Annotated in this window: 30 protein-coding genes and 4 tRNA genes; 21 read left to right on the plus strand and 13 right to left on the minus strand. The window is 46.7% G+C overall.

Going from position 1 to position 42,346, the window contains the following annotated elements; all coding sequences use genetic code 11:
* The 8 genes from L1D44_RS18405 to L1D44_RS18440 all read left to right on the plus strand — a co-directional run.
* The coding region (locus L1D44_RS18405; RefSeq protein ID WP_239892754.1) for a phosphate-starvation-inducible PsiE family protein at positions 1 to 259 on the plus strand (259 nt) is incomplete at its 5' end.
* A gap of 177 nt (positions 260 to 436) precedes the next feature.
* On the plus strand, positions 437 to 853 hold the full coding sequence (locus tag L1D44_RS18410) for a CBS domain-containing protein (protein WP_220767500.1): 417 nt from the start codon (positions 437 to 439) through the stop codon (positions 851 to 853).
* 217 nt (positions 854 to 1,070) lie between these two features.
* The gene (gene hrpA, locus L1D44_RS18415) at positions 1,071 to 4,958 is read left to right on the plus strand and encodes an ATP-dependent RNA helicase HrpA (RefSeq protein ID WP_239892755.1); all 3,888 of its coding nucleotides are present in this window, start codon (positions 1,071 to 1,073) and stop codon (positions 4,956 to 4,958) included.
* Positions 4,959 to 5,505: 547 nt separating this feature from the next.
* Entirely contained in the window at positions 5,506 to 5,664 is a 159-nt protein-coding gene (locus tag L1D44_RS18420; RefSeq protein WP_239892756.1) for a periplasmic nitrate reductase, NapE protein, read from the plus strand.
* A gap of 43 nt (positions 5,665 to 5,707) precedes the next feature.
* Positions 5,708 to 5,965, plus strand: coding sequence for a chaperone NapD (locus L1D44_RS18425; RefSeq protein ID WP_239892757.1), 258 nt, complete (start codon positions 5,708 to 5,710; stop codon positions 5,963 to 5,965).
* A gap of 2 nt (positions 5,966 to 5,967) precedes the next feature.
* Complete coding sequence (gene napA / locus L1D44_RS18430; protein ID WP_239892779.1) at positions 5,968 to 8,457, plus strand: nitrate reductase catalytic subunit NapA; 2,490 nt, start codon at positions 5,968 to 5,970, stop codon at positions 8,455 to 8,457.
* 12 nt (positions 8,458 to 8,469) lie between these two features.
* Complete coding sequence (locus L1D44_RS18435; RefSeq protein ID WP_239892758.1) at positions 8,470 to 8,955, plus strand: nitrate reductase cytochrome c-type subunit; 486 nt, start codon at positions 8,470 to 8,472, stop codon at positions 8,953 to 8,955.
* A gap of 8 nt (positions 8,956 to 8,963) precedes the next feature.
* Positions 8,964 to 9,563: a cytochrome c3 family protein gene (locus L1D44_RS18440; protein WP_239892759.1), complete on the plus strand. Its 600-nt coding sequence runs from the start codon at positions 8,964 to 8,966 to the stop codon at positions 9,561 to 9,563.
* 101 nt (positions 9,564 to 9,664) lie between these two features.
* On the opposite strand, the gene L1D44_RS18445 is transcribed toward L1D44_RS18440, so the two are convergent.
* From L1D44_RS18445 to rmuC, 9 genes are all read right to left on the minus strand, one after another.
* On the minus strand, positions 9,665 to 10,669 hold the full coding sequence (locus L1D44_RS18445) for a D-alanine--D-alanine ligase (RefSeq protein WP_239892760.1): 1,005 nt from the start codon (positions 10,667 to 10,669) through the stop codon (positions 9,665 to 9,667).
* A 217-nt stretch (positions 10,670 to 10,886) separates the two neighbouring features.
* Positions 10,887 to 12,866, minus strand: coding sequence for an exodeoxyribonuclease V subunit alpha (gene recD / locus L1D44_RS18450; protein WP_239892761.1), 1,980 nt, complete (start codon positions 12,864 to 12,866; stop codon positions 10,887 to 10,889).
* Positions 12,863 to 16,540 carry an exodeoxyribonuclease V subunit beta gene (gene recB, locus L1D44_RS18455; RefSeq protein WP_239892780.1) on the minus strand — a complete coding sequence of 1,226 codons (3,678 nt, stop codon included), beginning with the start codon at positions 16,538 to 16,540 and terminating at the stop codon, positions 12,863 to 12,865. The genes recD and recB overlap by 4 nt, the downstream gene beginning before the upstream one ends.
* Before the next feature lie 73 nt (positions 16,541 to 16,613).
* Positions 16,614 to 20,417, minus strand: a complete 3,804-nt coding sequence (gene recC, locus L1D44_RS18460) for an exodeoxyribonuclease V subunit gamma (RefSeq protein WP_239892762.1) — start codon at positions 20,415 to 20,417, stop codon at positions 16,614 to 16,616.
* 59 nt (positions 20,418 to 20,476) lie between these two features.
* Entirely contained in the window at positions 20,477 to 22,528 is a 2,052-nt protein-coding gene (locus L1D44_RS18465) for a DUF3488 and DUF4129 domain-containing transglutaminase family protein (protein ID WP_239892763.1), read from the minus strand.
* Entirely contained in the window at positions 22,525 to 23,517 is a 993-nt protein-coding gene (locus tag L1D44_RS18470; protein ID WP_239892764.1) for a DUF58 domain-containing protein, read from the minus strand. The genes L1D44_RS18465 and L1D44_RS18470 overlap by 4 nt, the downstream gene beginning before the upstream one ends.
* Before the next feature lie 76 nt (positions 23,518 to 23,593).
* Positions 23,594 to 24,505: an AAA family ATPase gene (locus L1D44_RS18475; protein WP_239892765.1), complete on the minus strand. Its 912-nt coding sequence runs from the start codon at positions 24,503 to 24,505 to the stop codon at positions 23,594 to 23,596.
* Between the two features lie 276 nt (positions 24,506 to 24,781).
* The gene (locus L1D44_RS18480; RefSeq protein WP_239892766.1) at positions 24,782 to 26,713 is read right to left on the minus strand and encodes a transglycosylase SLT domain-containing protein; all 1,932 of its coding nucleotides are present in this window, start codon (positions 26,711 to 26,713) and stop codon (positions 24,782 to 24,784) included.
* Positions 26,714 to 26,740: 27 nt separating this feature from the next.
* Positions 26,741 to 28,264: a DNA recombination protein RmuC gene (gene rmuC / locus L1D44_RS18485; RefSeq protein ID WP_239892767.1), complete on the minus strand. Its 1,524-nt coding sequence runs from the start codon at positions 28,262 to 28,264 to the stop codon at positions 26,741 to 26,743.
* Positions 28,265 to 28,636: 372 nt separating this feature from the next.
* Here rmuC and msrP point away from each other — a divergent pair, with 372 nt between their 5' ends.
* Positions 28,637 to 29,659, plus strand: coding sequence for a protein-methionine-sulfoxide reductase catalytic subunit MsrP (gene msrP, locus L1D44_RS18490; RefSeq protein ID WP_239892768.1), 1,023 nt, complete (start codon positions 28,637 to 28,639; stop codon positions 29,657 to 29,659).
* Between the two features lie 41 nt (positions 29,660 to 29,700).
* A complete protein-coding gene (gene msrQ / locus L1D44_RS18495; protein WP_239892781.1) occupies positions 29,701 to 30,360 on the plus strand; it encodes a protein-methionine-sulfoxide reductase heme-binding subunit MsrQ in 660 nt (219 codons plus the stop codon).
* A gap of 402 nt (positions 30,361 to 30,762) precedes the next feature.
* Here msrQ and L1D44_RS18500 read toward each other — a convergent pair whose 3' ends face one another.
* Positions 30,763 to 31,080, minus strand: a complete 318-nt coding sequence (locus tag L1D44_RS18500) for a hypothetical protein (RefSeq protein WP_239892769.1) — start codon at positions 31,078 to 31,080, stop codon at positions 30,763 to 30,765.
* A 188-nt stretch (positions 31,081 to 31,268) separates the two neighbouring features.
* Between L1D44_RS18500 and L1D44_RS18505 the strand changes: the two genes are divergently transcribed.
* The 3 genes from L1D44_RS18505 to L1D44_RS18515 all read left to right on the plus strand — a co-directional run bounded on the left by L1D44_RS18505 (position 31,269) and on the right by L1D44_RS18515 (position 34,254).
* The gene (locus L1D44_RS18505) at positions 31,269 to 31,769 is read left to right on the plus strand and encodes a putative 4-hydroxy-4-methyl-2-oxoglutarate aldolase (protein WP_220767485.1); all 501 of its coding nucleotides are present in this window, start codon (positions 31,269 to 31,271) and stop codon (positions 31,767 to 31,769) included.
* A 71-nt stretch (positions 31,770 to 31,840) separates the two neighbouring features.
* Complete coding sequence (locus L1D44_RS18510; RefSeq protein ID WP_239892770.1) at positions 31,841 to 33,667, plus strand: AsmA family protein; 1,827 nt, start codon at positions 31,841 to 31,843, stop codon at positions 33,665 to 33,667.
* On the plus strand, positions 33,667 to 34,254 hold the full coding sequence (locus L1D44_RS18515) for a BsuPI-related putative proteinase inhibitor (protein ID WP_239892771.1): 588 nt from the start codon (positions 33,667 to 33,669) through the stop codon (positions 34,252 to 34,254). Before L1D44_RS18510 ends, L1D44_RS18515 begins: the two co-directional genes overlap by 1 nt.
* A gap of 84 nt (positions 34,255 to 34,338) precedes the next feature.
* Here L1D44_RS18515 and L1D44_RS18520 read toward each other — a convergent pair whose 3' ends face one another.
* Together L1D44_RS18520 and gloB are read right to left on the minus strand one after the other, a co-directional pair.
* Entirely contained in the window at positions 34,339 to 35,898 is a 1,560-nt protein-coding gene (locus L1D44_RS18520) for a LysM peptidoglycan-binding domain-containing protein (RefSeq protein ID WP_239892772.1), read from the minus strand.
* Positions 35,899 to 35,988: 90 nt separating this feature from the next.
* Positions 35,989 to 36,765, minus strand: coding sequence for a hydroxyacylglutathione hydrolase (gene gloB, locus L1D44_RS18525; protein ID WP_239892773.1), 777 nt, complete (start codon positions 36,763 to 36,765; stop codon positions 35,989 to 35,991).
* A gap of 137 nt (positions 36,766 to 36,902) precedes the next feature.
* Here gloB and L1D44_RS18530 point away from each other — a divergent pair, with 137 nt between their 5' ends.
* Positions 36,903 to 37,643 carry a class I SAM-dependent methyltransferase gene (locus L1D44_RS18530; protein WP_239892774.1) on the plus strand — a complete coding sequence of 247 codons (741 nt, stop codon included), beginning with the start codon at positions 36,903 to 36,905 and terminating at the stop codon, positions 37,641 to 37,643.
* An 8-nt stretch (positions 37,644 to 37,651) separates the two neighbouring features.
* Positions 37,652 to 38,548 carry a LysR substrate-binding domain-containing protein gene (locus tag L1D44_RS18535; RefSeq protein WP_239892775.1) on the plus strand — a complete coding sequence of 299 codons (897 nt, stop codon included), beginning with the start codon at positions 37,652 to 37,654 and terminating at the stop codon, positions 38,546 to 38,548.
* Positions 38,549 to 38,655: 107 nt separating this feature from the next.
* Here L1D44_RS18535 and rnhA read toward each other — a convergent pair whose 3' ends face one another.
* Positions 38,656 to 39,141 carry a ribonuclease HI gene (gene rnhA / locus L1D44_RS18540; RefSeq protein WP_239892776.1) on the minus strand — a complete coding sequence of 162 codons (486 nt, stop codon included), beginning with the start codon at positions 39,139 to 39,141 and terminating at the stop codon, positions 38,656 to 38,658.
* Between the two features lie 72 nt (positions 39,142 to 39,213).
* Here rnhA and dnaQ point away from each other — a divergent pair, with 72 nt between their 5' ends.
* The 6 genes from dnaQ (at position 39,214) to L1D44_RS18570 (ending at position 41,957) form a co-directional block, all read left to right on the plus strand.
* Positions 39,214 to 39,942, plus strand: a complete 729-nt coding sequence (gene dnaQ / locus L1D44_RS18545; RefSeq protein WP_239892777.1) for a DNA polymerase III subunit epsilon — start codon at positions 39,214 to 39,216, stop codon at positions 39,940 to 39,942.
* Between the two features lie 22 nt (positions 39,943 to 39,964).
* Positions 39,965 to 41,287 (plus strand): TIGR03503 family protein, encoded by a 1,323-nt coding sequence (locus L1D44_RS18550; protein ID WP_239892778.1) that lies wholly within the window; start codon positions 39,965 to 39,967, stop codon positions 41,285 to 41,287.
* 122 nt (positions 41,288 to 41,409) lie between these two features.
* Positions 41,410 to 41,486 (plus strand) — tRNA-Asp (locus L1D44_RS18555).
* A gap of 83 nt (positions 41,487 to 41,569) precedes the next feature.
* A tRNA-Asp gene (locus L1D44_RS18560) sits at positions 41,570 to 41,646 on the plus strand.
* Between the two features lie 80 nt (positions 41,647 to 41,726).
* Positions 41,727 to 41,803 (plus strand) — tRNA-Asp (locus L1D44_RS18565).
* Positions 41,804 to 41,880: 77 nt separating this feature from the next.
* Positions 41,881 to 41,957: transfer RNA gene (locus L1D44_RS18570), tRNA-Asp, on the plus strand.
* The last annotated feature ends 389 nt before the right edge of the window (positions 41,958 to 42,346 follow it).

Genomic DNA, 42,346 nt, shown 5'->3' on the forward strand with positions numbered 1-42,346 from the left:
ACTTAAAATATTTGGTTTCTTTTTTATTATTTTAATTGGTTTCGTGCTAATAGAAACAATAGAAATGTACTTCAAGGAAAACGTTATTCATGCAGAAGTTATTTTGCTGGTGGCGGTAATTGCTGTTTCTAGGAAGGTGATCTTATTAGATTTAGATAAATATGACCCGTTAGCAATAATAGGTCTGGGCCTTATTATTGTTGCGCTAGGTGCTTGTTATGCGCTTATTAAATTTTGCTATCGTGGTAAAAACGCCTAACAAATGAAGGGGCGTACACAGCGGTGTCCTCAGGCCAATTGCTGAGTAAGCTCTAGGTCGCAGACAACGCGGTAGTGCAGCTAACCCCTTTTTCCGATTAACTTTATCGCTTTAATCCCCGCCGTAGTTGCTAAATCTTAGCTAAACTAAAAAAGAGCAACTTAATAGGGGAATGAAATGGATTCAATCAACGTAAAAGAACACATGGATCGCCAACCTGTATTGTTAACGCCTTCTATGTCGCTTGCAACGGCTGTTGAACAATTGCTAGAGCATAAAAAGATTGGTGCACCTGTAGTTGAAGCGGACGGTCGCTTAGTGGGGTTCTTATCTCAGCAAGACTGTTTAGCTGTAATGCTTAAGAGTAGCTATCACTGTGATTTAATTGCGATAGTTAAAGATTGCATGCGTACCGATGTGTTGTCGGTCACACCAGACTCGAGCGTGTTACAACTGGCTGAGCAGATGTTAGGCCCCAAGCCTAAGATCTACCCTGTGGTGGAGGAGGGCAAAGTGGTCGGTACTATTAGCCGCGCAAATGTACTCGAAGCGATTAATACCTATATGCAACAGTGTTATCTGTCGCCAGCATGATCGTAGTCAGAATCACTTAAATAACGCACTACTATCGATTGTAATTTGATAAGAGTGAGTCATGGTGCTGACTCTTATTAATTCACCTTAATTTGAGTATGCTCTAGCAATGTTAAATAGCGTGCTTAGCTTGAGAAGATAAAGTATTTTTAAGCCAGCTATACCAACCTGCAACGTTCCTTGCTAGGATCACTCTCTTTCGTCTTGGCTATGGAATTTGCACTTGAGTTCGCAACAGCATCCTTTATCTAACGCATTCTTAAAATCCTGTTATGAAGCGGACGCCGCAAAAATTAGGCGTCGTCTGTTTAGGCTCAGAAAAGAGCCTGACTCTGAGAAAAAAACGGCCACCCTCGAAAATCTTGAGCAGTTGGCGCTTGAATCACGTAAAAAGGTTGAGCAGCGTTTAGCTAATCGCCCAAGCATTAATTATCCCGATAGTTTACCCGTTTCGCAAAAGCGCGATGAAATTGCAACAGCGATTGCCAATAATCAGGTGGTGATTGTTGCGGGTGAAACCGGATCAGGTAAAACCACTCAGTTACCGAAGATCTGTCTCGAGCTTGGCTTAGGCTCTCGCGGTTTGATTGGTCATACCCAGCCACGCCGATTAGCGGCCCGTAGCGTTGCCACCCGTATTGCTGAAGAGATTAATAGCCCTCTCGGTGAAGTGGTCGGCTTTAAAGTGCGCTTTGCCGATGCCATTAATAATGACTCCTATATCAAGTTAATGACTGACGGTATTTTATTGGCCGAGTTAACTAACGATAAATACCTAAATCAATACGACACCATCATTATTGATGAGGCCCACGAGCGTAGCCTCAACATCGATTTTATCTTGGGTTATTTGAAAAACGTGTTACAAAAGCGTCCAGATCTTAAGGTGATTATTACCTCTGCGACCATTGATGTTGAACGTTTCTCGAAACACTTTAACAATGCTCCTGTGATTGAAGTGTCTGGGCGTACCTATCCGGTTGAAACCCGCTATCGTCCACTGGTGCAAGATCAAGATGAAGACCTCGATCTTATCGAGGGTATCTTTGCGGCTACCGATGAGCTTATGCAGGAAGGTCTTGGTGATATCTTGATCTTTATGAATGGTGAGCGAGAAATTCGAGATGTTGCCGAGCAGCTAAATCGCCGTAATTACCGCGATACAGAGATCTTACCGTTATACGCTCGTCTTTCTTATGGTGAGCAGTCAAAAGTCTTTAAGAGTCACGTTGGCCGCCGTATTGTATTGGCAACCAACGTTGCAGAGACCTCACTAACTGTACCCGGCATTCGTTATGTGATTGACCCCGGTACTGCACGGATTAGTCGTTATAGTTACCGAACTAAAGTGCAGCGCCTGCCCATTGAGCCTATCTCTCAAGCCAGTGCCAATCAAAGGCAGGGGCGCTGTGGTCGTGTTGCACCAGGTATCTGTATCAGGCTTTATAGTGAAGATGATTTTATCTCACGTCCTGAATTTACCGACCCTGAGATCCTGCGTACTAACTTAGCCTCAGTAATTTTGAAGATGCTGTCGATTGGTTTAGGCGATATCGAAGGCTTCCCATTTATTCAGCCACCTGATGCGCGTTACATTCGAGACGGTTTCTTGCTGCTTGAAGAGCTGCAAGCTGTCACAAAGGGTAAAGGTAAGCTGAATCTGACTCAGCTTGGGCGTCAGCTGGCGCATATTCCTGTGGATCCCCGGCTGGCACGTATGGTGATTGAGGCGCAGCAAAATGGTTGTTTACATGAAGCCTTAGTGATCACCGCAGGTCTTTCTATTCAAGATCCTCGCGAGCGCCCGATGGACAAGAAGCAAGCGGCAGATCAGGCACATAATCGCTTTAGCGATAAAGACTCTGATTTCGTTTCATGGCTTAATCTTTGGGATCACATTAAACAAAGCCAGAAAGAGTTATCGAGTAGCCAGTTTAGAAAGCAATGTAAAGCTGAGTTTTTAGCGTATCTGCGGGTTCGTGAATGGCAAGATTTGTACACTCAGTTAAGGCAAGCCACTCATGAGCTTAAGTGGAAGCTTAACTCTCCGACTGAAGAGCTTGATTATGAAGGCTTGCATCGCTCTTTATTGACGGGTCTATTAAGCCATATTGGCTTTAAAGATAAAGACAATGAATACTTAGGCGCACGCAATCGAAAGTTCTTTGTGTTCCCAGGTTCACCTTTAGCTAAAAAAGGCCCCAAATGGATCATGGCGGCAGAGCTCACCGAAACCTCGCGCTTGTTCGCACGTTGCTGCGCTAAAATTCAACCTGAGTGGGTTGAGCCTCTAGCGGCACATTTGGTGAAGAAAAACTATGTCGAACCACATTTTGAGTCCAAGCAGGGCTCGGTGGTCGCGCTTGAGAATCAAGTGCTCTACGGTTTGCAAATCGTTAATCGCCGTAAGGTGCAATATGGCCCAGTCGAGCCAGTTGAAGCCCGTGAAATCTTTATTCGCTCGGCATTGGCAGACGGTGAACTGCGAACTAACGAAGCATTTTTCATCAAAAACCAGAAGCTACTGCTGGATATTGAATCGCTTGAGCATAAGTCGCGTCGCCGAGATATTTTGGTGGATGAGCAGGCGCTATATGCATTCTACGAGCCCAAGATCCCTGATGGGATCTATAACGCACCTAAATTCTTAAAGTGGTGGAAAAAAGCTAAGCAAACTACACCAGAGCTTTTAGACTTTGAGCGCGAGTCGTTGATGCAGCGTAGTAGTGAGCATATATCGGCCTTGGATTTCCCAGAAAAATGGCATAAGGGTAACTTAGTGCTTAATGTCAGTTATCACTTTGAACCATCGGCTGCTGACGATGGTGTATCGGTGCACATACCTGTGGCATTGATTAATCAAGTTGATGAAGCTGATTTTGACTGGATAGTGCCGGGTCTTCGTGAAGAGAAATCTATTGCACTTATCAAGTCATTGCCTAAGGCACTGCGCCGAAATTTTGTACCCGCGCCAGATTACGCTAAAGCCTGTTTACAGGCGATGACGCCTTTTGAGCTGCCTTTAATCGATGCAATGTGCAAACAACTATTGCGCATGAGTGGTACCCGTATTTCGCCGGATGACTTTGATACTACTCAGTTAGTTAAACATCTTCTCGTTAACTTTAAGATAGAAGGCGACAAGGGTAAGTTGCTCGCTGAAGGACGAGAGCTGGAGCCATTAAAGGCAAGTATGCAAGGTCAGGTTGTGCAGGCTATCCGCAAGGTCGCGGATTCTGGTATTGAGCAAAAAGGGCTTGAGCAGTGGAGCTTTGGTGATCTGCCCAAGCAATTTGAGCAGAAGAAGGGCAACTTTGAGGTTAAAGCCTTCCCCGCGTTGGTAGATGATAAGAGCAGTGTATCGATCAAATTGTTTGATGATGAGTTCGAGGCACAGAAACAGCATAAGCTTGGTTTACAGCGATTACTGCTGCTCAATATTCCTTCGCCGGTAAAACATCTGCAAAAGTCACTGCCTAACAAAGCAAAGCTGGCGATGTACTTTAATCCATTTGGGCAGGTTAATATCTTGATTGATGATATTTTATCGGCAGCAGTACAGCAGTTGTTGGACGAAAAGGGCTTAGATGTGCGCTCTGAAGCCTCGTTTGCCGAGGCGAAAGACTGGGTGAGACAAGAGCTTAATCCAGCGGCTGAAAAAATTGCGCTGAAGGTAGAGGAAATTCTGACCATCTACAATCGAATTAAGAAACGCTTGAAGGGCAAGATCAGTCTAGATATCGCCTTTGCGATGAGCGATATTCAAAACCAACTGGATCAACTGGTGTTTAAAGGCTTTGTGGAGCAATCCGGTTGGCAGCGATTAGGCGATCTTAACCGTTATCTCAAGGGAATTGAAAACCGCTTAGAGAAGCTTCCAGTGGACCCAAATCGAGACCGCTTGCATATGCACAGCATCAATAAGGTGCAAGAGGTGTTAAAGGCGCAGATGGCTAAGTTGCCTAAGTCGATGCCAACACCTGAGGTGTTAATTGAAGCGCGTTGGATGATTGAGGAATACCGCGTCTCCTGCTTTGCCCAAGTATTAGGTACTGCTTACCCCATTTCAGAGAAGCGAATTTTAAATCAGATAGCCCAAGCATGATGTAAAAAAGAGCTGTTTTTCGTAAAAAAAGCGCACGTTTATGACGTGCGTTTTTTATTACCTTCCATCCCATCACGGGAATCCTGTCAGCTAAATTCCCAATTATTATTGGTCCTATGGGCTTTACTCTCTAGCTTCAATCTCTGCCGTATCGCGCAATATTTAACCTGTCTTAAAATAAGCTTAATACCTCTTAGTGAATATTTTGTTATAAAACTGCCAAGTTTGATTGAAATTTAGCCGCTCCCAACCCATTGTTTAGTATGTTATGGATAGCTTAATAAGTGTTTTTGATGGTTATTTAATCGTGGAAATGGGTTAGGAAGGGTGATCTTCGTACCTTGTTGTTGAAAATGATGATCTGGATCAACCAACCTATGGTTTTACCGAATTGTGGGTATACAGAACCTTGTTAACTTATTGATATCATTTTCAGCAAGATAAAAGTACATAATCAATACCTTAAAAAGGCAATGAGTTATCTTGTTTTACAGTAGTTCAGGCCGCCATAAAATCATGTTAGATAGCCCCACTTGTTGGAGGATTTATGAGTTCCACACCGAATGATGAGAAAAAGCTAGAATTTAGAATATTTATTTTTCTAACCGTTTTTCTCGCCCCACTTTTATCTATTTTGCTTGTGTCAGGATTAGGTTTTGCAATTTGGTTCGGCCAAATTCTAACAGGTCCGCCAGGTGCTGGCTAAATCGATAAAAACAAAATAAATACAAATAAATAGAGTGATAAAGATGAGCAATGAACTTCACGTAACTAGCTTAGTACTTCAAGTACAGCCTGAGCAGATGTCCACAGTAAGGCAAACCATTATTGATATGGAAAATGCTGAATTGTCGGTAAATAACGAAGTGAAATTGGTCGTAGTGCTAGAAGGCGATAGCCAGAAATCATTAATGACAAGTATCGAAACTATTAACGCCATACCTGGAGTGTTATCGGCTGCAATGGTTTATCACCAAAGTGAAGTGCTTGAAGAGGGTGAACAATGAAAATGAACAGACGCGAATTTATGAAGGCCAATGCAGCATTAACTGCTGCAAGCGTGGCTGGCTTAGCCTTACCCGCAACCGCGAGTAACCTGATCACAAGTTCAGAAGAAACAAAACTAGAATGGAACAAGGCACCGTGTCGCTTTTGCGGTACAGGTTGCTCGGTGATTGTCGCGACCCGCGATGGCAAAGTGGTTGCAACCCATGGTGACGCAGAAAGTGAAGTCAACAAGGGCCTTAACTGTGTTAAGGGCTACTTCCTATCTAAGATCATGTACGGTAAAGATAGACTGCAAACGCCAATGCTACGTATGACTGATGGTAAGTATGATAAGAACGGTGAGTTTACCTCCGTTTCTTGGGATACCGCGTTTGACACCATGGCGCAAAAGTGGAAGAAAACCATCAAAGAGAAAGGGCCAACCGCTATTGGTATGTTTGGTTCTGGCCAATGGACAGTTTGGGAAGGCTACGCGGCTTCAAAACTGATGAAAGCGGGTTTTGGCTCTAACAATATCGATCCTAACGCGCGTCACTGTATGGCTTCTGCGGTAGGTGGCTTTATGCGAACCTTCGGTATCGATGAGCCAATGGGTTGTTATGATGATATGGAAGCGGCCGATGCATTCGTGCTTTGGGGCTCAAACATGGCCGAGATGCACCCAATTCTCTGGAGCCGTGTAACAGACCGCCGCTTAAGCGCACCTCAAGTGAATGTGGCTGTTCTTTCAACCTTTGAGCATCGCTCATTTGACCTTGCTGACTTAGGCATAGTCTTTACCCCTCAAACCGACCTAGCAATTCTTAACTACATAGCTAACTACATCATTCAAAATGATAAAGTTAACTGGGACTTTGTTAATAAGCACGTTAACTTCCGCCAAGGCGAAACAGATATAGGTTATGGTCTGCGACCATCGCATCCACTACAAAAAGCGGCGAAGAATGTAAAGACAGCGGGTAAGTCTACTGCTATCGATTTTGATGCATTTAAGACCTTCGTTGCTGACTATGATGTTAAGTCAGTCAGTAAGCTATCTGGCGTACCAGAGCATAAGTTGGTTGAATTAGCTGAGTTATATGCCGATCCGAATAAGAAAGTCACCTCTTTCTGGACCATGGGCTTTAACCAGCACACTCGTGGTGTGTGGTGTAATAACCTTATCTATAACATCCATCTATTAACGGGTAAGATCTCGACCCCGGGTAACAGCCCATTCTCGCTAACGGGGCAGCCATCAGCCTGTGGTACCGCTCGTGAAGTCGGTACCTTCTCACACCGTTTGCCTGCAGATATGGTGGTTAAGAATCCTAAGCATAGAGCGATAGCAGAAAAGATTTGGCGTATTCCAAGTGGCGTTATTCCACCAAAGCCAGGTTATCACGCAGTTGAGCAAAATCGTCGTCTAAAAGACGGTGATATCAATGCCTATTGGGTTCAGGTGAACAACAATATGCAGGCAGGACCTAATATCAACCAAGAAGGTTTACCGGGTTACCGTAACCCTGAAAACTTCATCGTAGTTTCTGATGCTTACCCAACTGTGACCACACAGGCCGCCGATCTTATTCTTCCTACCGCTATGTGGGTTGAGAAAGAGGGTGCTTATGGTAACGCAGAGCGTCGTACCCAGTTCTGGCATCAGATGGTCAAAGCGCCGGGAGAGTCACGCTCAGATCTTTGGCAGCTGATGGAGTTCTCAAAGCGCTTTACAACCGATGAAGTTTGGCCTGCAGACGTACTCGCTGCTAACCCAGACTTTAAAGGTAAGACCTTGTTCGAAGTGCTATTTCAAAACGGTAATGTGGAGAAGTTCCCGCTATCGGATAGAAACAGCAAATACATGAACGACGAAGCGGAAGCGTTTGGCTTCTATGTGCAAAAGGGTCTCTTTGAAGAGTACGCGACCTTTGGTCGCGGCCATGCCCACGATCTTGCACCATTCGATACCTATCACGAGGTTCACGGTCTACGCTGGCCAGTTGTTGACGGTAAAGAGACCAAGTGGCGCTTTAAAGAGGGCAGCGATCCCTATGTGAAGCCAGGCAAAGGGTTCGAGTTTTACGGTAAGCCAGATGGTAAGGCGGTTATCTATGCTCTGCCATACGAACCAGCGGCTGAATCACCAGATGATGAATTTGATATCTGGTTGTCGACAGGTCGTGTGCTTGAGCATTGGCACTCTGGTTCAATGACGCAACGTGTCCCTGAGCTTTATCGCGCCTTCCCTGATGCAGTGTGCTTTATGCATCCACAAGATGCGAAAAAACGTGGTCTACGTCGTGGTGATGAGGTGCGTGTTATTTCTCGTCGAGGTGAAATCAAGACCCGAGTAGAAACTCGTGGTCGTAACAAGCCACCTGTAGGCTTGGTATTTGTACCTTGGTTCGACGCCAGTCAGCTTATTAATAAGGTGACACTCGATGCGACCGATCCTCTGTCTAAACAGACGGACTTTAAGAAGTGTGCAGTGAAGATCGTCAAGGCATAAGGAGAAATAATAATGAAAACATTAACACGAGTATCTGCAGCCGCTTTGATGAGCTTATCTTTAGCAAGTGCGTTTAATGTTGCAGCTGAGGTGATCCCTGCTGACAAGATAGCGACGCTGCGTGATGCACCGCTAAACGTAGAGCCAACGCCACCGGCAATGCAAAAAGTGATTAACTCTGATGTCAAGGAAGTGCGTAACTATCCGATGCAGCCACCCGTTATCCCTCATAAAATTGACGGCTACCAGGTGAACTTAAAAGTGAATAAGTGTATGTCTTGCCATGACCGTAGTCGCACAGGGGACTCTCAGGCACCTATGGTGAGTGTGACTCACTATATGGACAGAGAGAACAACTTCCTAGCTACCTTGTCTCCAAGACGTTACTTCTGTACACAATGTCACGTTTCACAGCTCGACGCTAAAATTTTAGTGCCTAACGAGTTTGTGGATATGGATCAGCTTATTAAAGCCGATTCTAATAAGAAAGCACACTAGGAGTAGTTATGATCGCTAAATTACGATCTTTCCTTAAAAAGGTATGGACGGTGCTGAGAAAGCCAAGTGTTCACTACAGCTTAGGTTTTCTAACTCTTGGTGGTTTTGTTGCTGGTGTGATTTTTTGGGGTGGATTTAACACCGCCTTAGAGGTCACTAACCAAGAAGCGTTTTGTATTGGTTGCCACGAGATGGAAAACAACGTCTACCAAGAGATGCAGTCGACTATTCACTTCACTAACCGAAGTGGCGTACGAGCAACTTGTCCAGACTGTCACGTACCGCATAACTGGACCGATAAGATAGCCCGTAAGATGCAAGCATCGAAAGAGGTTTGGGGTAAGGTGTTTGGTACCATTAACACCCGCGAAAAGTTCGAAGAGAAGCGTCGTGAGCTTGCAGAGCATGAGTGGGCACGTTTAAAGGCCAATGATTCGCTTGAGTGCCGTAACTGTCACAACTTCGATTACATGGACTTTACTCGCCAATCACCGCGAGCGGCTAAGATGCACTCTACTTCTTTAGCCAGTGGTGAAAAGACCTGTATCGATTGTCATAAGGGTATTGCCCACCACCTTCCAGATATGAAAGGTGTTGAAGGCTGGTAGCCCAATCTTGTTTTGATAGCTTGAAACTAAAAAGCCAGCGCATATTGCGCTGGCTTTTGTTTTTAAGGCTAAAGTCGCTGGTTTTTACGTAAGATTTTACGTTAGCTTTTTAACTGCGCCATAATGTTACCCGAAAGGTATTGCGCAAAATCATGACCATGATTTTGTAGCATCTTAGGGAACATAGAGATCTGGGTTTGACCTGGGAAGGTGTTGATCTCATTCAGCAGAATTTCGTTATCTTCAGTTAAGAAGAAGTCAATTCTCGACAGATGACGTAACTTCATCCCCTTAAAGGCTTTAATTGCATATTCTTGAATTTGCTTCGCAATCGCTTCATCAACATCGGCTTCAATTACCGTTTGTGCCTGGCTGTTTTCGGCATACTTCTCATCGAAGCTATAGAAGGTATTGCTGGCACAGATAATTTCACCAGGTTTAGTCGCGATGATCTCGCCATCAACTTCATAGGTGGCGACTTCTAGCTCACGGGCGGTAATCGTCTTCTCGATCACCACATAAGGTGAAAAGGTAAAGGCTTCTTCTAATGAGCTGGCAAGCTGCTCGATGTTATCGACGCGATAACAACCTACCGATGAGCCCTGTGACGCCGCTTTAATAAAGATTGAGCCCCAATTTTCTAGTGCTGCCTTGGCTTGTTCCAAAGCCTGCTGATTAAATTCACTTAAGAAAATATAAGGGGTGTTTGGGATCCCGAGTGCACTAAACCACATCTTGGCGGTTACTTTATTGAAGCAGTTGCTGCTCGACTCAGAATCACAGCCAAAGTAGGGCAGGTTGATCAAGCCGAAATAGGACTGGATGTCACCGGTTTCACCTGGGTAGCCATGAATACAAGGGATCACATAGTCCACATCCCAAGGGGCTTTCGTTTCATCATCGAAGCGGATCTGTTTGCTATTGGTTAACTCGCAAAGCTCGCCTGCCTGAGTGTGATATTGACCTTTAGCATTGAGCTCAACACGTAGCACATTGAAGTGGGGTAACGTGGCTAATTGCGCTTCAAAATAATTGGCCGATAACAGTGAGATGCTGTGCTCATCACCGCCGCCACCACACAATAGTAATAAATTCTTCTGGGTCATTTTGTCTCCACCTGTTACCCATGATAAAAGTCAGCTGAATCACTATGGCTTAATCACTTTTTAATGCAAGTATTGCCTAGCCGATTTAGCTTAAATGCTGTTTTTATATTCGAGTCCGTAGCCCCTTTGGCCTTACAGAGCTATGAGTGCAATTTATTTAGCCAATTTAGCGCACCTGTTTAGGCTAAGGTGCGCTATTGAAACTCGAGATATAAGGTTAATCGCGCCACAAACGCTGTGCCAAGCCCGAGGCGCGCTGGGTGAGGCTACGACTAGCCTGCTCAAACACTCTTTGGCTGCCTAGGCAGGTAAAGTGATGCTTAGCACGAGTGATGGCGGTATAGACTAACTCTTTGGTTAACAGTTGCTGCTGCGCTACACTCGGCTTTATCGGTAACACTAAAGACACATGACTAAACTCACTGCCTTGGCTCTTATGAACCGTCATGGCGTAACAGGTCTCATGGCTAGGTAACCGCGCGGGTAGCACCTTGAGTAAGCTGCCATCGGCTTGGATAAAGTGCGCCATTAAGCGGCGACTTTGGCTACTGCAATCGGGCAGGATAAGTCCAATATCACCGTTAAATAGCCCTAAGTTATAGTCATTACTTTGAATAATAACCGGGCGGCCTGCATAAAACTCTTGTTCTGGCTGGATTAAGCCTTTGGCTGCGAGCGCTTTAGTCACGCTTTGGTTTATTCCTTCAACGCCGTACTCTCCTGCGCGCATGGCGCATAAAATACGGTATTGGTTGAAGCTGTCGATAATCTTATCGGCGTCTATCTCACCCTGGGACATAGCCGCTAGGTAGACACCGTATTGCTCGACACTCTGTTCGAGCAAGCTGTCTAGCCCTTTATTGTCAAACGAGCTACTGCCATGGCTAGTATTGGCTAGCGCATGCTCTATCCACAGCAGCTCTTGATACCCTGATTGCCAGACTTCAGCGATGCGCGCTAAGTTTGAGTGGTTGACCGCTGTTGCGAGTTGGCCAATACCCGCATCGCCCTGAAAGCGGTGGCTGTGCATCAGCATACATAGGCTGTCACCAATCCTAGGATTTGGGCTAACAAACTCCGCTAACGAGGTGCGAGTTAACTGACCTAAGAGTTCAACTTGGGGTTGTGAATAATGCATCTTCCAGCGAGTTTGTTTAGTCTTCTTATTGACCTGTTTTAACCCTGCGCAGATATCGGCAAGTACCGCGCCAGCTTCAACCGAGGCGAGTTGGTCTTGGTCGCCGAGCAAGATCAATCTTGCATGCTCGGGTAACGCCGATAGCACCTTGTGCATCATGGGCAAGTCCACCATGGAAGCTTCATCAACGACGAGCAGATCGAGCCTTAACGGGTTATCTTTATGGTGCCTAAACTGGTGAGAGTTTGGGATCACCCCCAGCAGTCTGTGTAGGGTAGCCGCCTCTTCTGGAATGTTGGCGATGTTTTTATCCAGATCGACTATGCCCATTTGGCTCATCTCACTGGCAAGCCTCAGCTTTGAAGCCTTGATTGACTCACTCAGACGTGCCGCCGCCTTACCGGTTGGCGCGACCAGTCTGATGGTCATCTCTTGTCTGGAACACAACAAGTACAGCAACTTAGTCACCGTGGTGGTTTTACCCGTACCCGGGCCACCAGTGATCACCGCGAGCTTTTTGGTCATCGCCGTGGCGGTGGCTATTTTCTGCCAATCGTATTGCTGCTCAGATGCGGGAAACAGTTGATTCAATAGCTCACTGGCGTTAGTGAGTTCAGTATTATCATCAAGGCTGGAGTCGACTGCCGCGAATGCGAGCCGATTGAGATGCTCGGCGACCTGTGTTTCGTAGCTGAAATAGCGCTGTAAATATAAATTACCCTTATCGATAATCAGTGGCTTAAGCTCGGCGTCATCGGCGGTGCCGATGGCGTCAAACTGCAATAGCGCATCTTCAAGCTCATCGGTTTGTAGATTTATTTGGCACTGGCTGAGCTGCTCTTTAAACGGGTTTTCGGTATCGATCTGTTTTAGCGGCAAGCAGGTATGCTGGCTCGATAGATACTGGCTCACTAAGGCACAAATGAGGGTAAATAGTGGCGCAGACTCCTGATGAAGCTGGGCTAATTGCAGGGCAAAGTGGCGGTCGAGGGAGGTGATAAGTCTCTGCTCCTGCCACTCTTTGAGTAATTGGTTAATAGGCTTAGTGGTGGTGATCATTTTGCCTCCACTTGAGCGCTATTCGCTTGTTCAGAATTGTGTGCTGTCATCATGTTCCCGAATAAGGCATCGAGCTTTTCAATAAGTAACTTAGGCGGTTTATCGTAAAATACGCCGGATTGTGGACTGCTTGCCGACATGCCCCGTAGGAACAGATAAAAGCTGCCGCCGATATGCAGATCATAATCATAATTCGCCATACGCAGTGTCAGATAGCGATGCAGGGCAAGGGTGTAGATGATGTATTGCAGATCGTACCTGTGACTGCGGATCGCATGCTGCATCTTGGTAAAGTGATATTGGCTTAAGTCATCACCTAAATGATTCGATTTATAATCGGCGATAAAGAACTGATTATTATGCTCAAAGGTTAAATCCACAAAGCCTTTTAGCATGCCTTGTAACTCATCAAAATCAAGGCCGGCACTGTAACCAAATTCAAGTAAAAGCGAGTTGAGCTTGTCGGCATTGAGCTGAGTGATCGGCAGATAAAACTCCATCTCAACCAACTTTTGTGCCGGTTTTAGCTGCGCTAGCATTAGCGAGTTATCCTTGGCTAATGGCGCATGAAGTAAGTCTAGGTACCACTCTTTCAGTACGTCGGTCCAGCTCTCATCTATACCATATTTTGCCATGGCGATAGGCAGCTGCAGCTCAAGATCTGTTTGCGCTTGAGTGAAATCAATTAGCTCTAACACTAAGTGCATAAAGCTACCGGCATTGGCGCCGCGCTCAAAGGTAAAGCGCGATGGTGAGCTATCGACTTCATCTTGGATCACATCCAGCTCTGGGAACTGTTCATCATCCATACCCGGTAGCACCTTCTCATGGGCCAAATGTTTTACAAGACCTGAGTAACTGCCTACACGCCAAGGTGTTAGCATAGGACGATTGAGCGCTTTAGGCGCCAATTGTTGCTCGGCGGCGTCCTCTTTCTCTAGTACAACAAGTGTAGTGTCAGTGTATTCATCCGCCCCCGCCGCAGGCAGTTCCGTCAGGCTGATGGCCTTAGGGTCCTTTTGTTGCAGTTGTTTAGCCTGAGCCAGCAATCTCTCGTAATCACAAGCCTTATCTTCAACCCCTAACAGATACCCGATTGCCGTTTCGTGTAACTGACTCGTCATACCGGATTTTTTGGTAAACCGGCTGTGGTTGGCAATATACAGATAACACTTAAGCACGGGTCTCGTTAGCGCGACATAGAGTAGGCGTAGATCTTCGGCTAAGGTTTCACGTTTTTGTCGATCCCAGCCCTCATCTGTCTGCTCTATATCCCAGATAAGCCGATTGTCATCATGATATAGCATAGGGGCGGGGCGTTTACGGTTATCGCGACTCAGGCTGACAAACGGCACGAAACAGATAGGGTATTCAAGCCCCTTACTCTTATGAATGGTGACCACTTGTACTAGGTTCTGTTCGCTCTCTAAACGTAGCTGCGCCTCTTCATTTGGCTGGTTTTCGATAAGCGCTTGTTCGTACCAGTTGATCAGCGCGCTGCTGCCATCGAGCTCGGTGGCTTTTTGCTGCAGCAGCTCTCCTAAGTGTCTAAAGTCGGTTAAGCGCCTCTCTCCCTCTTCACCATTCAGTAAGCGCTCGATGATCTGGGTCTGGGCGGCAAGGGTCAGCAGGGCAGGCATGATCCCACGCCTTAACCATACCTGCTGTAGCTGGGCAAACTGCTCAAGCAGGGTCTGACGCTTATCTTCATCTTGGTTAAAGCTATGGATCGCCTCTGCGCTGTAGCCGAGCAGTGAGGTGGCTAAGGCACTTCGTAATGCGCGCTCATCCTTAGGGTCTGCCATGGCATAAAGTACCAGCGCAAGCTCGCGAGCTTCTAAGGTGTTAAACACGCTATCACGGCTTAAGAAGACCGAACCTATTTGACGTTGACTCAATGCGGCCCGAACCACATTGGCTTCGTGTCTGTCTCTGACCAAGATGGCGATATCTTTTGCTCTTAGTGGCTTTTTGCCAATCGCGCACAGGTTTTGCTGTGCATCGATTAAAAGTTTGGCAATCTCATCGGCCACATCATTAGCAATGAGCTGTCTAGCCGTGGTCTTATTGAGGCCTTTTTCTGCCTCTTCACTTAATAGCCTTAATCTAAGGGCGCTACTGTCAGCACTCTTTTCATTGAGTATTTTTTTGTCAGCAAAGCTTGATGGCTTTACTGGTTCGAAGGGAATCGATTGACTGATAAAGGAATCGTCTCTGTGACCGAAGATGCCGTTGACCGCCTCCACCATCTGCCGATTCGAGCGATAGTTGGTATCGAGATTATAGTGCTTAGCGGTTTGGGCGCGAGCCTGAATATAGGTATGAATATCGGCGCCGCGAAAGGCGTAGATCGCCTGCTTTGGATCGCCAATCATCAACAGGCTAAGTTTATCGTTCTGTGCCGGGGCGCTAGCAAGAGTGCTGGTTGTTGCAGCGCTTTGGTAAATCGAGTTAAAGATCTCAAACTGCAGTGGGTCGGTATCTTGGAACTCGTCTATTAGTGCAACTGGAAAACGCTGGGCAATACTGCTGGCTAAGCGATTCTCTTGACTTACCTTAAGCGCTTTAGCCAGTGTTAGTAGCAGATCATCTGGGGTCAGCAGGTTGCGCTCAAGCTTTTGCTTGGCAAAGCGTGTGCCGATGCCATCCCGCGCACAGTAGAGAAAGCTTGGAATAAGGTTGGCGATAAGTAGAGCTAACCTTTCGATATGATCCAGCATCGGCGCTTGCTGCGCCGAGGGCACTTCACCGCCTTTATTGAGCTTAAGCCCATTAAGCGATAGGGCTTCAAGTACTTTTGCAGGTGGCAGTGCCTGACCGAAGGCGACCCAGTTATCAAGATCATCGAGCATCTTGGCCAGTTTTGGGTAGCCATCAGTCTTCTTGCCAAAACGCGCACCATTAAGTGGCAGTTCATGCAATAAGGTTTCTGTTTGCTCACGCTCTCTAGGCCAGATAAGTTTAAAGCGGCTAAGGCTTTGGGTCAGCTCAGCCTCGAGCTTATCAAAGGCTTGAGGTTTGGGGCTGGCTACTGCACTACTTGCACCAAGAAGCGGCCTGAGTTGACGCGAGAGGGCATCGGGGTCGCTAAACTTGCCGATGATCGCATCTGCTAGGCAGCCAGATAAGGGATAGCATTTCTCGCGCCAGAAGTCTCGCACCGCATGGTGCAGAAACTCGCTATCATCGAGGGTAAACTCAGACTCAAACAGTAAGGATGACTCAAATGCCATATCCGCCAGAATACGCTGACAAAATCCGTGAATAGTAAAGATTGCCGCTTCATCGAGGGATTTAAGCGCCAAGTCGAGACGTTTACGGGCGATTGGCAGACTGGCTTCAGGCGTTGCACGATAAAGTGAGTTAATCAATTCATCATCGATCTCTAGGCCGATAAAGCAGCGGTAGGCTAGCTGGATCTTCTTACGAATACGGTCTCTAAGCTCACCTGTTGCGGCATTGGTAAAGGTTACCACCAAGATCTGCTCGCAGGTTAAAGGTGCGTCAATACCATGGCCGAGCAGCAAGCGTACATAGAGTCCGGCAATGGTAAAGGTCTTGCCTGTCCCCGCGCTGGCCTCGATTAAACGGCTACCGCCAAAGGGAAGGGTCAATGTATCTAGCGCTTCGGTCACAATATTGCCAGCTTGCGATGTATTGGCTGAAGTAGTCATATTTTCTGTTTGGCTCTCACTCATTTTATCGCCCTTACCATCACAAAAACCATCAATCATCTCGTCACTCATATTAGTTAGCCTCGCCTTGAGCATTTGGCGTCGATACTAACGCGAGATCAACGGTGTCGAGTCCAGCCTCAACGAAGGTGGCTAATTCACTGAGCTTGTCTTTGTGATACAAGCTTAGAAGCGGCTGCAGTAAGCGAGTCGCCGTTTTAGCGAAGGTTTGCTCACTAAAATCTTCAGGGAAGCGGTATAGACGTTGAAAGTGGGGCTCTAGTCCTTCACCTAACTGACTCTGTTCATCGAGCCACTGTGACTGCGCCTCAATAAGCTTCTGTTTATGAGAGCCCTCAGCCTCAACATAAGCCATGGCGGTGCGCGGCATAAACATCAGTGGCTGCACTTGCCCCAGTTTAAAGCAGCTTAGCCATTGTTTAAGCTGTGCTTTTGCCTGCTTGGGCGTAACGGGGGCGAAGGCATGGAAGTGGCCGATATCGAGCAGGTAACTCACCACATTGCTGCTGGTTACTAGCTTGCTAAATACTGATTGAGCCTGAACATGAGTTTCGCCTTTCATGGCGCAGAGGCAAAGATGGCGCAGATAGACCCGGATTAAGTCACGGCCATTGGCCGTTCCCGGGCGATAGTTAACGAGTCCTTTGGCACTTAAGTCATCGATACGGCCAACAAGGTTCAGTGCAAGGTCGGCATTACCGTTGTCACCAACGTCATCGAATAATAGATCGATATCTACCGAGTGAGCGCCTTCGCCTTTTAAGTATAAGCAGCGACCAATAAGCGGCTTAATATCATGTAAATATTGATTTAAAATCAGATCATCAAAGGGCTTTAATGGCAAGTTTCCTTGGGCTTTTAACCGCTCGAGTAGCGCCTGCTGTGGCCGCTCTTCGCCATTTTCGATGGCGTTATCCAGTAGTGTAGCCTGCAGCTTGTAGCGCTCAAGTGCGTTGAGGCTAAAGGGCTCGTCATTATCATCGGCTTGAATATCCAGCCCCAGATCGACCTTTAAGGTACGGTTGAAGAAATATTGCGCCGGATTTCTAAAAAAACGGATCAGTGCCGACAGCTCCAGCTCCTCGATATTGCTCCCCATGCTATCAATGGTTTCATCGAGGGCATTCTCGCTAAAAGGCAGTAGCTGAGTATGCTGGCCGATAAAGCCGTTATAGCTCGCGGTTGTTTGCGCTTTCTCTGTTGAAGCGTTTGTCCCTTCGCTTGATTGCGCAGGTACTGGGCACCACTGCGCCGAGTAGCTCTGTTGTAGCTTGGTATCATCTTGGCTCTTTGCGCTATTTGGCGTGCGATAGAGACGCGGATCGAAGGGCTGCAGAGGCTGCTTGCGGATCAGGTGCTCAGTCACGCCTTTTTCAATCTTATCGATAAGCTGCTGTGATGCGTTGCCATCCGCTTCTCGTGCCTGTGCGCTTGCTTGCGCCTCAAGAGACTGTGGCAGATAAACCAGTTGGCAATATTCGATAAGTTCAGATACCAGCATCGATGGGATCCGCTCCGAGTCATCGCGTTCGCTATTGCCGATATAGCTGATGTAGAGTTGCTCTCGAGCCGAAAGAATCGCCTCAAGGAACAGGTATCTGTCATCTAAGCGACGTGAGCGGTCGCCTTTTCTTGGTCCCATTTGCGCCACTAGATCGAAGCCGACTGGGTGTTGAACCCGCGGGTAGACGCCATCGTTCATGCCCAGTAAGCACACTAGCTTAAAGGGGATGGAGCGCATGGGCATCAAGGTACAGAAGTTGACGCTACCGGCCAGGTATCGCTGGCCGACCCGAGATTCAGATAAGCGGCTGTTAAACCAATTCTGAATCACTTCTATGGTTAACGGCGTGGTGTGACCCGCCTCGGTGAGCTCTTCATTGAGCTTAACAATGGCTTCACGGATCTCTTGGAGTTGGACTAGCTCGTCATCGTCAACCTCATAGAAGTCTTCAAGGATGGCTTCAAGCTGCGCCATACGTTCGCTTAGGCTACAGGCTTGAGCGAGTGATAGGTGCACGTTATCGAGGGCTTCGATAAAGTCGAGTAGCTTACCCAACGCCTGCGCCGTTTGCCCCTCAACGCCATTCACCGATAGTCGCTCTTGATAAAGCGGGGCATCGTCACTGAAGCTGTAGCCCAAAATTAACCGCTTAATACCAAATGACCATGAGTTTTGCTCGAACGCAGGCAGTTGGTATTCGCTACGGCTGTTTTCATCTCGTCCCCAGCGAACCCCGGCTTGCTCCAACCAGCGCTTGATCACCGCCAAACTCTCATCGTCCAGCTCGAAGCGGCGTAGCACAGCCGGGACCTCTAAAATGCTGAGAATATCGGTGAGGCCAAAACGGCTCTGGTTAATTTTCAATAGGTGTAAGAAACTGGCGATAAGCGGTGACTCTTGCGCTGCGCCGCGATCGGCAATGGCATAGGGGATATAATGCCCACCCTGTTTCGCGCCAAATACCGCATCGATATAGGGAGCGTAAGCCGCAACATCGGGCATCATGATCACGATATCTTTGGGGGCTAACGGCGTAACTCCGTCTGCAACTTGTTCCTCGGTGAGAGGCCTAGACAACATCTCCAGTAGATGATCATGCAGGGTTTCAACTTCGCGTAGCGGGCTGTGACAGCTGCGGACCGTGATTGAGTCATCTGACTCAGCAATGACACGGCGGCCCTCTAAACTCAAGTACAGCGTGGCATCGGGTCCTAGGCTCTGGCCGCGAGTGGTCAGCTCTAAGATGTCATATTGCACACCATTTAACATGCTGTTTGGAGTCGGCTCTTGGTAGCAGTCTAAGTTGAAGGCGGTATGTTCCTCGGGGAGCTCTAACAGTAAGTCGAGTAATTCACGGCCCATCTTACCGTTGTTAGCTAGCAGTGGGTTACCCACTTCGAGCTTATCTTCCCATTCCACTTCCAGCTTGTTTTTATCGGCGTATTGTAGCGCCATACGAGCGCGTAGGCGTGGATCGACAATATCGCCCCAATAGTGCTGGCATGGGCTTAAGTTGAGCATAATCACATCGATGCGCTTGGCTAAATAGTGCAACACATCGAGTGTTTGCGGCGCCATAGAGGAGATCCCAAATACAAATAAGCGTCTGGGCAGAGCCTCTAGGCTGGTGTTGGGATCATCGAGTGCATCGAACAGGGCTTGGTGCAAATTAGCGCGGTGATAGCGACTCTTACCTAAGGTGTTGCCATTAAATTCTATCAGCGCACGCCACAGGATGGGTTGCCAAGCCTGCGCAGGGCTGAGTTTATCGCCTTTTGGTGGCAAGGTGGGCTCATTGGCTTCCCAAGCACTGATCCAGTCGGGGCGATACACTAAATATTGGTCGAAGATGTCGGCGATTTGGCCACAAAGCTGATAGAGCTTCAGTGGGTTTTGCTCCCCCTGTTCTGATAGTGATTCAGTGAGTGAATAAGCTTCAGCATCGACATCTTCAGAGTTAGCAATATTGGCGCTGTTAACAGAGTTTTCAGGGTTTCCATTATTGAGATAATTTGCCAGTGGCGCAAAATCTTCTCGGTCGATAAGCGTGGGTAGCAGCTCCATTAGCTTCCATGTCATCGCGGCCTTGGTAAAGGCGTTCTCTTTAGGCACATCTTCTAACAGGGTATGACACAGTTGCCAGATAAAGCTCGAGGGTAGCGGAAACTCGAGACCCGCTGCGATATTATTCTGCCTTGCTATCTCTAGTCGTAACCAGGTGGACATACCGGGACTCTGCACCAAAATATGCTCTGGCATCAACAGTGGGCTGTTTGGCAATGGGCTACGTAACTCATTAGCTAAAAGCTTTGATAACGCTTCCATTTGGTTTGATTGCACTAGATATAGCATGGCGTTCCTTTAACAACAATGCAGGCGAATGGGCAGAGAGTCTGCCAGATCAAACCATTCTATGTGTTTGTTTTATTAAGTGCCAATCTCTGTTTAATGATATTGATTTTTAGCCATCTCGATTGCTTGATAAGTAATCGGGAAAAGCGTCTATGGCCACGCTTACTGAGGTTTTGATACTTAATAGTGATGAAGTACTGAGTCAACTTGCCGAAGTCTTCGGCAATGTCGGGAAAGGCGGCTGCCACTCGCTTGTTGTAATCGAGCGGGCCTTCGTTGTGGGCCCTGGCAAGTCCTCTTTGGCGCAGAAGCTTACAGACGGAGTAATAGGCGTTAAGGTGTTTATCACTTGAGCGGTGGAACTGAATTAGGCCAGCGCTATAGGCGATGGTCAAGCCGATCACACAGAGGCTAATGACAATAAAGATGGTGAGTTTAGTTTGGGTGACTTCGCCTAAGATCTCCTCAAGCACCCTTTGCTGTTTTTGGTCATTGAAACCGAGCACCCACACACTCCAGAAGTAGTCGACACTGGCCAGTTGTATGCGCATCTGGTTGAGTAAGGCGTTATCACGGTAGGCAAGGGCGCTAAAAGGGTTGTCCAATAGGTAGGTGGACTCGGGATCGAAAAAAGCATCGAAACCTTGCTCGACTCGCTCTGGGGCTATCATGGCTGTGGGGTCGAAGCGTACCCAACCTCGGCCCGGTAACCAAGCTTCAACCCAGGCATGGGCCATATATTGATAGATACTGTAATAACCTGCACTGGGATTGAACTCCGCGCCTTGATACCCGGTAACTAAACGGGCCGGGATCCCGGTTACGCGGGCCATAAAAGCAAATGCACTGGCGTAATGAACGCAGAATCCCGCCTTATTCTGTATCAGGAAGTCATCTATTTGCTGTCTGCCGACCCGAGGCGGTTGCAAGGTGTAGTAATAAGGCTGCTCAGTGAAGTAGCGCATCATGGCATTCAGCCTTTGCTCACTATCGGGGTAATTAATAGCAAATTGCTGTGCCAAGGCGCGGGTCTTAGGATTACTCCCAGTTGGAAGTGCAAGGTTAGTCGTTTTACTGCTATCGCTTAACTGCCTATCCATCATCAGCTCGTTGAAGCTGGTGACTTGATACAAGCGGCGTTGATCTATGGGACGATTGGCGTAGAGGCTGAAATCTGCAAGATGTTTTATACCTGGCTCTTGGCTGGTGGCAACATCTAGGCCAAATAGCCAATGTTGGGCGCTAGGCTCGGCAATGATCTGATAATCGATTGTGGATGAGTTTACGCCTAGCCGTGCAAGCTCAGTAGTCGGAAGAGGTGCGGTTTGCATCAATTGCGCCTCAATAATCCTTGGGTTTTGAGTCCAATCTTTGCCGTTATAATCTTCCAACACAATGGCGCGCCAATAAAGTTTGTCATTGCTTGGGGCGTTGCCATCAAAGGTGGCTCTAAAGGCCAAGGCACTGGAGCGGGTTAGCTTGCCGATATCACCAAAGCTCACTTTATCGGAGAGTCCCGTTTGGGCACCATTTTGTGGCGGTACCATCCACAATGGGGGGAGGCGTGGCAAGACTAGAAACAAGATAATGGCAAGGGGAATACTCTGCAAAATAATCTTAGCGCCCAATCGAGCCGCATATTTAAAGTTGCCTTCATCGTGATAGAGGCTAATGAGTACACAGGTGTTAATCATGGTGGCGACTAATAGATGAAGGCTAGCAAATAGGCTTTGCTGATCGATGAAGGTAAAGGCGATCAGGAAGTAACCCGCCAATACGACCGCACGGACATCACGGCGATTACGCATCTCGATGTATTTAAGTGCGTAACCTAGAATGAGTAGGTTGACCATGGCAGTGAGAACACCGATTTGACCCGCCACCATCGCTAGCGTCATCGCAGAGGCGAAGGCCAGGCTCGTTACCAGCCATTTAGGCGGCTTAGCGACTCTGCCAAGATAGATCCCGATGCGCCAGAAGATACAGATGGCGCAGATCGCCAGCGACCACAGGGTGACTTGCTCATAGAGGGGAGACAAGATGACGATATTGGTGATAAGCAGCCACATCAAGGTATGACGGGAGATCCTCTGCTGTTCTTTTACTGTCATAGAGCAGCCTTGGGAGAAGTATTAGGGTTGGGAAATAGGGCCAGTTGGGTCTGCACCTGCTTTCGGTGATGCTCGCCATGGGAGGGAGGGATTGAGACCGCGCCAATTTTTAGCCCAAAAACTTGCCCTTTGCTGCTCAGTTGCTCGGTATGCCAAGCAAGGTGGCTTAACGCCAACTCAAGGTCTTGTATTTCATCCTCAAGTGAAAGCCACATTGGCGCGCCTTGAGGTTCTTCAAACTCTTTGGTTAATAGGCCGCGACCCTGGGCCCATTGTTTCCAGGCGACCTGCTTTAATGATTCCCCGCGGGCGTATTCCTTCAAGCCTTTATATTCGTCTATGCCTGCCACATATTTACCTGTCGCTTGCTGATCCGCTGATTGTTGAGCACTTAAACACAGTGGTTTAGGATCGACTATCGGCTTAGCATAAACCAGCTGGGTTAGTGCTAAATCGATATGAGACCAGGCGCGAAAAAGCCCTAACGGGTAGCGAGTCTCTATTTTTATTCGCCCAGGGTGATTGATGCCGCGGTGGGCGTTATTGTAGCCGATGAGGGCTTGAGTCTGGTGTGGGTCAACCTTGTTGATGACTTCAATGGGTTGATTTTCAAAGTTAAGCTGAACTTCATAGGCGCTGTTAGGGGAGGTGAGGTTTACCGGAAAATAGATAGGCTGACCCGCAACGGGGTTATTGGCTTGAGTGCCAGATAAGGTCAGCCCCGCTAAGTTTTTATAGCTGTAGATGATGCAGGTATTGAAAACGCTAAGTAGTAGGAAGCTCAGCCCCATGACGAGGTTATTTTGGTAATTCGTGCCAAATAAAAACAAGATAATCAGCAGCGCCAGCCAAGTCAGGCCAAAGCCTGTCGGCAAAATAAAAATACTCTTATGGCTAAGGGTAATCCGCTCTTTGGCCGGCAGGCGCCGTGAGATCCAGCTTTGCCACTGTTGGTTTAACCTAGTTTTTATCTTCCTTTGATTTCGCATAAACTCCTAGTCATTAACTTAACCATTCATTTGTGAGTAAAGGAGACTCGGTAAACTAGGCTCCTTGTGCGAATAATTATAGTATTGGGTTGACTTTATTGAGAATTTTAGCCGATAGCGCCTCACCTTGCTGGTGGGAAAATGGCCTGATTCTATGTTCGGCGACATGTGGAAATATCGCTTGTACATCTTCGGGAACCAAGTATTTTCGACCGCTAATCATTGCCCAAGCCTTTGCGGCTTGAAGTATCGCCTTACTGGCTCTAGGGGATAATCCAGCGCCTTGTGGTGCATCCCTTGAGGCATTTACTAGGGCAAGAATATACTGCAGCAGTGCGTCCGATGCGCTGATCTCTTGGGTCATCGCCTGCAGTTCTTGCAAGGTTAATTGGGTTAAGCATTGAGGCAGTACTTGCGCCTTCGAAACGCTGTCTTGCCCCTTTAACATCGCCAGCTCAGCCTCTGGGGCTGGATAGCCTATGGATATTCGCATCATAAAGCGATCCAGCTGTGATTCCGGCAAAGGGAAGGTGCCTGATTGTTCGCTGGGGTTTTGAGTGGCAATCACAAAAAAAGGCTGTGGTAATGAATGGGTTTCACCATCGACGGTGATCTGCTGCTCAGCCATCGCCTCTAATAATGCACTCTGAGTCTTAGGACTGGCACGGTTGATCTCATCGGCGAGGATCATCTGTTTAAAGATAGGACCGGGATGAAAGATGAATTGGGATTGCTCTTTATCGAAGATAGAAACGCCGAGAATATCGGCTGGCAACATGTCGCTGGTGAATTGGATCCTTTGGTAGCTCAGGCCTAGTGTTTGCGCTAACCCTTGAGAGAGGCTGGTCTTGCCCATACCGGGCAGATCTTCGATAAGCAGGTGCCCTTTAGCCAGAATACAGGTTAGAGCCAGCTTAATCTGGTGAGGCTTACCGAGTAGCACTGTGTCGAGTTGCTGCAAGATAGCGTTAATATTGTCATTGTGCATAGGAGTCCTTGGTGCAAGCAATGTTTTGTTATTTTCAAAGAGGTGACAAATCCATTCTGACTCTTACTATGGTGGAAAACGCTTCTCCTTTCCAGATAGCCGAGGTTATTTTGCATATGCTAATGGTGTCAATAAGGGCGAGAGAGCTTGTGGAGGGCGGTTTTAGTTGGTTCTAAGTTGTTGAAATAATCCGCTTATTCTGTTTTCTTGGCTTAAGGGCTGTATGCTCAACCGCTATAAGGGGTTAAGCATACAGCTAAAAAGAAGCCCTGTGGGTTAGTAGCTAAATGTTAGCTCCTGCTCAGAAAGTAACTCAGGCACTTTGCCTTGCTTGACTTGATAAATGACTCGGTAGCTCAATACCGCTTGCACGTATTCCCGAGTTTCACGATAGGGGATCGATTCGATGAAGCTGACTACATCGAGCTGGCCATCACTGCGTTTAAGCCAGTTGTTGATCCTGTGAGGCCCCGCATTGTAAGACGCGGTAGCGAGTACTCGGTTGTGATTGAACTGTTTGAGTAAGTCGCTGTAATAGGCACTGCCTAAGGCGATATTGAGTTTTTCATCGTATAAACTTTTGGTGCCCTTGTAGGGCAGCTTTGTTTTCTTGGCCGTTTGTTTGGCGGTTGCAGGCATTAGCTGCATGTAACCTCTGGCACCCACTCCCGATGTTGCATTGGGGAAGTAGGCACTTTCACGGCGAGAGATGGCGCGGATATCATCGATATCGACGCCATACTTCTTACTGGCTTTAGTAAAGGATTGCTGCGCCGCATAGGGGAAACGCATCTGCATGTCGTTCCAAAGTTGCGCTTGAATACTGGCTTGTACGCCTAGGCTATGCCAGCTTTGCTCAACGGCATAGACGGCATATTCCTTTTGCATCGGCTTTTCATGGCGGTTGAGTAACATCACCCATTCGGCTCGGGCATCTGATTGTCTATCGATAGCGATAAGCTCTCGAACTCGCGCTAAGCCTTTGTCAGAGAATATCTCCGGTCTAAGGGCCTCATCACTGACACTGGTTTTATGTTGTAGTTGATGGGGAGCCTTCAGCTTAGTGGCTGCAAGATAACCGTAGAAGTTACGTTTTTGACTGAGCTTGTTAAATAGCGCTTGAGATTGCTCTTGGCTCTGCTGATTGCTTTCTTTTGCTAGCAGTGTCGCACGCCAATACTGCCAACGGGCACTGTTTTGTTTCTGCTCACTCAACTGTGGCAAAAATAGGCTAAAGCTCTTCTGGTCATTATCTCTAAGTGCCCAACGTAGACGCATCTCCACCAAGTCATCACTATCGAGTAGGGGCAGAATGGTGTCCACATAGCTTTGCAGTTCCGGTGTCTGATAAATTAGCGCACGTCTGACTAGGTAACGGCTCAGCTTTCGTCCTTGATAATCGCTGAATCGGTCAGATTTTTGATAAGAGGCGAATAGTTTGACCGCTTGCTTGAGATCTTTCTTCGCCAGCTTTCTTAAACCTAAGTCCACAATCGTTGCATTGATCTTGGCCGAGCCGCTAAATTTTGACTTATGGCGTAGGCTACGGGGATCTTTATAGACGGCCAGTAAGCGCTTAGCGTCATCTTTATTGGTGGTCAATTGGCGAGAAAGATAGGACAGTAATCCATATTGTCCCTGCTCGAAGCTGAGTAACATACGCGACCAAATTAACTCTTGGCTGCGTAGGCCCGCTTTTTGCCACTCTTTAAACAAAGGGTCGCACTCTTTTGGGCGGGATCGACCATATAGCCATAGGGACTCGGCACCATCAAACGCCACTTGTTTGTCGCCTTGCTGTAACTGAGCCCGAAAATAGTAGCACTGTAGCGTGACATTGTTTGGTTGCTCTGGACTGATGACAAGAAAGTCTTTCCAGCGTTTTTGACTGCCACTACGTTTCAGGTAACGGTAGCGAGCCGTGTTATACAGAGGGCTGTCTTTAAAGGTGTTGAACGCTTGTTTAGCCTGTTTAGCAGGCAGTTTGAGGATGTCGTTAATTTTATGATTAAAATCGAGGTAGATGGTGAGTGGATAGTCATCCAGCTCACCTCTAAGTGATTCATAGCGCGTTAGCTGCTTCTTATTGAGTGCACTGCGGGCATCCAGATATTGTTGCTGCTCTTTAGTGAGTGAGGAAGCCGTAGCGCTGGAGGATACAAGCACCGCTACCATTGTGATTAAAATGCGACTCAACTGCTTGTGCATTTGTAACTATCCCCCTAACTGCCTCTATTAAGAAATTCTTTCGCTTTGCAACGTCACAGGATCGTGATGAAAATCATCACCCGATAAGCTTAGCGCTTTATCCAGAAGTTGGGCATCCACTTTTTTACTGGTTTCAACACCGAGTTGCTGCATCTGGTGCGCTTGACGGATGACGTTGCCTTTACCGGTTGATAGCTTATTCATGGCGTTGGAAAAGTTTTTATCGGCCGATTCGATGGCACGGCCTAGCTTTTCCATATCGTCTAAATAGCCACACAACTTGTCATAAATTTTACCAGCTTGTTTGGCAATTAACTGCGCATTTTGGTTTTGGTATTCATAGCGCCAAATATTGTTAATGGTACGCAGTGCCACTAATAAGTTGGTTGGACTAACCAACATAATGTTGCTCTCAAGGGCGTAGTTTACCAAGCTAGGATCATGCTCAAGCGCTAACAGAAATGCAGGCTCGAGCGGAATAAACATCAATACATAGTCAAGGCTCTTTAAACCATGAAGTTTTTGATAATCTTTCTGGCTTAAGCCCTTGATGTGCGCTCTTACCGAGATAATATGCTCTTTAATTGCCTGCGCGCGAACCTCTTCATCATCGCTGTTAAAGTATCGCTCGTAGGCCACAAGTGACATTTTCGCGTCGATAACCACGTCTTTATTCTCAGGTAGGTGAACAATCACGTCGGGTTTAAAGCGTTTACCGATTTCATTTTTTAGATCGGTCTGGGTATCGTATTCATGACCCTCTCTTAGACCACTCTCTTGTAAGACTCGCTCTAGAATAACCTCTCCCCAGTTGCCTTGTTGCTTGTTATCGCCCTTGAGTGCCTTAGTGAGGTTAACAGCATCTTGACTCATCTTTAAGTTAAGTTCGGTTAATGAGTCTAACTGGTGTTTGAGCGCGCTGCGCTGGGTCTGCTCGTGTGAATAGGATGCTTGAACCTGAGCTCTGAAACCTTCTAACTGCTGCTTGAAAGGGGCTAAAACACTGTCTAGCTGCTGGTTATTCTGGCTTTGTAGTTTTTCACTTCGTGCTTCGAAGATTTTAGTGGCCAAATTTTCAAACTGGGCGTTGAGGCGAACCTCTGAATCTTCCAGTAGCTGTATTTTATCATTGAGCGCTTGCTGTTTAGCTTCGAAGCTGGCGGTGAGTGTCTGCTGCATAGCGTTTGACTTTGACAAGGCCAGTTGGGTTTCCATCTGTTTACGGCGGTTATCGGCCAGTGACTGTTCAAGCTCTTGGGTGCGCTCGGCTTGAGCTTGCGCCTTGCCTAATTGCTCTAAACGAAACTCGAGTTTGTCTTGATACTGATCGATGACTAATTCTTTCTGATGAATAGTTTCTTTTAGCTCAAGAATTTCACCGTTAAGCTCCTGCTTGGTCAGATCCATCTCTTCGAGTAGCTGACTTCGGGCTTGCTCCCATCTACTGCGGGTTTTCTTCTGATTAAAGAGTGCGCCTATAAGCATAGAAAGAAAGCCTATGGCGGCAATGATGACGATTTGTGGCGTAGTGAATGCAAGCTCTAATGGCATGTGAGAAGGCTCTTAACATGATAAATGAAGCCTTAGGGTGGCATGGCAGTTTTGTCACTGCAAGCCTAACCACACAATTAGTAAAGTAAGTGCTGCAGAGATAATCAGCTGTTAATGAGAAGTGGGTTGAAAGTAACTTTGTGTGAAAGCTTTTTATTTTCAACCTTTGGTTTGCGGTGATTATAGGCACTAGCTATGACGCATAACGATAGGGATACTGTAAGTCTAATAACAGGATTAATAAAGTAAGTGCTGACATAGTCATCTGTTCATGAGATCTAACTTGAAGCTAAAGTGAAACCTTTTTATTGTTTGCTCGGTCTGATTAGTTAAGCAGTTTGCATTAATGTAAAAGATGGGGCGGAATAGCGGATGAATATAAAAAAAACACTTGCCTGGAATAACATTAAAGATAGCGAGATTACTCCTGAAGCTGTCTACCACGATCGCAGAAGAATTTTAAAACAGCTAGGCTTTGTTGGTGCTGGCGCGTTACTCTCGTCTCATGCCAATGCTGGGGTGTTTGAGCTATTTTCAAGTGATAAGCAAAAGACGGCCTTTTTGACTAAGGCATTACCCTTCGAGAAGCAAACTGAGTATGACCATCTCCTCTATGGCGAGTTAACGCCCGAGTCGAAAATTATCTCTCATAATAACTTTTACGAGTTCGGTACCAGTAAGACTGACCCACAAGAAAATGCTCAGGAGCTTAAAGTCGACCCATGGACCTTGGTTATCGATGGTGAAGTCGATAAGCCAATGACGCTCGATTACGACGATCTGCTTAAGCTGTTTCCGCTAGAGGAACGCGCCTATAATTTTCGCTGTGTTGAGGCTTGGTCTATGGTGATCCCTTGGGTGGGATTCTCGTTAGCGAGCTTGTTGAAAAAGGTCGGGGTAAACAGTCGAGCCAAGTATGTGGCCTTTGAGACCTTGTACGATCCTGAGCAGATGCCGGGGCAAAAGAACCCCTATGTTGGCGGAGGTATTCATTACCCCTATGTGGAGGGGTTAACCTTAGCCGAGGCGATGAATGATTTAACCTTTATGTCTGTTGGGTTATACGGCAAAACACTGCCGCCGCAAAATGGCGCTCCCATTCGTTTGGTTGTTCCGTGGAAGTATGGTTTCAAGAGCATTAAGTCTGTGGTGCGCATTCGATTAACTGACAAGCAGCCACCAACCTCTTGGAATCAACTCGCACCAAGTGAGTATGGCTTTTATGCCAATGTTAACCCAGATGTCGACCATCCTAGATGGTCCCAAGCATCGGAAAGGCGAATCGCAGAAGGTGGGCTTTTCTCCGCAAAGCGTATCAAGACGTTGCCTTTTAATGGTTATGGCGAGTCTGTTGCCAGCCTCTATAGCGGCATCGATCTGAAACGTTTCTATTAAAGTGATGATACTAATATCGATGGGACTATCTACAGGGGACAATCATGGGCTCGACTAGCCGTAATCTGTTTTGGCTAAAAGCCTTGCTTCACTTTATCGCGCTGAGCCCAATAGCTTACATGGTTCTGAAGGTGCTGAGTGATAATGCGGGCGGCGATCCGGTGCAATATATTATCCACTTTACCGGCATTGGCGCATTAAATACCTTAGCCGCGACACTGCTGATATCGCCGCTTGCTAAACGATTTAAGCTGGGGGTTTTGATGCAGACTCGGCGCTTGGTGGGCTTGTATGTTTTCGTCTATGCCAGTTTACATGTGTTGGCGTTTTTTAGCTTAGATCTATTGTTTGCTTGGTCACTGTTTTTTGAAGAGGTGGTTAAGCGCCCTTACATACTTGTTGGCGCAACGGCCTATATTCTGCTGGCGGCGTTAGCGTTTACCTCGTTTAAAGTCGTTAGGCGAACAATGGGTAAACGCTGGCAACAGCTTCATAATGGTATTTACCTTGTTGCCATATTAGTCCCAGTTCATTTCTACTGGTCGGTTAAGTCTGAAATTATTGAGCCTAGTTTGTACTTGGTGTTTTTTAGTTTTTTACTTTGGCTTAGAGTTAGCAAAATTAAAAATATTAAACAGACGCTATTTAAGTATTTTAATATTTCGCTGAGCAATAAAAAAACTAAAGGCAAACAAAGCTAAATTGTGAATATATTGAGCACTGTTTTTATAGCATTTATATTCACTTGTCTGTAGCGAAGGGCGATAGGTTTGATTTAAGACGTCGAGGGTTATCTTGCCAATGTTAGCGACTTAAAGCTAAGCACTTTTATCTGATGAGGGTAGCGCAGTGTCTCAGCATCAGTGCTATTGCCAGTGATGGCGACATGGTTTCTAGGTGCAAGTTTCGAGGGTGCGAGTCTCTAGAGAAGGCTCTCTAAGGCAGGCGCGTTTTGCTAGACGCGATTAGTCGCGGAGAGAAAGCCCATCCATAGGCTGCAACATCGACTCGACGACATTATCGGTAGGTTATTAATTAAGCTGTATGCTTTTGTATTCAGTCTTAATAACTGTGAACAATATCGATGTAGAATAGTTGAATACTTAACTGTTTTCTTGTTGTTTCATTATCTGAACAACTTCATCATATGAAATATTAAATTGACGAGAAAGGTTAATTATTTTTGTTTTATATGTCTGAATATTTTCTTTTTGAGCGAGTAGTTTCTTTTCTTTTTCAACAAGCTCATCAACTGCTTCTTGCAATATTAATAATCGACGAAGACTAAAGTCTAGGGAGTCGATATATTTTAACATCTGGGCTTTATTACGAGCTTGCTCTAGGTCGCTAGAATGTTTCTTGTCATAACCATACTGGTCAAGCGCAGCGATAGCACTCTCTAATTCGATATTAGTGTTCATTTTTACCTACGGTTAAAGTACGGAGGATTCCGAGTACAAACATTGATTAATATTATAGTTTGTATTTTCATCGTGGAAAAGTCTCGATGTCATAAATTATGCCTAAATTCGGTTGTTAATACTTGGGTTTCTACGCTTTACCTGTCAGTCTATGGATAGTTTTACTTATCTGTATGCATGGAGGCTAAATGTTAGATCTATTACCCGACTTATTCGATGCCTATGGCGATGAACTGATTTTGCTTCCTCCGATGTTTACCTCCTTCGGTAAACAAGAGTGTTTTTGGGGCGAAGTGGTCACAGTTAAGTGTTATCGAGACAATTCAAAAGTTAAACAGCTTCTGGCCCAAGATGGCAGAGGGAAAGTCTTAGTCGTTGATGGCCAAGGCGCGATGGATTGTGCGCTAATGGGCGATATGATAGCCCAGAGCGGAGCTGACAATGGCTGGCATGGCGTGGTTATTTTTGGTTGCGTTCGCGATGTGGCGACACTGAAAACCATTAACCTTGGCGTCAAGGCTGTTGGCGCTAACCCGATAAAAACCGAGAAAAAAGGCTTGGGAGAGGTGAACCTTGCAGTTGAAATATATGGGGTTATCATATCTCCACAGTCATTTATCTACGCCGATGCTAACGGTGTCGCCGTTGCCAATCGAGCATTAGATATATCCGTGCTAAATTTAGAGTAATCTGTGTGTATTCGTCTCTTTAAAAGAGTCTTTTTACTTAAGTGTTTCAGTGATAATAGATGGGATCTATCATGAAATTTTTAAAATGGTTTTTTATAACAGTCTTAGGCCTAGTGCTTGCCTTGGTGCTATATGTCACAGTGATCTTTGACCCCAATGATTTTAAGCCGCAAATTGTCGATCTCGTAAAGGAGCAAACGGGACGTAATTTGACTATCGGCAGCGATCTTTCTTGGACTTTCTTCCCAACTTTAGGGATTGAGCTTGGGCAGATCACCTTGTCGAACCCACAAGGCTTCACAAATAGTTCTATGGTGGCGGTTAATCAGGTTGTTGCCGAAGTGGCATTAATGCCACTGCTAAAGAAAGAAGTTGAGATCTCTCAGTTAAATCTCGATGGCCTGACTTTGAAGCTTGAAACGCAAACCGATGGCCGTACCAGTTTCGATGGCTTGGCGGCGACGGCCGATGCCAAGGGCGCCACAGAGTCATCGACGCAAAGCCGTGGCACAAGTAATGCAACGCTTGCCCGCCTCGATATAGGCGGTATCGCAATTACCAATACTAAGATTATTAATATCGATCACCTGAATAACACAGAGCAATTATTTGACCTCAAAGAGCTGACTTTAGGTCGCTTTCAGCTGGGAGAGTTTGCTCCGCTAAAGTACGAATTTTCAGCCACTTTGCCTGATTTCAAGCTTGTAAGCCAAGGGGGCGGCCAGCTCAAGGTTGCTCAAGATCTGCAGACTATTACCATTAACGATTTCGCGGTGAGTAATCAAGTGACTGGTGAGGGGATACCAAATGGCAGTTTAAAGGCAGATCTTAACACCTCACTCATCGTTGCGTTAGATAAGCAGACGATGAATCTTGTGCTATCAAGTTTTAGTGCCGCTAATATCGATGCTAAGGGCAAACTCGATATCGCATATGGCAGTAAGGTACCGAATGTCGTGGCCAAGCTTGAGGTCGGTGATGTCGATCTTGATGCGTTATTGCCAAAACAAGAGGGCGAGGCGGCTAGCCAAGACAAATCGGCGACCACAGCATCGAACGCGGTTGAGCCAGACTTGAGAGCGATGAAGTCGGTTAATCTCGATGTTGGTGTGAGTGTTAAGTCGGTCAAAGTCGCCAACTTAAAAACTCAAAACTGGGTGATGAAGCTACAGATGAAAAACGGTATAGCCGATGTTAAACAGTTATCGGCTGATCTATACGGCGGCAAAGTCAGCGCCACTGCCAAGCTAGATGGTCGTGAAAAGGTTGCCAAATACCAGTTTGATGAACATCTATCTGAGGTAGATATTCGAGCCTTGTTAATCGATTTGGCCGAAGTGGACCTGTTAGATGGTAAAGCAAACTTTAATGTAGCAGGTAAGGGGCGCAGCCTACTGCCTGACAATCTAAAGAAGAACCTTGTTGCAAACGGTAAATTTGAGATTGCCGATGGTGCCATCCATGGCGTGAATATCCCACAGATGATCCGTGAAGCGAAAGCGAAGCTGGGCGGCGATCTCTCGGCAAGTTCGAGTACTAGTGAGAAGAAGACTGACTTTACCAGCATGACTGGTTCATTTAATGTCGCCAAAGGTGTGGTAACCAACCCGGATCTGGATATGGCATCACCATTGATCCGCCTCAAAGGCGCGGGAACTGCGAATATTATTAATCAGGCTTTAGACTATAAGTTAACCACTTCTGTTGTCGGCTCACTCGAAGGCCAAGGCGGTGAGAAGCGCGATGCACTCTACGGCGTTGAAATCCCATTTGCCATTAGCGGCACTATGTCTGAGCCGAAATTTGCCCTAGATACGAAGGCCTTGCTCGATTCAAAGCTCAAAGATGAGACCGATAAACTTAAAGATAAGTTGTTCAAGAAATTTGGAGGCCTTTAATGGCTATTAAACGATTTTTACCCTTAATCGCAGTTGCTTTGCTGGGCTGTTCAGGCCAGCAAATTGAGGCTGCAAATATGAAGAGCGCTGAAGACAACCTTAGTACGGCTGCGGTGAGTACGCCGAGCGAGCCTCAAGTGCAACCTATCAAGTCCTCTCCAGCGGCAACGGCCGGCATTGTTGGGGCTGGTAATGGCGAACCGCGACAGTTTAAAGAGGGTAAAACTATGGGGGAAGAGTTGTTAGACGCTAAGCTTGTGGTTAACACTAATACAGATATCACGCTGGAATACACTAATAAGCAGCGTTATGGCATTCCATTAATGTTCCCATCTGGTATGACGGCAGATCTATGGCTACTTAACCCTCAGGGTGAGCGAGTTTGGGCATGGTCAAATGAGATGATGTTCACCCAAGCGATTCGAGAAGGGGTGATGCCAGCGGGGAAAACTCAATACGTTAAGTTTAAAATCCCTGCGGATATAGCGGCTAAGATAGGTAAAGGCTATAGCCTGAAAGCGATTTTTGCAGGACGCGCGACAGAGTCCCAACGTCCTGCGATGCATCCGGTGATCTACCACTTCTAACATTGTTAATGTGACAGTGACAAAAAAGGCGACCTAAGGTCGCCTTTTATTTTTCTCGAAACGTGAGTGCTATGTCTATGTCGTTTAAGTTCTGACTTTTGTCATATCAACATAGAGCTTCAGCATCTGTCCCGGTTGCAGGTACTTGCTCTTTTCAAGTGAGTTCCAGCGTACAAGATCGTTAACGCTAACGTTGAATTTACTGGCGATACGCGCCAATGAGTCACCGCTGCGAACCTTATAGTTAACAGTACGCATTACTTCGCTTAACCCGCTCTTGCTGGTTGCGGTGCCAGACCAGATCACCAACTTTTGGCCGATCTGTAATGAGTCTTTTGGTGCCATGCTGTTCCAGCTTGCAAGCTGCGCTATTTTTACCTTGTGCTGCTTGGCGATTTTCCAAAGCGAATCACCAGACTTAACTTTGTAAGTGATTTTACTCGCGCCGCGAGCTTTATTTTGCTGACGGGCCAAGCGTTGGTCGGCAGATAGAAGGTACTCATCGAGATCTTTCGCAGCAACTGGGATAAGCAGGAACTTGCCAGCGACAATGGTATTGCCATTAATATCGTTGACCGCTTTTAATGCCGAAACCGTTGTACGATAACGCTTTGCAATTAAGCCTAAGCTGTCGCCCGACTTGATCTTATAGCGTTCCCAATTAAGGCGTTCAGTCGTATTCGTCTTATTTAACGCAAGTTTAAACGCATCTGCTTTATCGATTGGTAGCACAAGTTTGTGCGGCCCTTCAGGTGCAGTAGCCCAGCGGTTAAAGCCAGGGTTTAACTTGTGTAGCTCCGATGTAGTCATCTCGGCGATGTCTGCCGCTAGTGCTAAATCAATTTGACTGCCTATGTCGACAACTTCGATCTGAGGCTCATTGCTGATCGGAGTCAGTTTAATGCCATACTTATCGGCATTTTTAATCACATCGGCGAGTGCAAGTAACTGAGGCACATAACGCTCAGTTTCTCTTGGCAGGTTTAGGCTAAAGAAGTCTGTCGAAATTCCTTTTTTCTTATTTCGCTTAGCCGCGTTGATCACCCGTCCTTCACCGGTATTGTAAGCGGCGATGGCGTATAGCCAATTTTGACCTGTTTTACCATGCAGGTACTCAAGCATATCTAAAGCAGCGGTTGTGGCCGCAGGCACATCTCTTCGACCGTCATACCACCAGTTCATTTGTAGCCCGAAGTGGCGTGCCATTGGTGAGGTGAATTGCCAAAGGCCCGACGCCGCACCATGTGAGTAGGCAAAGGGATCAAATGCACTTTCAACAATTGGTAGAAGGGCTAACTCAATTGGTAGATTACGCTTTTCAATTTCATCTACAATCAGATACATGAATGGCGTAGCGCGTTCAGATACGCGCTCTAAATGTTGAGGATGCTTTATGTACCAGTCGCGATATTGGCGAACGAGTTTCTCATCGGGTATTTCCATCTGCAAATTGAGACGAATACGTTGCCAAATATCGGTGATCTCAACGACCTCAACAACTTCTGGCTCGATAGGTTTTTGGGCGACTTTCTCAACTGCAACTGGCTTGGCAGGGATCCTTTCCGAAGTCTGCTGGCTGTCTAATGTTTGACAACCTGTCAACAGGGCAATGCCCCCTGCGACGAATAAAAATGGTACGCGCATCTAAAATGTGTGTCCTCTAATTAGGCTCAAAAAAGCCAGAATAGATCTGGCTTGGTGGCGCTCGAATAGCGGGCTATTGTAGATTATTTTTTAGAAATTGTCTTTCCATTGACGCAGAAGTGCGAAGCCTTGCAACGGATTTTCGATAGGTTGTTGGAATTGAATGGATAAAGATTGCCAAATTTCAGCACGATCACTTCTTAAAAAGGGGTTAATCGCCTTTTCTAAACCGATAGAGGAGGGTAAGGTCGGCCGGTTTTGAGCGCGCAGTGCATTGGCTTTCTCTGTGTAATCGATAAGTGCCTCATTGTCAGGCTCGACCCGATTAGCAAAGGCCAAATTAGCTAAGGTGTACTCATGAGCGCAGCAGACCCTAGTGGTATCGGCTAACTGAGCTAACTCGGTTAATGAGTTGTACATCTGCTCGGCTGAGCCTTCAAATAGACGACCGCAGCCGCCGCTAAACAGGGTGTCACCGCAAAATAGCACATCTTCAATGAGATAGCAGATATGGCCTAGGGTGTGACCCGGCACCTCAATGATACGGGCGGTTAAGTCGCTATGATCTAATGTGATATTACCGCTTTCTGAAATAGGGCGGTTAATACCGACGATATTTTCAACTTGGGGGCCATATACGGGCAGGTTGTCACCGAACTTGGCGACAAGTGCCGCTATCCCTCCAGTGTGGTCATGGTGATGATGGGTAATGAGGATCCCGAGCAGAGGTTGCTGGGTCTGGGATAAATAGTCAATGACAACTTGACCATCACCGGGGTCGACCACATAGACGCCAGTATTTTGCTGAGATTGAAACAGCCAGATATAATTATCATCAAACGCGGGTAATGGAGTGATATGTAACATGTCAAAACTCTCTCATTTAATTAAGTTACCGCTCTCGCTAAATAATTTGAGCGCTTAAACCAGTTTACTGAGCAAAGCTATTGCTTGTATACCGCTTTCGTTATTAAAGTAGAGCATCAGTGATTTTGGAGATTGATTTGTCACAGTCAGCATTACCGTTAAAGCCTTATCATTGGTCAGAACTCCCTAATGGCCCGGTTATTCGTGAAAGCGTAGAGCAGACGCTGTCTCCTTGGTGGCCAAGAATTTTTGGCTACTACTTACTGAGTTTAGGCCCCTTGAGTCATAAAATGGCTAAAACCGGCGTAGGTATCAATCGCAAATATTCACTATTCGATGAGGCGCAGGCAGATATTGAGGGAGATTACTGTCAGTTACCGATCCAAAATGCCAGTATCGATGCGGTGGTGATGAACTTTCTACTTGAGTTTGAGGCCGACCCCTATCGCTTACTTCGCGAAGTGGACAGAGTATTAATCTCTGGAGGACACTTGGTCATCACCGGATTCAATCCCCTTAGCCCGATGTTTTTTGGGAAGATGTTGCCTAAACATCAGCAAGAGATCCCTTGGTGCGGGCGTTTCTTTATGCCATCAAGGGTTAAAGATTGGCTAGGCCTCTTGGGTTATCAAGTGGTTGCCGATGAGCGTATTCTGCATCATCATCTGCTTGGTGATGTTAAAGTTGGCAATATTTGGTCCCATGCACTCAAATCCTGGCTGCCTAGTACGGGGAGTGTTTATGTTTTGGTGGCGAAAAAATTAGAAAGCCCGTTAACGCCAATACAGGTAAAGCGTAAAGTGAAGCGGCCAAACTGGTCTACAGCCCCCAGCGCGAGTCGGACAGGACATGCGCCAAAATCTTCAAACGAATTTTAAGAGTCTCAATGCGTATTACATTAAAACAGCTGGCCGTCTTTGAATCGGTCGCTCGAAGTGGTCAAGTAGCAAAGGCGGCTGAGATGCTCAACCTGTCATCTCCTGCGGCATCGATGGCGTTATCGGAACTAGAGAAGCAACTGGATACGCGATTATTTGAGCGTATCGGCAATCGTTTGCGCCTGAACTCCCAAGGAAGTCTGTTATTACCCTTAGCCACTCAAGCACTGCAAAAAATCGATCAGATTGAACATGCTTTCTCGCCAGCAGGGGCAGAACTTGGGGGGAACCTCTGTGTGAGTGCCAGTTCCACTATCGGCAATTATCTCTTGGCAAAGTCGGCGGTCGCATTTTGTCAGCAGCATACCAACACGCTTGTGAATGTGGATATCGACAATAGTCAAAAGGTCATTAACTCTGTACTGGAGTTTAGAAGCGAGATGGGCTTTGTCGAGGGGCAATGTCTCGATAGCCGTATCGCGGTCGAGGCATGGCACAAAGATAAGTTATTGATATTTTGCCATCCAGCGCACCCGTTAGCCGGTAAAATCGTGGCTCCAAGTGAGCTAAGTGGAATGCCTTGGGTGATGCGAGAGGAGGGCTCTGGCACCCGCGACTGCTTTGTTAATGCCGCGAACGCATTGGATATGCAACCACAAGAGAAATTTCGTTTCTCGACTCCCGATGCCATTAAGCAAGCGGTCAAACAAGGGGCGGGGCTAGGGGTGTTATCTGAGTTAACGCTTGAGAAAGAATTGATCCGTAAGGAGTTGGCGATTATTGAAGTAGAGGGGTTGGCGTTAGAGCGCAAGTTTTATCGTATTCATCATAAGAGCCGCCAATTTACGCCAGTGGGCTTGGCCTTTATCAATTTTTGCCAGACTTTTTTAAATACGGAAAGTTAATCTTGTTCGTTTAAAGCGCTGGCAAAAGTTGATACTAAGAAACTGCATGAGTGCAGTTTCTTACGGTTTAAACCATAAGCTTAAACAAAAAGCTTAAACGGCAAGTGTTAATCTTGTTTCTGCTGAGCAATATAGCCGCTATCTTCTTGTGTCGGTTTAGCTTCGGCGGCTTGGCGAGCCAAGTCGTCACAGCGTTCGTTTTCGCTGTGGCCAGCGTGGCCCTTAACCCAACGCCACTCAACTTGATGACGTTGAGACACTGCGTCTAGGCGTTGCCAGAGATCGACATTTTTTACTGGCTGGTTGGTCGAGGTGATCCAGCCTTTACGTTTCCAGCCATGGATCCACTGAGTGATGCCTTGACGCATATATTGGCTGTCGCTGGTTAATATTACCTGACACGGCACCTTTAATACCTCTAGTGCGATAATAGGTGCAAGTAGCTCCATACGGTTATTGGTCGTGAGAGAAAAGCCATCGGCCAATTCTTTGGTGTGTTTTTTGTACTTTAAAACGATGCCATAACCGCCAGGACCCGGATTTCCTAGGCAAGAACCGTCGGTATAGATAGAGATCTGTTTCAGTCCAGTCATCAAGTTGCTACCATAGCTATAATTGCGGGCGAGTATACCCAAAAAATTTAACTGAGAAATGTATAAATTCATATGAATATTGTTTCAAGTGCCAAGCGGCAGATTATTCTCGATACCGAAACCACAGGTATGAACCAATCCAGCGGTCCGGTTTATTTAGGTCACCGTATTATTGAAATTGGTTGTGTCGAGGTGGTTAACCGTCGTTTAACCGGCCGTCACTATCATGAATATATCAATCCGCAGCAGCCCATTGATGAAGAGGCGATTGCGGTCCACGGTATTACCAACGAGTTCGTGGCAGATAAGCCCAAGTTTCATGAAATTGCTCAAAGTTTTATCGACTTTATCGATGGCGCAGAGATCGTGGCACATAACGCAAACTTCGACGTTAGCTTTATGGATCATGAGTTCTCTATGCTGCAGCCTCTCGGCCCGAAGACCACAGATATCTGTCAGGTACTTGACTCCCTTGAAGTGGCTAAGTTTTTACACCCAGGGCAAAAGAACAACCTAGATGCCCTATGTAAACGATACGGTATCGACAACTCGGCGCGTGATCTTCACGGCGCATTACTCGATGCCGAGATTTTGGCTGACGTCTATCTGTTGATGACGGGGGGACAAACCAAATTTAACCTTTCTAGTGAAAAAGCAGGACAAGAGGGCGGCGGGATTAATCGTCTAAGTCCAAATCGATCAAAACTTAAAGTGATCGCCGCATCGGCCGATGAACTGATTAGACACGAAGAGCGATTAGACCTAGTCGCGAAATCAGGACAATGCCTCTGGCGCGGATAACTGTCATTTTATGAGTCCCAATATGATTAGAAGAGTCAAACTTTTTACGGCTTTTGTACTCTGCTACCTCTCTATTAGTGCAGTCGCACTGGCGAATGTGGTGCTCTCCAATCATGCTTCCGAACTGAAAAATCGTTTTAGAATTGATCATATGGTCGATTCTATGACCTTACTTATTCACCGTGAGTACGGTAGTGCTCCAGTGGTGATAGTGCTTCCTGATGGCAGCAAATGGTATGTTAATCGTCATCCCGAAGCCACCGTCACTTGGATGGAGGGATTAACCGGTGACATGATCACCATCAAGAAACCTATGCCTGGTCCCTGGCAACTGCTCGGGCAAGTGGTCGAGGGCTCAGTGATTGAGAAAGTCTCGGCGCTATCGGTTGATGTTGACGCCATTCCGCAGCCGCTTTTTCAAGGTGAGCGCCTTAAGTTAACGGCTCGACTGCTTGGTGATGAGCAGAAGGTTCGTTTGCCCGGTCTCGATTTTATGATGAACTGGACGGCGCGCTTTATCAGTAAAAATAATACCGCAGATGAAAACTACGCCGCAGGTACCATAATCGTTGGCGCATACCGAGACAACGGTGAGGCACTCGATGAGCAGCCCGATGATGGTGTCTTTACCAGTGATTTAAATCTAGAGCAGCCATGGGGGGATTACACCTTACAGGTTCAGGCAAAAAACACTGTGCTAGAGCGTGAGTACTCACAGGAGTTTAGGTTGTCTAAAAGGCCAATTACTGTGGCCCTGTTAGAGACTGATAACCCCGATTCGGGGATCTGGACATTAGACATTCAGATAGATGATGAAGTGCTATTGCTAGAGCAAACCCATCTCGAAGCGGAAATTATGGGACCTACCGGGAAGGTTATTCCGGTAACTGTGGCTCACTTCAGTGATAAACAGACTCAGTTTATCTTACCGAGAGTGATAGATTTCGGTAGCTATGATTTAAAACTCAATGCGGTAAGTACCACACACGATGGCAGAGAGATCTATTTAACTCTACCAGAGCTGTTTTTTAATCTTATCCAACCACCAGAACCACCACCGAGTGAAGAGGAGCTCGCCGCTAGAGCCGAAGCGATAGCAAAGGCCGAGGAGCAGCAGGCGAAAGAGAAGGCTATCGTATTGCTCGTTTCGATTAATGTGGTTTTAGTGATTATTGGGATTGTGGTTTTATTGTTTATCCGCAAACGCAGTAACCTTAAAAAAGCATTAGCCGCTACGGAGGCGCGACTGGAAAAAGAGATCCGCCGAGAAAAGGTATTGCTCGAATTGGACCAAATCGATCTGACTATGCCGGAAGATACTGATAATCCAGTCGGAAAAAGCTAGTTTCTGTCGGTAAATGCCCTAGAAAAATCGAATTGTTCGTTTTTCGACTAGTCAGTAAAGATCTTATAAAAAACTTATTGACGGACTACCTCTCTCTACGTATTATTCACCGCACTTGATGTGGAGCGGTAGTTCAGTTGGTTAGAATACCGGCCTGTCACGCCGGGGGTCGCGGGTTCGAGTCCCGTCCGCTCCGCCAATCAAGTACTAAATTTTAGTTATTTGTTAGTGACATAACGGGTAACATTAGAAATCAACATGATTGATTTCTAGCAAGGTTTTGGAGCGGTAGTTCAGTTGGTTAGAATACCGGCCTGTCACGCCGGGGGTCGCGGGTTCGAGTCCCGTCCGCTCCGCCAATTTTAGTAGTAAGTTCAGTTATTGTTAGTGACATAGCAATAACATTAGAAATCGAGTTAATGGTTTCTGTAAAAGTTTTGGAGCGGTAGTTCAGTTGGTTAGAATACCGGCCTGTCACGCCGGGGGTCGCGGGTTCGAGTCCCGTCCGCTCCGCCAATTTAGTAGCAAGTCCGTTATTGTTAGTGACATAGCAATAACGTAGAAATCAAGTTAACGGTTTCTAAAAAAGTTTAGGAGCGGTAGTTCAGTTGGTTAGAATACCGGCCTGTCACGCCGGGGGTCGCGGGTTCGAGTCCCGTCCGCTCCGCCAACACAAAGATGAAAGCCTCTACAGCAATGTAGAGGCTTTTTTCGTTCTGTGGATTTTAAATTCTTTTTGTTGGATAACCCCGTCACGCCGGGGTCGCGGGTTCGTCAGTATTACGAGCCAATCCGCTGTGCCAATATAAAGATGAAAGCCTTTACACTTCTTACTGATAAAGAATGTAAGGGCTTTTTCTTTTGGTGTTTTAATTTAAACCCTTTTTAGTTATACGACTTTTAAATCTATATCTTGCCTGCTTTGCTATTTGCCTAACACCTAACACCTAACACCTAACACCTAACACCTAACACCTAACACCTAACACCTAACACCTAACACCTAACACCTAACACCTAACACCTAACACCTAACACCTAACACCTAGCACCTAGCAC

The sequence above is a fragment of the Shewanella sp. Isolate13 genome (assembly GCF_022398325.1).
Lineage (GTDB): Bacteria > Pseudomonadota > Gammaproteobacteria > Enterobacterales > Shewanellaceae > Shewanella.

Bases quoted from the DNA above. Each gene is read 5' to 3' on its own strand.
- L1D44_RS18410 (WP_220767500.1), top strand. From the start codon at position 437: ATGGATTCAATCAACGTAAAAGAACACATGGATCGCCAACCTGTATTG.
- L1D44_RS18420 (WP_239892756.1), top strand. From the start codon at position 5,506: ATGAGTTCCACACCGAATGATGAGAAAAAGCTAGAATTTAGAATATTT.
- L1D44_RS18425 (WP_239892757.1), top strand. From the start codon at position 5,708: ATGAGCAATGAACTTCACGTAACTAGCTTAGTACTTCAAGTACAGCCT.
- napA (WP_239892779.1), top strand. From the start codon at position 5,968: ATGAACAGACGCGAATTTATGAAGGCCAATGCAGCATTAACTGCTGCA.
- L1D44_RS18435 (WP_239892758.1), top strand. From the start codon at position 8,470: ATGAAAACATTAACACGAGTATCTGCAGCCGCTTTGATGAGCTTATCT.
- L1D44_RS18440 (WP_239892759.1), top strand. From the start codon at position 8,964: ATGATCGCTAAATTACGATCTTTCCTTAAAAAGGTATGGACGGTGCTG.
- L1D44_RS18445 (WP_239892760.1), bottom strand. From the start codon at position 10,669: ATGACCCAGAAGAATTTATTACTATTGTGTGGTGGCGGCGGTGATGAG.
- recD (WP_239892761.1), bottom strand. From the start codon at position 12,866: ATGATCACCACCACTAAGCCTATTAACCAATTACTCAAAGAGTGGCAG.
- recB (WP_239892780.1), bottom strand. From the start codon at position 16,540: ATGACTACTTCAGCCAATACATCGCAAGCTGGCAATATTGTGACCGAA.
- recC (WP_239892762.1), bottom strand. From the start codon at position 20,417: ATGCTATATCTAGTGCAATCAAACCAAATGGAAGCGTTATCAAAGCTT.
- L1D44_RS18465 (WP_239892763.1), bottom strand. From the start codon at position 22,528: ATGACAGTAAAAGAACAGCAGAGGATCTCCCGTCATACCTTGATGTGG.
- L1D44_RS18470 (WP_239892764.1), bottom strand. From the start codon at position 23,517: ATGCGAAATCAAAGGAAGATAAAAACTAGGTTAAACCAACAGTGGCAA.
- L1D44_RS18475 (WP_239892765.1), bottom strand. From the start codon at position 24,505: ATGCACAATGACAATATTAACGCTATCTTGCAGCAACTCGACACAGTG.
- L1D44_RS18480 (WP_239892766.1), bottom strand. From the start codon at position 26,713: ATGCACAAGCAGTTGAGTCGCATTTTAATCACAATGGTAGCGGTGCTT.
- rmuC (WP_239892767.1), bottom strand. From the start codon at position 28,264: ATGCCATTAGAGCTTGCATTCACTACGCCACAAATCGTCATCATTGCC.
- msrP (WP_239892768.1), top strand. From the start codon at position 28,637: ATGAATATAAAAAAAACACTTGCCTGGAATAACATTAAAGATAGCGAG.
- L1D44_RS18500 (WP_239892769.1), bottom strand. From the start codon at position 31,080: ATGAACACTAATATCGAATTAGAGAGTGCTATCGCTGCGCTTGACCAG.
- L1D44_RS18505 (WP_220767485.1), top strand. From the start codon at position 31,269: ATGTTAGATCTATTACCCGACTTATTCGATGCCTATGGCGATGAACTG.
- L1D44_RS18510 (WP_239892770.1), top strand. From the start codon at position 31,841: ATGAAATTTTTAAAATGGTTTTTTATAACAGTCTTAGGCCTAGTGCTT.
- L1D44_RS18515 (WP_239892771.1), top strand. From the start codon at position 33,667: ATGGCTATTAAACGATTTTTACCCTTAATCGCAGTTGCTTTGCTGGGC.
- L1D44_RS18520 (WP_239892772.1), bottom strand. From the start codon at position 35,898: ATGCGCGTACCATTTTTATTCGTCGCAGGGGGCATTGCCCTGTTGACA.
- gloB (WP_239892773.1), bottom strand. From the start codon at position 36,765: ATGTTACATATCACTCCATTACCCGCGTTTGATGATAATTATATCTGG.
- L1D44_RS18535 (WP_239892775.1), top strand. From the start codon at position 37,652: ATGCGTATTACATTAAAACAGCTGGCCGTCTTTGAATCGGTCGCTCGA.
- rnhA (WP_239892776.1), bottom strand. From the start codon at position 39,141: ATGACTGGACTGAAACAGATCTCTATCTATACCGACGGTTCTTGCCTA.
- dnaQ (WP_239892777.1), top strand. From the start codon at position 39,214: ATGAATATTGTTTCAAGTGCCAAGCGGCAGATTATTCTCGATACCGAA.
- L1D44_RS18550 (WP_239892778.1), top strand. From the start codon at position 39,965: ATGATTAGAAGAGTCAAACTTTTTACGGCTTTTGTACTCTGCTACCTC.